Raw genomic sequence first — 56,260 nt, 5'->3', positions numbered from 1 at the left:
CCCTTCTGAACGGAACTCCCGCTTCGCCGCCGGTGTAGGGGAGTTGAAGCACCGTGGACCCGAAGATGGCGTCGCACACCGCGATGAGCGCGAACGCGACCAGGACACCGCGAACGTCATGCGCCCGGGCAAAGCGTGCGATTGTCCTCCACGCATCCGACTCACGCACAGTGGATGTCTCCGATGGCCTGCATGCGCTGCTTCACCCACTCGATCTGATGCGCTTCCGGGGTGGTGACAAGCCTGGCGATTTCGGCCTGATCCACACCGGGCGGGCCGCCGTGCCGGTCCGCGGGCTGTCCACCTCCGGCGATGCGAGCCGTGATCCATGAGTCGATCTCGAACATCGCTTGGAAGCGCTGTTCCGAGGCCGCCGGATTGGCGCCCTCGCACGCGCGGGGCTCCGACGCGTTCCCGATCACCATCCCAATGCCGACCGCGGCTTCCCACATGGAACCCTCGCTGATGGAGAAGTCCCCGTCACGTTCCCCACCTCCACGAAGGCCCTGCTCATGGAAAGAGGCGGGGGACTTGATGAGCTCTGCGGGTAGCGCCGCCGCCCTGTTGGCCATGGCTTCGAACTGTGGCAGGTACTTGCGCTGCTCCGGCCAGACGCAGATCTTGGGAGTCGTCCCGGTACACAGCTGGCTGGACGGCGCCGCGCGCAGCTCACGAACGGGGCCGGCCGCTCGGACACCGACGACAGCGAGGAGGACCACCGCAACCGAACAGAGCGCGAGAATGCGGCTGGCTCCGCGGAAGACCGGTCCGGTCGGACGAGGGACGAAGACGGCCAAGGCGGCGACTGCTGCCGCCAGAACCAGACGCGCGACGAGTGCGCCAGGTACGACGGTGATGTACGGGGCGCCCGACAACACGAAGAATCCGAGCGCGCCGGGCCCTCCGACTGCGGCCAGGGCGACGAAGCACGAGAGCCCGGCGATGACGGGTACCGCGATCCCGGACGGGAACCATCGCCCGACAAGATGGCCGACCGACGCGCACAGCACCACGACGCCTGCTCCGAGGAGCAGGTACCCCGGCCACAGGAAGCCCGGCCCTGCCTGCCGGACCGTGACCGCTGCGGCCACGAGGGTGCCGGCCGCGTACGCCACCAAGCCGTACAGGGTCGTCGCGGCAAGCAGTGGCACCTCGACCTGCCATCGCGGCTTCGATCCGACCGCGACCTGGTCGGTCATGCCATGCCGATGCGTACGGGCTGCGGACCAGGCCGCTGCTGTGGCCAGGAGCGGTCCGACGTAGAAAGAAGGGATCTGCGCTGCGACGCTGGCCTCGGGCCATACTCCGATCCACCACCGCGATCGGCCGAACAGGACCGCCAGGTCGAGAGCGACCAGACAAGGCAGCCACCATCGCAGCGGTGAGCGTCGCAGCTCCACCCACAGGGTGCGAATCACACCGACACCCCCAGTGCCGCCATGTATCCGCGCTCCAACGGGCTGTCGCCGGCCGCCTGGGTCTGCAAGCTCTGGGCGGCGAGGTCGTGCGGCGTTCCCCGGAACACGAACTCTCCGTCGCGCATGACGACGACCTCGTCGCAGACCGCTGCAACGTCCTCCACGAGGTGAGTGCTCAGCACTACGGCGGTGTCCTTCAATGACCTGATCAGCTCGCGGAACTGGAGCCTCTGTGCCGGATCGAGCCCGACGGTCGGCTCGTCCAGCAGGAGCAGGCTGGGAGAGCCGACGATGGCGGAGGCGACACCGGCGCGACGGAGCATCCCTCCGGAGAGCGCCTTCATCCTGGTGTGCATGTGGTCGCCGAGGCCGACCGATTCGATCGATCGCACGGCTTCGAGATGCGCCGCGCGGGCCGGCACGTCCCGCAGCCAGGCGCAGTACCGAACGAAGTCGTACACCGAGTAGGCCGGGTAGTAGCCGAAGTCCTGCGGGAGGTAACCGATACTGCGGCGGGCGCTCCGTGCAGAGCGTTCGGAACGCACCTCACGGCCGCAGATCGTGAGAGTTCCGCCCTGCGCCGGCACAGCCGTGGCGAGGGTCCGCAACAGGGTCGTCTTCCCCGCGCCGTTCGGCCCCAGCAGGCCGTGTACTCCGATGGGGACGTCCCAGTCCAGGCCGGCTATGACCTGGTGGCTGCCATAGCCCTGTACCAGCCCCGACAGGGCCGCGATCGCATGCACGCGCTCCTCCTTGCAGTCGGACGGGCGCCCTCGTGACGAGGGCGCCCGATGGTTCACAACCCGTCGATGGGCCTCAGCCGAGCGAGACACCGATCCACGACTCGTTGACCTTGAACGTGCAGTCGACCTGGCCCCAGTCGGCGTCCGATTCGCCGTAGGAGAACTCGCGGAACGCCGACTGCTGGTCGGGGGACCAACTGCACGATGCCTCGTTGCGGTAGGCGGCGTGCTCCGCCATCTCTCTCTCCTTTGTCCGGGTCGGTGGCGGGAACGGGCCCCGGCGCGGCAACGCTGGGGCCCGATCAGCAGAACGGCATGGACATTCAAGTCCACACCTGCGCGCCATCCTGCCACTACCGCCCGTACGCCTTCAGTCAGCATTTGCTCTCCAGCGCAAGCATCATGACGGAGCGTCAGATGCCTGCGGTTCACAAACCGGTTGAAGCGGACGGGAGCACCTCCCCCGGGTAGGGCGTACATGAACCATCAGTGACCAGTCCTGGAGGCGTGAACTGCCGACAGCGTGCGGCCGTTGCGGCTGGCATGATCGGGGCCGCGCGGCGTGATCGGGCGCCGCGCGGGGAGCATCCGGGAGGCGGGACCATGGCGGTCGACGACGATCCACTGGCCGGCGAGCTGGTCCGGCTGCGGGAGCTGCGCGAGAGCGACCTCCCCGCGCTGGTCGCGTGGTGGCGGGAGCCCGCGCTGGCCGTTCAGCAGACCACCGGGCCGGTCCACCCGCAGCCGGACGGCGCCGTCGCGGAGATGTTCCGCGCCTGGAGTCGCAACACCCACACCGACCTCGGGCTGAGCGTCGAGACCCGGGACACCGGCGAACTCGCCGGGCACGTCACCCTCTACGGCGCCAATCCCAAGGACCGCTGCGCCACCCTGGCCGTCGTCATCGGCCCCGGTTTCCAGGACCGCGGGCTGGGAACCGACACCCTGCGCACCATCGTCCGCTACGGCTTTTGCGAACTCGGCCTGCACCGCGTCGAACTGACCGTCAACGGCTACAACTCCCGTGCTCTGGCCGCGTACGCGAAGGCCGGGTTCGTGGAGGAGGGCCGCCGCCGGGAGGCGGTGTTCCGCTCCGGCGGGTGGCACGACCAGGTCCTGATGTCGGTCCTGCGCGACGAGTGGGCTCGGTGAGCGGTCGCGGCGGCGGTCAGATCCGGGCGTAGAGGGCGGAGGCGTCGTCGTGCGCCTTGCCGCGCGGCCAGCGGGCGCAGTCGGCGTCGGAACGCTCGGCGGCACGCACCCGGGCGATCAGCTCGGCCGGGCCGTCCTGCGCCATCAGCCGCACGGCGTCGTCCCACCCGCCCAGGTCGAAGCGGTCCGTGTAGCGCGCGGCGCCGTCGCTGAGCGCCGCCACGCCGTGCAGGTCGGCGAGGTGGACGAAGCCCGTCTCGGCGTGCGCGGCCGCCTTCGGCGAGGCGGCGGCGATCCACGGACCCGGTCCGCGGTTGCGGGCGGCCCGGACCGCCAGCGCGTACCGCAGGTGCAGCTCGGCGCGCTCCGGCGAACCGGGAACGGTCTCCCGCACCTGCCGGCGCAGTTCCTCGCCGCCGGGGAAGGGCTGGTTGTCGCCGATCACCCTGGGCGCCCCCTGCTTGAGGTGCAGCACCAGCAGCGAGTCCCCCAGCACCAGGTACTCCAGTGACCCGCCGAGCACACGGGCGGCGACCACCGTCGCGGCCGGCGTGTTCGGGTGGGCCAGGTCGCAGCGCCCGCCGTGCAGGGCCGCCGTCTCGACGATGGCGTCCGACAGGCACTCGGCGATCGTCCGGTCGGCGCGGTCGGTGAGTCTGGCCAGCAGGTGGACGCCGAGCCGTCGGACGTACCAGGCGATCCCGTGGGTGCAGCCGGACGCCATGCCCGCGGGCGCGCTGGACCCGTCCAGCAGGACCAGGGCCTCGGGGGAGGCGGCGGCGAAATCCTCGTTGGTGCGGTCCGGGCGGCGTGCTTCCCCTGCCAGCTCTACCTGCATGCCCACCAGTCTGCGGCGCGGTGCCCGGGCCCGAACAGGGGTCGGAGCGTGATCCCTCGATGGGACGGGCCGAGTGGCGGCGGTGATCATACGGACATACCGTCCGAAAGGCGACCTGTGTGGCGCGCCCGACGAGCCGAGGAGTGGTCCCGATGGTCTGGCAGTTCTTCGTCCTGGTGATCGCCTCGCTGGGCTTCCCGACGCTGGCACTGCTCTACATGATGGGCGGGTTGGAGTACCGGGACCGGCGCCCCACGAATTGAAGTGCCGTCAGACGGCGTGGACGTGGCAGGGTGTGCAGTGCACATCCGCTCCCGTCCAGGAGGTCCCCCCATGAGCAGCGAGACAGGCGAACCCGCGGAGGCCCACGAGCCCGCCGCCGAGGCGGTCGCCGAGGACGACGTGAAGGCGAAGTTCCTCGCCGCCCTGCAGCGCAAGGGGGGCGGCCCGGGCACCGGCGGCGCCACCGCGGGCGGCAACTCCAAGATCCACAGCACCCACGCGGCGGCCGGCGGCAAGCGCACCTTCCGCCGCAAGAGCGGCGGCTGAGACAGTAACCACCAGGGGCGCGGGGAACTGCGCGACCGGCCACCGCTCTACGTGAGTGCATGGCTGGTCGCGCAGTTCCCCGCGCCCCTCGTGGTTGGCCCTAAAAGTCGGCCCGGGCCTGGACGAGGGCGGCGAGGGCGAGGAGGCGTTCGTCGGCGTTCGCGGGGGCGACGAGCTGGAGGCCGAGGGGGAGCCCGGCGGCCGTTCCTGCGGGGAGGGTGATCGCGGGGAGCCCCGCGTAGCTCCAGGGGGCGGACATCACCGCGTCGCCGGTGCTGTCGAGGCCGCGGGGGGCGGGCCCGGTCGCGGCGGGGACGGCCCACAGGTCGATGCCGTGGTCGGCGGCGAGGTCGGCGAGGCGGCGCTGGAAGCCGCTGCGGGCGGCGAGCGCCGCGAGGTAGTCGGCGCGGTCGACCTCCTGGCCGCGACGGATCGCGGCGGCGGTCTCGGGCCGGTAGAGCGCGGCGAACCGGGCGAACAGTTCGGCGTGGACCTGGGCGAGCTCGTAGCGGTTGATGGTGAACAGGTGCCGCATCACGTCCTCGAAGTCCGGCATCGCGTCGACGTGGCGGACCGGCAGGCCTAGCCCGTCCAGGTGCCGGGTGTACGCGTCGCGGGCGGCGGGGTGGGCTCGGTCGAGGTACGCGCCGGTGGGGACGCCGAGCACCGGCTCGCGCGCGGGTTCCGGCGCAGGCGTCCAGCTGTCGCACAGGACGGCGGCGGCGAGCCGGGCGCCGGCGAGGTCCGAGGTGAAGAGGCCGACGGCGTCCAGGGTGGGGGCGTTGGCGATCACGCCGTCGGTGGGGATCCGCCCGTGGGTGGGGCGGAAGCCGACCACGCCGCAGTAGGCGGCGGGGCGGATGACGGAGCCGAGGGTCTGGGTACCGAGGGCGAGCGGGACCATGCCGGCGGCGACGGCGGCCGCGGAGCCGCTGCTGGAGCCGCCGGGGGTGTGGCCGAGATCGTGCGGGTTGCGGGTCGGTCCGGGGGCGCGGACGGCGAATTCCGCGGTCACGGTCTTGCCGGCGATCAGGGCGCCCGCCGCGCGCAGGCGCCGGACCGCTCCCCCCTCGGGTCCGCCGAGGACGCCGGGCGGCAGGGCGGAGCCGGCGTGGGTGGGCAGGCCGTCGACGTGGATGATGTCCTTGATCCCGACCGCGACACCGTAGAGCGGGGGCCCCTGCGCGTCGTGCGCCGTACGGTCGGCGAGGGCGAGGGCCTCCGCGGTGAGCCGCGCGTGGCGTCCGGGTTCGGGGACGAACGCCCGGACGACGGGGTCCGTCCGGTCGATCCTGGTGAACACCCGGTCGACGTGCTCCTCAGGCCCGGGGCGGCCGGCCCGCAGCGCGGCGGCCTCCTCGACGAGCGACACGGGCTGGATCAGCGGCTCCATGGGGAAAGGCTAGGGCCTGTCTGACAGTTCCCGTCGGATCAGCGGGCGGCGTTGGAGTGCGTGGCTCGGCGGTGCGGAGGAGGGAGTCCATGCGGAGCATCGGCGACCGACGACAAGCCGGCGAGGTGCACACTCCGGCGTCGGCCGCCCGGCGGGAATTGTCAGACAGGCCTCAGGGCCTGTCCCCCGGATCGGGGCGGAGCTTCGCCGTGGGTCAGGACCAGGCGTCCTCGGGGTGTTCGCCCGGGAAGTAGGGGGTTTCGCGGAGGTAGAGGGCTCCGCAGGTGTGGCAGTTGAGGGACGGGTCGACCGTCCACTGGCCGGCGTCCTGGAGGGCGCCGCTCTCGTCGAGTTCCCGGCCGCACATGGCGACCACGCCGTCGTCCCGCACGATGTGCCAGACCAGCACGCCGCCGGATGATCCGCTTTCGCCGTACTCGGCACGCATCCGATGCTTCATGACCCCTCATGCTCCGCCCGCCCGGCGGGCCCGGCAATTCGGGCGGGCCCGCGCGGGGCGGGGTCAGAGCAGTGAGCCGTGCAGGCGCAGGCGGGCGATGCCGCCGTCGGGCAGGACGTCCAGCCGGACGTGGGTGGCCGGGCGGGGCCGGTCGAGCGGCAGCCGGTGGAGGGTGTCGGGCTGCAGGCGGGTGAGCGGGAGGAGGTCGAACCAGGCGCCGTCCTCGCCGTCGCGGCCCTGCAGGCCGGCCCAGCCGGCGGCGTTGCCGAGGTAGTTGGCGGTGTCGATCTCGACGGCGCGGATCAGGCCGCGGCCGGCGAGCCGGAGCCGGACCCAGTCGGCTCCCCGGTCGCGGCGCCGGCGGGTCTCCCAGCCCTCGCCCATGACGCGGGAGGTGCCGGGCATGATCAGGTTGACCGGGGAGGAGAAGAAGCGGTCGGAGGCGTCCTCAACGGTGCCGCCGTGGGCGAGAGCGGCAAGGTCGAAGGTGCCGAGGGCGGTGAGCCAGGCGCGGTCGGGGCGGGGTTCGCCGTGGACCCGCAGGCGGGCGATGCCGCCGTCGGGGTACTGGCGGATCCGCAGGTGGGTGACGCGGCGGGGGTCGGTGACCGGGTAGCCGTTGGCGGCGTGGCCGCGGACGGGGGAGCGGGGCACCAGCGGGTGCCAGTCGGCGGCATCGAGGTCCTCGGGGCCGGGGGTGCCGGGGAGTTCGGTGGCCTCGACGGAGACGGCGAGCGGGTGGTTGCCGCGGAAGTGGGCGGTGTCGACCAGCACGCCGCGGACGGTGCCGGGGACGCCGAGGCGGATCAGTGCCCAGTCGTGGTCGTCGGGGCCGGGGTGCGGGGCGCCGGTGGTGCGGCCGCGCCGGCGGCGGGTCTCCCAGCCGTCCATCAGCTGGCCCTTGGCGGTGAAGGTGTGCGGACGGAACTCGGCGGGGTCGGGCTTCAGCAGGTTCTCGCGGTCGGCGAAGAACTCGTCGCCGGCGGCGAGGACGGCGCCGCCGAGGCGGCGGTCGGCGAGGTCGGGCAGGGCGGTGAAGGCGAAGTCGGCGGGCCGGTAGTCGGCATACGGATCGCCGCCGGGGTAGGGGGCGGCCGCGAGGTCGTCGACGGCGGGTTCGGCGGGGGCGGTGCGGGCAGGGTTCGGCACGGGAGGGGCCTCCTCGGCGGGCTCGGTGGGATGTCTCCACGGTGCCGCGAGGGGACCTTCCAGGTCCATCGAATGATTCTGAGCGGTTTGTTCAGCCCGGCTGAACGGTTGCCGCGCGGAGAGCGGCCAGCACCCGGCGCAGCGGCGGGGCGGTCCCGGTGCCGGCCCGGACGGCGGCGACCACCTGACGGGTGGGCAGGTCGGCGGGGAGCGGGCGGACGACCGCGCCGCCGCGGCGGGCGGCGGAGGCGAGGCGGGGGACCAGGGCGACGCCGAGTCCGGCCCCGACCATGGCGAGGATCGCGTCCCAGTCGGCGGCGGTGTGGGCCCGGCGCGGGACGAAGCCGGCGTCGGCGCAGGCGGCCAGGGTGATGTCCCGCCAGGGGCCGGTGGCGCCGTAGATCCAGGGCTGGTCGGCGAGGTCGGCGAGGCGCAGTCCGGTGGCGGTGGCGAGCGGGTGGCCGGCGGGCAGGGCGACGTCGAGGGGGTCGGTCAGCAGCGGGGTGCGGACCAGCCGGGGGTCGGGTTCGGCGGGGAGTTGGACGGCGAGCGAGACGGCGAGGTCGACCTCGCCGGCGGCCAGCAGCCGGTACGCCTCGGCGGCCTCGGCCTCGGTGACGGTGATCCGCAACTGTGGTGCTTCGAGCATGAGTTGTCGCACCGCAGGGACGACGATGCCGGATATCGCGGTGGCGAAGGCGCCGATCCGGACCTCGCCGGCGGCGCCGTGCAGGTAGCCGGCGAGTTCGGCGTCGGCCTGCTCCAGCTGGCCGAAGACCCGCTCGGCGTGGCCGAGGACCAGTCGGGCGGCGCTGGTCAGCCGTACCCGGCGGCCGTGCGGCTCGACCATCGGCGCGCCCAACTGTTTCGCCAGGGCGGCGAGTTGCTGGGAGACGGCGGAGGGCGTGAGGCAGAGCCGCTGCGCCGCGGCGGTCACCGTGCCGCACTCGTCGAGCGCCTGGAGCACCCGCAGCCTGCGCAGATCCCATTCCGTCACCGGGCCAGCCTATGGGGCACCGACGGGAATCCGGCGGGTGGTCAGCGTCCGATCTGCCCGGATCGGGAACGATTTTCGGACAAGATTCGACAACAGTCGTACATTTTGTCTTCTGTTGCGGTAATGGGCTCTTCTAGTCTTCGGCGGCCCGCAGCACCCGAGTACCGAGCAAGGAACCACCACATGAGCACTCCTCCGGCCGCCGAGGACCAGGCGACCTCCCCCTACCCGGAGATCCCGGTCGAGGCCGAGCCCGCGAAGAAGAAGCGGAACGTCGCCCGCCTCGTCGGCAAGTACGTCGGCATCGTGGTCGCCGGCGTGATCGCCCTGATGGTGTGGTCGTGGTTCCACAAGGACGCGCCGGACATGGCCCAGGCCGGCAACTGCGTGACCAACGCCGGCACCGAGGCCAAGCCGAAGGTGAGCATCGTCGACTGCGGCGCCGCCAACGCGGACTTCAAGGTCCTCAAGGTCGTCCAGAGCAGCAACGACCAGGAGTGCGAGTCGGTCGAGGGCCTGGTCGCCTCCTACGTGGAGAAGTCCAGCACCAGCTTCACGCTCTGCCTCGGCAAGAACCACTGACGTCCCACGAGGCCGCCGCCGCCCGCAGCCGGGTGGCGGCGGCCTCGTGCCGTCCGGGGGGTGCGGTCCTCTCTTTCGGATCATGTCGGATCAGCGCGCGTCGTTGATGGGCCCCTCCTGCCCGATGGCGGGCAAGGAGGGAGCGTGGCTCGGCGGTGCGGAGGTGGGGGTACCTCCCGGCCGGAGGCTGGGGGCGGAGTCCATGCGGTGGGGGCACCTCCCGGCCGGAGGCTGGGGGCCATCGGCGACCGACGACAAGCCGGCGGTGGGCCCCTCCTGCCCGATGGCGGGCAAGGAGGGAGCGTGCTCCGGCGGCGCGCGCCCGGCATGATCCGAAAGAGAGGACCTAGGACGCCGCGCGCAGCAGGGCGTCGTCCTGCCACTTGAGGACCTTGTCGAAGCTGACGATCGCTCCGCGCAGCGGGTGGTTGCGCAGTTGGACGTGGTCGGTGAGGGCGTGGATCAGGAACAGGCCGCGGCCCGACTCGGCGGCGAGGTCCGGCACCGCGTCCAGGTCCGGGGTGCGGGTGGCGAGCGGGCGGCCGACCGGCAGGACGTGGGTGTCGTACGGGGCGGGCCGGTCGGTGACGCGCGGGCGGTGCGCGGTGAGCACCCTGGCCGGCAGGCTGGCGCGGCCGCGGCGGGTGGCGACCACGCGGCGCCCGGGTCGGGCGGGCGGGGACGGCGGGGAGGGGGCCGGGCGACGCAGCGGCGGCACGCTGGGCGGGGCGGGGGCCGCGACCGGCGGCAGGCCCGGCCCGGAGTCGACCACCTCGATCCGCAACCGGTCGCCGGCGAGCGCGGCGGTCACCTGGAAGCCCTCGTCGGGTCGGCCGCAGGCGGCGTGCTCGACCGCGTTGGCGCACGCCTCGGTGAGAGCGACGCCGAGGTCGAAGGCGATCTGCCGGTCGACGCCGGCCGTCTCCATGGCGCCGAGCAGGATGCGGCGGGCGAGCGGCACGCTGGCCGGGTCGCGCTTGAGGTGCAGAGTCCACCAGATGTCCACGGGAGATCCCTCCTGGCTGCGGCTCCACATACAACTAGGTATCTCCGAGCGATGCGGCGGTGAATCGTCCGCAGCGGCGAACGCCGCCCGTTCGGCGGATGGACCGGTGTGCAGGTCCTGTGCCGCGCGGCGCACGGACCGGCGCGCACGCCGGAAGGGATCAAGCCAACTTCCACGGATCCCGCACCCTGCCCCGGGCGCCCCGGTAGGCGGTGAGATGATGGCCCGGCCATGACTGACCACCACGCCGCCACCCACCGGGGCGCCTCCGTTCCCGCCGGGCGGGCGACGGCGGCGGCCTGGGACCTGCGGCTGCTGCGGGCGGTGCCGTTCGCGCTGGTGTGCACGCTGGTCGCCACGGCCGGGCACGGCCTGGTCGGCGGCGGCGATGTCGCACCGTACGCGCTGCTGCTCGGCTTCGCCGCGGTGCTGGGGATCGCGGCGCTGCTCGGCGGGCGGGAGCGCTCGCTGGTGGGGATCGCCGGGGCGCTCGGGGCGGGTCAGCTCGGTCTGCACCTGCTGTTCCACGGCCTGTCGAGCGGCGCCGGCGCCGCGATGGCCGGAATGCAGCACCCCGGCATGGCCGAGGCCGCCGGGCGGCTGCTGTGCGACGACCGGGTGGGCGACGGGCTGACCGTCGTCCCGCTGGACACCACCCCCGAACAGGTCGTCACCGCGGCCGGCCTCGACCCGCAGGCGTTCGCCGCGGCCGCCGCGCCGCACGCCGCCGGGCTGTTCGGGCTGACCCCCGGGATGCTGCTCGGCCACCTGGCCGCCGCCGTGGTGGCGGGCTGGTGGCTGCGGCGCGGCGAGGCGGCGCTGTGGCGGCTGGTCCGGGTGGCGGCGACCGCGGCCCAGGAGTGGGCGGCCCCGCTGCGTACCGCGCTGGCGCTGGCCGCCGCGCTGCTGCTCGGGCCGCTCGCCGGTGACCGGGAGCCGGGGCGCGGCCGCGCCCGGGCGGGGAGTTGGCGGCTGCCGGTGGCGGCCGCCCTGCGGCACAGCGTGGTCCGGCGGGGTCCGCCGGCGGCGGCGTTCGCGCGCTGATCCGACCCCGGTGACGGGGTGACGGGGCGCGCCCGCGCAGCCGTACCCGCGTGTGGCGGGACGGCTCGTCCTCCGTACGCCTGTGCCGTGGGCCCGTGGTGGCCCCGCCGTCCTCCGGGAGAACCCTGATGCGTTCCCTTCCTGCCGTCCGTCTCGCCGCCGCCGGTGTCGTCGCCGCCTCCACCGTGCTGGCGATGGCCGTGCCCGCCTTCGCGCACGTCACCGTCCAGCCCGGCAACGCCCAGCAGGGCGCCTACACCGCCGTCGCCTTCCGGGTGCCGAACGAGAGCGACGCCGCGAGCACGGTGAAGCTGGAGGTCAGCCTGCCGATGGACCACCCGATGGCCTCGGTCCGCACCCAGCCGCTGCCGGGCTGGACGGCCACCCTGGAGAAGTCCAAGCTCGACAAGCCGCTGAAGTCGCACGGCCAGGACATCAACGAGGCCGTCTCCAAGATCACCTGGACCGCCGACCCCGGCACCAAGATCGCCCCCGGCCAGTTCCAGGAGTTCCGCGTGTCGCTCGGCGCCCTGCCGAGCGACACCGACAAGGTCGTCTTCAAGGCCCTGCAGACCTACGACAACGGCGACGTGGTCCGCTGGATCGAGGAGGCCAAGGACGGCCAGCCGGAGCCGGCCAAGCCCGCGCCGGTGCTGACCCTCGCCAAGGCCGAGGCCGCCGGCGACCACCACTCCGGCGACTCCGCCGCCAAGTCCGACCAGACCCAGCAGGCCGCCGCCAAGGCGAGCGACGACACCGCCCGCACCCTCGGCGTGGTCGGCATCGTGGTCGGCGTGATCGGCGCCGCCCTCGGCGTCCTGGGCCTGCGCCGCAAGAACGCCTGACCCCGCCCGGCGGGGGCCGCGTCCCGACCCGACGCGGCCCCCGCCGGCACCAGCCCGCCCCGTACGAACGGACCCCCCGCATGCCTCGCACCACCCCGCGACTGCTCGGCGCCGCCGCCCTCGCCCTCACCGCCGCCCTCACCCTGACCGCCTGCTCCTCGGGCGGGTCGACCGACGGCTCCCCCGCCAAGGTCAGCAAGGAGAGCAGCAACTCCCCGTACCAGGGCTCGGTGCTGAAGAAGCAGTTCGACAAGCCCGACCTGGTGCTGAACGACACCTCCGGGCAGCCGTACGACCTGCGGCAGCGCACCACCGGCAAGGCCACCGTGCTGTTCTTCGGCTACACCAGCTGCCCCGACGTCTGCCCCACCACCATGGGCGACATCGGCGTCGCGATGTCCAAGCTCTCCGCCGAGGACCGGCAGAAGATCGACGTGGTCTTCGTCTCCACCGACCCGGCCCGCGACAACCCCACCGTGCTGCGCACCTGGCTCGACTCGATGGGCAAGGACTTCGTCGGCCTCACCGGCGACCTGGACAAGGTCAAGGCCGCCGCCAAGCCGCTCGGCATCCTGGTCGAGGACCCGGTCGTCCACGCCGACGGCTCGGTGACCTCCACCCACGGCGCCCAGGTGCTGGTCTTCCTCCCGTCCGACGACAAGGCCCACCTGCTCTACATGAGCGGCACCACCGTCGACACCTTCAGCCACGACCTGGCGCTGCTCGCCAAGGGGGTGGCGGCATGAGGCGCGCCGCCCTGGTCGGCGCCGGCGTCGCCACCGCGCTCACCGCCGGCGCCATACTCGTCGGCTGCGGCTTCTCGGGCACCGGCGGCACCGCCGACGCCGCGGCCCGGCTGACCGTCGACGGGTCCTACATCCCGCTGCCCGCCACCCCCGGCGGCATGGGCGCCGGCTACCTGACCGTCCGCAACGACGGCGCCGGCGAGGACCGCCTGGTCAAGGTCACCAGCCCGGCCGCCGGCTCGGTCACCCTGCACCGGTCCTCCGAGACCTCCATGGAGGAGGTGCAGAGCCTTTCGGTGCCCGCACACGGCACACTCGAACTGGCCCGCGGCGGGAACCACCTGATGATCATGGGGTGGCAGAAGCAGCCCGCGGTGGGCGACGAGCTCGAACTGGACCTGACCTTCGCCAAGAGCGGCACCATCGCGATCAAGGTGCCGGTCAAGCCGCTGACCTACCGACCCGGGAGCTGAAGCCGCGATGCCGACCGAGCCGAGGGAGCCACAGGTGACCGCCACGCGTACGGCCCGCAGACTGGGCGCGCTGCTCGCCGTCCTGGGCGCCGCCCTGGCGCTGGTGCTCGGCGGGGCGTCCACCGCCTCCGCCCACGCCACGCTGGTCCGCACCGACCCGGCGCAGAACTCGGTCGTGCCGAACGCGCCCGACGCCGTCACCCTCACCTTCAGCGAGGACGTCTCGCTGCCCGGCGACTCCGTCCGGGTCCTCGACCCCGCCGGCAAGCCGGTCGACAACGGCAACTCCACCCACGTCGACGGCAAGGCCGACACCGCCCGGGTCACGCTCCGGTCCGGCCTCGCCAACGGCACCTACACCGTCGCCTGGCGGGTCGTCTCCGAGGACTCCCATCCCATCGGCGGCGCCTTCACCTTCTCGATCGGCGCCCCCTCCGACACCTCCGTCTCCGCCTCGGCCGTCCAGACCGCCAAGGCCGACGGCGTCGTCTCCTTCGTCTACGGCACCGGCCGGGCCGTCGCCTACGGCGCGTTCGCCCTGCTGGCCGGCGCCGCCGCGTTCGTCCTGATCGTCTGGCCGCGCGGCATCGCCGTCCACGCCGTGCAGCGCCTGCTGATGACCGGCTGGATCGCCCTGCTCACCTCCACCGTCGCCGTGCTGCTGCTGCGCGGCCCGTACGAGCGCGGCACCGGCATCGCCCAGGCGCTCGACCTCTCGCTGGTCCGCGGCACCCTGGACGAACGGATCGGCACCGCGCTCGCCGCCCGCCTGCTGCTGCTCGCCGCCTCCGGCGTCTTCCTGTCCCTGCTGGTCGGCCAGCTCGGCCAGAGCGCCGCCGTACAGCCGGCCGCGAGCGCCGGCGGTGGCGGCTCGGCCACGGGGGACGAGGACGCGGAGGAGGCCGAGCTGCGGCAGCTCGAACAGCGCGCCGCGCAGCGCCCCGGCTGGGACGCCCGGCTCGGCCTCGGCGTGGTCGGCCTCGCGTTGGCCGTCGCCCTCACCGCCACCTGGGTCGGCGCCGACCACTCCGCGGTCGGCATCCAGGTCTGGCTCGCCCTGCCGCTGGCCTCCGTCCACCTGCTCGCCATGGCCCTGTGGCTCGGCGGGCTCGCCACCCTGCTGGTCGGCCTGCGCCACGGCCTCCCGGTCGCCGGGGTGGAACGCTTCTCCAAGCTGGCCCTCGCCGCCGTCACCGCGCTCACCGTCACCGGCGTCTACCAGTCCTGGCGCGGGCTGGGCAGCTGGAGCGCCCTGGTCGACACCGAGTACGGGCGGCTGCTGCTGATCAAGGTCGGCTGCGTCGCGGCGATGGTCGGGGTGGCCTGGATCTCCCGGTCCTGGATCGCCCGGGTATGGGTCGCCGACGCGACCGGCGCCGTGGCGGCCGAGGCCGGGGCTGCGGAGGCGGTCGCGGACGACGAGTCGAAGGCGGTCGCGGTCGGCGCGCCGGCCGGGGCGTCCGCCTCGGCGGCGTCCGGGGGCGGCGACGCGGTGCGGGAGGCCCAGCTCGCCCGGCAGCGCGCCGTCCGGGAGGCCGCCGGCGCCCGCCTGGCGCAGGACGGCACCCCCGCACGGGCCGGACTGCGGCGCTCGGTGCTGGTCGAGTCCGCGGTGGCGGTGGCCGTGCTGGTGGTCACCACGATGCTGACCAACTCCCCGCCCGGACGCGTCGCCGAAGCCGTCGCCGCCGCCCCCGCCGCCCAGGCCCAGACCCCCGCGCCCGGCGTGTCCACGGTCCCGGGACGCACCGTCGAACTGAAGATCCCGTACAACACCGGGGGCTCCACCGCCAACGCCAAGGGCACCGCGACGGTCACCGTCAACCCCGCCGGGGTCGGCCCGAACGCGGTCGGGCTCACGCTGGACGACGCCTCCGGCCGGCCCATCGACGTCCCGGAGCTGCAGCTCGCCTTCACCCTCCCCGACCGCGACCTCGGCCCCCTCCCGGTCGCCCTCAAGGCGGAGGGCACGGGCCGCTGGTCCGGGGTCGCCCAGCTGCCCCTGGCCGGCAACTGGGTGGTCTCGGTGACGGTCCGCTCGTCGGACATCGACCAGGTCACGGCCGTCCAGCAGCTGAAGCTGGACAAATGAGGCAGAGGCAGGGGCGGGCCGCGCGCAGCGTGTCGCGGCGGGCCCTGCTCGGCGGAGCCGGCGCCGGGCTGGCGATCGGCGCGGTCGGTGCGGTGGCGGGCGAGCGGGCCCTCGCCGTCCGGCAGCCCGACGGCACCCCGGATCTCGGCACTGCCGCGGTCCCGTTCCACGGTCCGCACCAGGCGGGGATCCTCCAGCCGCCGCAGGCCCGCGCCCACCTGGCGGCCTTCGACCTGGCGCCCGCCGTCGGCCGGGACGGGCTGCGGACGCTGCTCCGCACCTGGTCCGCCACCGCCGCCCGGCTGATGGCGGGCGGGGCGGCGGACGGGCAGGAGAACCAGATCGCGCTGGACGCCGGCCCGTGCTCGCTCACGGTCACCTTCGGCTTCGGCCACTCGCTGTTCGACAAGGCGGGCCTGGCCGACCGCCGTCCGGAGGCGCTGGTGCCGCTGCCCGCGTTCCCGGGCGACGCGCTCGACCCGGCGCGCAGCGACGGCGACCTGTGGGTGCAGATCGGCGCGGACGACGCGCTGGTGGCGTTCCACGCGCTGCGGGTGCTGCAGAAGCAGGCGGCGGGGCTGGCGGTGCCGCGGTGGCAGATGTCGGGGTTCGCCCGTACGCCGGGGGCGACGCCGCACCCGATGACGGGGCGGAACCTGATGGGTCAGGTGGACGGCACCAACAACCCGAAGCCCACCGAGGCGGACTTCGCGGCGAAGGTGTTCGCCGACGGTCCGGCGTGGCTGGCCGGCGGCAGCTACGCGGTGGTGCGCCGGATCCGGATGCTGCTGGACGACTGGGAGGGCCTGCCCACCGACCGGCAGGAGCGGGTGATCGGCCGCCGCAAGGCGGACGGCGCGCCGCTGTCGGGCGGGGCGGACGCCACCGAGCGCACGCCGGTCGACCTGGCGGTCACCCACCCGGACGGCACCCTGGCGGTGGCACCGGACGCGCACATCCGGGTCGCCGCCCCCGCGTCCAACGGCGGCGCGGCGATGCTCCGGCGCGGCTTCTCGTACCAGGACGGGCTGCTCGCGGACGGTTCGCCGGACGCGGGACTGCTGTTCGTCGCCTTCCAGGCGGACCCGGCACGGGGCTTCGTACCGGTGCAGCGCCGGCTGGCCCGCGGCGACGGGCTGGCGCGGTTCCTGCGGCACGAGGCGAGCGGCCTGTACGCCGTCCCGCCGGGGGCGCCCGAGGGCGGGTACGTGGGTCAGCCACTGCTGGAGGGCTGAGAGCCGGCTGGAGGACTGAAGGCCGGGGCTGCGGGAGACCGGACCACTGGGTGGAACGGGGGAACCCGGCCGGGCGCGCGAGACTAGAGTGGCGGTTTCGTTACCACGCAGCCACGGAGGCGGTCATGTCGGCGACCCGCTACACCTATCTCGGGCCCGCGGGCACCTTCACCGAGATGGCGCTGCGCACCCTGCCGGAGGCGGGGACGCGGGAGCTGGTGCCGCTCTCCTCGGTGCCGGCGGCGCTGGACGCGGTGCGCAACGGGGAGGCGGCCGGGGCGTTCGTCGCGGTGGAGAACTCGGTCGAGGGCGCGGTCACCGCCACCAGCGACGAGCTGGTCAACGGCACGCCGCTGATGATCTACCGCGAGGTGCTGCTGCCGATCTCGTTCGCGCTGCTGGTGCGTCCGGGCACCGCGCTCGGCGACGTCAAGACGGTCGCCAGCCACCCGGTGGCGCAGGCCCAGGTCCGCCGCTGGCTGGCCACCAACCTGCCGGACGCGCAGTGGGAGTCGGCGTCGTCCAACGCGGAGGGCGCCCGGCTGGTGCAGGAGGGCCGCTACGACGCGGCGGTGGCGGGGTCGTTCGCCGCGCCGCTGTACGGGCTGGACGTGCTGGTCGACGAGATCCACGACGCGGCCGACCCGACCACCCGGTTCATCCTGGTCGGCCGCCCCGGGCGGGTGTCCTCGGCGACCGGTTCGGACAAGACGTCGATGGTGGTCTGGCTGCCGGACGACCACCCGGGCGCGCTGCTGGAGCTGCTGCAGGAGTTCGCGGTGCGCGGCATCAACCTGATGCGGATCGAGTCCCGGCCGACCGGCGAGGGCATGGGCAGCTACTGCTTCCTGATCGACTGCGAGGGGCACCTCAGCGAGCGCCGGGTGAGCGAGGCGCTGATGGGACTCAAGCGGATCTGCCCGCAGGTGCGCTTCCTCGGTTCGTACCCGAGGGCCGACAAGGGCGCTTCCTCGCCGGTGCGGCCGGGCACCTCGGACGACGACTTCGCGGGGGCGGCGGACTGGCTGTCGCGCTGTCTCGACGGCCGCGGCGAGATCTGACCGATTCCTTTCGGAATGGCCCGGACCTGATTCCGGGCCGTTCATTTCCAACACGCCGGAACGTCACCTGGCCGGTCGAAGACCGTTCACCGGGACGCCGCACGGCGGCGTTCGGGCAGGCCGGGGCCCCGGTGGGGCGTTCGGGGCCGTCATCCACAAGCAGCGGCCGCCATCCACAGGCGGCCCGATCCGCGAGTTATCCACAGGCTTGGGGACGAGTCGACAAACCGGTATAGCTACTGGCGAGTCCGGTCAGATCATCGACTAGGGGCGCAGATCGGATCTATCGCACCAGAGTCACCCTTGAGCCATCAAATCACCCGTCCGAGCGAGCGAATTCCCTCACTCGGGAAGGCCTATCGAGGTTTGAAACCTCAATTCATCGGTCGATCGCAGAACCGTCCGCAGGCAATCGACGATCCACAGGTGCGGCGCCCATCCTGTGGAAAACAGGGCCGGGAGCGGGTTGTCCACCAGAGTTATCCACAGGATTCGGGCGGTTATCCCCAGGCGCCCGGCGGGCTTCCCACCGTCCCGGTCCGCACCCCGTGATCGGACGGTGCACAGGATGGCAGATTCCGCCACCCCTCCCCCGGTAGGCTGGCCCCGTGATTGACCTTCGCCTGCTCCGTGAGGACCCGGATCGAGTGCGCGCCTCGCAGCGCGCCCGTGGTGAGGACGTCGACCTGGTCGACGCCCTCCTGTCTGCCGACGAGCGCCGCCGGTCCTCGGGCAGTCGCTTCGACGAACTGCGCAACGAGCAGAAGGTGCTCGGCAAGCAGGTCGCCCAGGCCAAGGGCGAGGAGAAGTCCGCGCTGCTCGAGCGCACCAAGGAGCTGGCCGCCGCGGTCAAGGCCGCCGACGCCGAGCAGAACGAGGCCCGGGACGAGGCCGACCGCCTGCTGCGCTCGCTGGCCAACCTGATCGACCCGGCCGCGCCGGTGGGCGGCGAGGAGGACTTCGTCACCCTCGAGGAGATCGGCACCCCGCGCGACTTCGCCGCCGAGGGCTTCGAGCCCCGCGACCACGTCGAGCTGGGCCAGATCCTCGGCGCGATCGACACCGAGCGCGGCGCCAAGGTCGCCGGCGCCCGCTCCTACTACCTGACCGGCCCGGGCGCCCTGCTGGAGCTCGCCCTGGTCAACATGGCCATGGCGCAGGCCACCGCGGCCGGCTTCACCCCGATGATCACCCCGGCGCTGGTCCGCCCGGCCGCCATGGACGGCACCGGCTTCCTCGGCCAGGCCGCCGAGAACGTGTACTTCCTCGAGGACGACGAGCGGTACCTGGTCGGCACCAGCGAGGTCCCGCTGGCGGCGTACCACATGGACGAGATCATCGACGCCGAGAAGCTGCCGCTGCGGTACGCCGGCTACTCGTCCTGCTTCCGCCGCGAGGCCGGCACGTACGGCAAGGACACCCGCGGCATCATCCGGGTGCACCAGTTCGAGAAGGTGGAGATGTTCGTCTTCACCACGCCCGAGGACGCCGAGGCCGAGCACCGCCGCCTGCTCCAGTGGGAGAAGGACTTCCTCAACGCGCTGGAGCTGCCGTACCGGGTGATCGACGTCGCCTCCGGCGACCTCGGCGCCTCGGCCGCCCGCAAGTTCGACATCGAGGCCTGGATCCCGACCCAGGGCAAGTACCGCGAGGTCACCTCGACGTCCAACACCACCGAGTACCAGTCGCGCCGGCTGTCGATCCGGATGCGCGAGGACGGCAAGGCCCGCCCGCTGGCCACCCTGAACGGCACCCTGGTCGCCGTCCCGCGGGTGATCGTCGCACTGCTGGAGAACCACCAGCAGGCCGACGGCTCGGTGGTCGTGCCGGAGGCGCTGCGCCCGTTCCTCGGCGGACGATCGGTGATCGAGCCGGTCGCCAAGTAAGCACGCGAGCACCCGTCCGGGAGACGTACCGACGATGAGCACCACGAGCCACCCGGCGGACGTCTCCCCCGGTGGCGACCTGCCCTTCCGGCTGGTCGCCACCGACCTGGACGGCACTCTGCTGACCTCCGCGGAGACCGTCTCCGAGCGCACCGGCGCCGCCCTGGCGGCCGTGACCGCCCTCGGCGCCCGGCACATCGTGGTCACCGGCCGCTCGGCCGGCTGGACCCGCCCGCTGCTGGAACGGATGGGCTACACCGGGCTGGCGGTCTGCGGCCAGGGTGCCCAGGTCTACGACGCGGGCGCGCACCGGCTGCTCACCTCGGTGACGCTGGACCGGCAGCTGGCGGCCGCCGCCCTGGCCAAGATCGAGGCCGAGGTCGGCCCGCTCGCGGTCGCCGCGGCCCGGGACGGGCTGGACGGCGAGGTGGTGACCGGCCCCGGGTACGCGCTGCGGATCGGCACCGAACTGCCCGTACGCGCGGTGGACCCGGGCGAGCTGCTGGCCGCCCCGATCGCCAAGCTGTTCATCCAGCACCCCGCGTTGGACGACGACGCCCTCGCCGGGGCCGCACGGGCGGTGGCCGGCCAGCTGGCGGGCGTCACGGTCGCCGGTCCCGGGGTGGTGGAGCTGCTGCCGCTGGGCCTGAGCAAGGCGACCGGGCTGTCGATCGCCGCGCGGCGCCTGGGCGTCCGCAGGGCGGAGACGATCGCGTTCGGCGACATGCCCAATGACGTGCCGATGTTCGGCTGGGCCGGGTACGGCGTGGCGATGGCCGACGCGCACGAGGAACTGAAGGCGGTCGCCGACGAGGTGACGCTCTCCCAGGACGAGGACGGCGTGGCCGTCGTCCTGGAGCGGCTCTACGGCGTGGGCTAGCCCCTCTCGCCGGGGGCGCGGTGGGCGCGCCCCCGGGGGCGGGTCAGCCGAAGCTGACGTTGGAGCAGGGGTCGTCGTCCGCGGAGCGGGTCTCCTTGGCGACCGAGGAGGGCAGCGGCCCGGGGGCGGCGGGGGCGGAGCCGCCGGCGGCGCTGCCACCGGCCGCGGCCGCGTAGTCCTTGCCGAGCACCAGGGAGATGCCGGCCTTGGTGCTGCTCTCCACGGTCGCGCCGGGGAACAGGGCGGCGACGGTCTGGGCGTTGGCCTTCTCGCCGGGGCCGTACTGGACGACCGTGGTGGCGTGGGTCTGCGAGCTGGCGTTGCCGGTCGAGGTGACGGTGAAGTTGGCGGCCTTCAGCGCGGTGGCGGCCTTGGTGGACAGGCCCGCGGTGGTGGTGCCGTTGTAGACGCCGACCCGGATGCCGGCGCCGCTGGCCGGCGTGGCGGGAGCGGGGGCGGCGGCCGCGGTGGTCGGGGCGGCCGGGGAGGGGCTGGCGCCACCGCTGGCGTCCTCGCCGTCGAGGGTGCGGTCGGCCTTGAGGGCGGCCCACAGCTGGTCGACGTCGGGGTGGACCAAGGCGATCCGCTCCTTGTCGAAGCGCCAGGGCGGGGTGAGGAACTTGACGTCGTGCAGGTCGAGGTCCTTCAGGCTCAGGCCGAAGGAGAGCAGCTTGTTGGCGGAGTCCAGACCCTTGTCGACGGTGAGCGACTTGGTGGCGGCGTTGGCGAGCGGCAGCAGGGTGGTGGGGTCCATGCCCTTGGTCTTGACCTCCTTGATGAGGGAGGAGAGGAAGGCCTGCTGGCGGCGCATGCGGCCGACGTCGGAGCCGTCGCCTATGCCGTGGCGCAGGCGGACGTAGTCGAGGGCGGCCTGGCCCTCGACCTTCTGGATGCCCTTGGGGTAGAGCAGCTTGCCCTTGTGGCCGAGGTTGGGGTTGAGGTCGCCCTCGTGGATGTCGTTGGGCAGGCAGACGGTGACGCCGCCGACGGCGCTGGTCATCGAGGCGAAGCCTTCGAAGTTGACCACCATGGTGTGGTCGACGCGTATGCCGGTGAGCTTCTCGACCAGGTTCTGGGTGCAGGCCGGGTTGCCCGCGTCGGTGTTGCCGGTCGAGAAGGCGCTGTTGAACATCACGCCGGTCTGCTGCTTGGTCCACTTGCCGTTGGGGAGCAGGCAGGGCGGGATGTCGACCAGGGCGTCGCGGGGGAAGGACACGCCGACGGCGTGTTTGTGGTCGGCGTAGACGTGCAGCAGGATCGTGGTGTCGGAGCGGGCGCCGCCGTCCTCGCCGCCGCCGAGGTCCTTGTTGGCGCCGGCGCGGCTGTCCGAGCCGATCAGCAGGACGTTGACGGGGACGCGGCCCTGGGCGTCGGCCTGGGCGCCGGCGGGGCGGTCCTTGGAGACGCCCTCGTCGCCGAACGAGCTGATGTTGCCGTTGAGCTGCCAGTAGACGGCGCCGGCGGCGGCGACCACCAGGCCGAGCGAGCCGACGGCGATCCAGGCGACGAGCTTCTTGCGGCCGCGCTTCTTCTTGCGGCCGCGGCCGGCGGCCCGCCCGGCGCCGCGGCCGTCCGCGGGGCCCTGGCCCCGTCCGCCGTGGCCGCCGGAACCGGCCTGGCCGGCGCCGCGGCCCTGCTGGGCGCGGCGGGCCTCGGCGCGGCCGCCGGTGCGGGGCAGGTCGTCGTGATGGTCGGAGCGGCGGCGGGGCACGGCGGGTCGGTCGTCCCGGCGCGGGGCGTCGTCACGGTAGTCGCCGCCGTGGCCGGGCTCGTCGTCCCGCCACCAGCCGGCGTCCTGGTCGGACGACCCCGCCCTCTGGCCCGCCATATGTACACCCCTTCACCGGCGGCCGTCACCACAGCCTCGACAGACGCACCGCGATCGGTACGGACGCGTAGAACTTCAGCGGAGCATATAAAGGCATCACTTCGGAGTCACTGCCTGGGCTGCCGCTCGGGCTTTCCGCCAGTGGTTCCGGGGTTCGAGACGCCGTGCGGAGGGGGGCCGGTTCCTCGCCGGGCCGGTTGTAGGATGACCGGGCAATCAGTTGTAGGATGACTGCTCATAGGATGGCTTCGACGGACGTCGAGACGGGAAAGGGGTGTCCGCGGTGGGCGAGGGTCTGCAGGCCGCCGGGCGGCGTTCCCTGGTCGACGTGGCGATCGAGCAGCTGCGCGAGCAGCTGGCCGCCGGCGTCTGGCCGGTGGGGTCGCAGATCCCGACCGAGCACGAGCTCGCCGAGCGGCTGCAGGTGGGGCGCAACACGGTGCGGGAGGCGATCCGGGTGCTGGTGCACTCCGGGATGCTGGTCTCGCGCCAGGGCGAGGGCACCTTCGTCCGGTCCACCAGCGACCCGGCCTCGGTGCTGCACGGCGTGCAGCGCTCGGACGTCCGGGACGTGCTGGAGGTACGGGCGGCGCTGGAGGCCGAGGCGGCCCGGCTGGCCGCGGTGCGCCACACCCCCGAGGACATCGCCCGGATGCGGACCGCGCTGGCCCGCGAGGCCGAGGTGATGGCCGCGCACCCCGAGCGGGCGGGCCGCGAGGCGACCGTCGAGCACGACCTGGAGTTCCACACCGCGGTGGTCGAGGCCGCACACAACCCGGCGCTGACCGAGGTGTACCGGTACTTCGGCGCCTCGGTGCGGGAGTCGATGCGGGCCGCGTTCGGCGACCACGAGATGCCCGAGATCGCGATCGACACCCATGCGGCGCTGGTCGACGCGATCGAGAGCGGCGACCCGGAGCGGGCCGAGGCCGCCTGTCGCACGCTGCTCGCGGAGCCGACGGCCGCCGTGGAGCAGCTGCTCGCCGCCATCGCCGCGCGGAAGTGACGCGGGCCGTCCGGCCCCTCCTTCCCCCGTACGTTCCCAGCCCAGAGAGAGTCCCTGCGTCATGTCGGTCACCCGTACCGCGCTGCCGGTCCACGAACCCTCGGTCAGTACCCGAACCAGGCTGGCCCGCCCCGCCCTGCTGCTGGCCGGCATCGTGCTGGTCGCGCTGAACATGCGGGCCTGCCTCGCGGCGGTGTCCCCGATGGTCGGCGAGATCCAGCGGACCTTCGGCCTGTCGGCGACGGCGAGCGGACTGATCACCACGGTGCCGGTGCTGTTCCAGGGCGCCGGCGCGCCGCTGACCCCGCGGCTGACCCGGCGGTTCGGGACCGAGCGGGTGGTGCTGGGCGCGGTCCTCACCCTCGGCGCGGGCGTGCTGCTGCGGGTGCTGCCGTCGGTGGTGGCGCTGTACGCGGGGTGCGTGGTGATCGGTGTCGCGATCGCGGTGCTGAACGTGTCGATGCCGGGCCTGGTGAAGCGGGAGTTCCCGCACCGGGCGGCGGCGATGACCGGCCTGTACTCGACCACCATGCTGGTCGGCGCGACGCTGGCGGCCGGTCTGTCGGTGCCGCTGGAGCACGCGCTCGGCGGGGGCTGGGAGGCCGCGCTGGGGGCCTGGTCGCTGCCGGCGGCGGTGGCGGCCGCGGTGTGGCTGCCGCAGGTGCTGAAGGCGCGTCAGGCGGGCTCCGGGGCCACTGCGGCGGCGACCGGCCGGGTGCCGGCCGAACGGCCGGTGGCCGGGATCTGGCGGTCGGCGCTGGCGTGGCGGATCAGCCTGTTCATGGGGATCTCGTCGCTGCTGGTGTACACGCTGGTGGCGTGGATGCCGACGATCCTGGCCGACCACGGCATGGACCGGGGCGAGGCCGGACTGGTCTTCGCGTTCAGCAACCTGGTGCAGGTGGCGAGTGCGTTCCTGGTGCCGCTGGCGGCGGGTCGGATGACCCGTCAGCGCGGCCTGGCGGTGGCCATGGCCGGGCTGAACGTGGCCGGGATCGCGGTGCTGCTGGCCGCCCCGGTGTCCGGGGCGTGGGTCGCCGCGACGGTGCTGGGCCTGGCCCAGGGCGGTTCGCTCGGGCTGGCGCTGGCGTTCATCGTGCTGCGGACGGGGAGTGCGGCCGGGGCGGCGCAGCTGGGCGGGATGAGTCAGGCCGTCGGGTACCTGGTGGCGGCGCTGGGCCCGGTGGGGGCCGGTGCGCTGCACCAGGTGACGGGGGGTTGGAGCGTCGTGCTGATCATGATGTTGGTGCTGGCCGGGGCCGCCGCGGTGGCGGGGTGGGGCGCCGGGCGGAACGTCGTCCTGGATGGGCGCTGAGGGAGCGCCCCGCGGGGGGACGCGCTCGACAGCATGCCCGGCCCCCGGCCCCTGGTGACTACTCGTCCGAGGTCAGGGTGAGGCCGGCCAGCTTGGCGGAGGCCAGGATGGTGGCGATCGAGGCGACACCGACCAGCAGGGCGAGGGCGAGGCCGAGGGCGACCGTGGCGGTCAGGACGCCGTCGGCCGCGACGGCCTCGGCGACCGACAGGCCCCACTGCTGGATGGAGAGGGTCTTGGCGCCCTTCACGTAGTTGCCGACCAGGCTCTCCCAGACCAGCGCGTAGCCGAGGCCGGCCACCACGGCGTGCCGGGTGACCACGCCGAGCAGCAGGAACAGGGCGCTGTAGGCGGCGCCGGCGGCCATGGCGCCGACGGTGTAGCCGAGGGCGAGGTTGTCCTTGGTGCCGTAGATGATCAGACCGGCGACCAGCATGGGGAGGGCGGCGAAGACCCAGCTCGCACCGACCGCGACGGCCAGCTTGGTGGTGGTGATCTTCCAGCGGGGCAGCGGCTTGGCGAGCAGGTAGACGATCGAGCCGTCGTCGATCTCGTGGGCGATCACGCCGGTGCCGACGATCAGGCCGAGGATCGGGACCAGGGTGCCGAGTCCGAGCTGGCCGAGGACGGAGACGGCGAGGTCGTGCTTGTCGTTGCCGGAGCTACGGGCGGCCAGCGAGACCGCCAGCAGCAGGACGGGCACGGCCAGCAGGATCAGGGCGCGGCGGCGACCGAGCAGGCCGCGGACGGTCAGCCGGGCGACGGTGGTGTTCATCGGAGGCTCCAAGACCCTTCAGGACGAGACCAGGTAGGAGAAGACGCTTTCCAGCGACTCGTCCGCCGGGGAGACGGTGTAGAGCCGGATGCCGGCCTCGCGGGCGACCTTCGGCAGCAGGGTGGTGAAGCCCTGGAAGTTGATCGCCTGGATGCGCAGCGCCCGCTCCTGCCAGTCGAGTTCGATGCCGGCGGTGGAGCCGTCGGCGATCAGGGCGGCGGCCAGGCGGCGGTCGTCGCTGGAGCGGACCAGGTAGCGGTGCGGCCGGTCGGTCATCAGGCGGCGGATCTCGCGGAAGTCGCCGGAGGCGGCGTGCCGGCCGGCGACCACCACCTCGATGTGCCGGGCCAGCTGCTCGACCTCCTCCAGGATGTGCGAGGAGAACAGCACGGTCCGGCCGTCGGCGCCGAAGCGGCGGAGCAGTTCCATGAGCTGGAGGCGCTGGCGCGGGTCCATGCCGTTGAACGGCTCGTCGAGCAGCAGTACCGCCGGGTCGTGGACCAGCGCGGAGGCCATCTTGACCCGCTGCTTCATGCCCTTGGAGTAGGTGCCGGTGTGCCGGTCCTGGGCGTACTCCATCTCGACCAGGCCGAGGGCGCGCTTGGCGGCGGCGCCGGGGTCGGCAAGGCCGTGGAGCTGGGCGTTGGCAAGGACGAACTCCCACCCGGTCAGGTAGTCGTACATCGACTCCCGCTCGGGGACGAGCCCGATCTGCCGGTAGACCTCCTGGTTGCGCCAGATCGGGGCGTCGTCGAGGGTGACGGCGCCGGCCGAGGGGGCGAGGAAGCCGCTCATCATGTGGATGAGGGTCGACTTGCCGGCGCCGTTCGGGCCGAGCAGGCCGGTGATGCCGGGGCCGATCCGCATGGAGACGTCGTTGACGGCGACCACGTTGCCGAACCAGCGGGAGACCTTGTCGATGGTGATGACGGCCATGGCTGCCTCTCAGACGTTCCGGTAGCGGCGGAGCAGCAGGCCGTACGAGCCGGCCACCAGGACGGCGATCTCCGCGGCGAAGACAAAGGCGGCGAGCGGGCCGGGCGCGTGCAGCACCTGCGGGGCGGTGACCAGACCGAAGACCTGGTTGACCAGGCCGTCCACCAGGGTGGCCGGGGAGAGCGTGGCGGCCCAGTTCGCGGACTCCACCGGGTCGTGCCGCAGGCCGCCGTTCAGGCCGAGGACGAAGGTGGCGATCACACTGCTGATCACCAGCATGCCCATGATGGCCGCGACGCCGAAGCCGCGGCGCGGGGTCGCGGCGGCGATCAGCAGCCCGAGCGCGGCGTACAGCAGCGCGTACAGGGCGGCGGCCGCCAGGCCGTACAGCAGGTGCACGGTGCTGGTGCCGAACGGCAGGCCGGCCAGCAGCGAACCGAGGTAGAGCACCGCCATCGGCAGGGTCATCAGCAGCATCAGCGCACTGGCCATCGCGGCGAACTTGGCGCGGACGTAGTCGCCGCGGGTGATCGGCCGGGAGAAGTACAGCGGCACGATGTGGTGGCGCAGGTCGCGCGAGAGCAGCACCGGCGCCTGGGCGGCCAGGAAGATCTCCGGGAAGAGCCCGAAGCTGGTCAGGTACTGGGTGAAGTCCATCGGCAGCGACTTCAGATCGGTGATGACCACGACGGCGACCACCACGACGGCGGGCAGGCCCATCGCGGCCAGCACCAGCATCGGCAGCACCTTGGACTTGCCGGAGCGGCCGAGGCCGTACGCGGCGCGCAGGCTCTGGGTGTAGAGCGAGCGGGTCGCGTACGAGCGGCCGAGGCGGGGGCCGGTGTAGTTGCGGTAGCCGATGTCGTGGATGACACCGGACTGGACCTCAGACGGCAGTGCCATCCGGAACACCTCCCGTGTGGATGTCGTCGGGACCGTCGGCCTGGGCGGCGTGGGTGGCCTCGGTGGCCGGGGTGGCCTGAGTGGCCTGGCTGCCGATGTGGCCCGCGCTGTCGTCGGCGAAGATCTCGGCCACCCGGTGCCGGCGCTGCTCCAGGCGGACCAGGCCGAGGCCGAGTTCGGCCACGGTGTCGCGGACGGTGTCGTAGGTGTCCTCGCCGGCGATCTCCACCAGCAGCAGCCGCGGACCGTCGGCGCGCACGGACAGACCGGCAGTGGAAAGCCGCTCCCGGACGGTCTCCTCGGCGTCGGTGACCTCGACGGCGAGCAACTGGGTCGCCTCGGTGAAGGAGGCGGTGGAGGAGGAGCGCAGCAGCCGGCCGCCGTCGATCACCACCAGGTGGTCGCAGGTGCGCTCCAGCTCGCCGAGCAGGTGGGTGGTGACCAGCACCGAGATGCCGAAGTCGCTGTGCACCCGGCGGATCAGCGCCAGCATGTCGTCGCGGCCGACCGGGTCCAGACCGTTGGTCGGCTCGTCCAGCAGCACCAGCTGCGGGTCGTGGACCAGCGCCTGGGCCAGCTTCACCCGCTGCTTCATGCCGGTGGAGTAGCCGCCCATCGGGCGGTAGCGTTCCTCGTACAGCCCGACGTGGCGCAGGATGTCGGCGGTCCGCTCGCGGGCGGCAGCCGCCGGGAGCCCGGACATCCGCGCCATGTGGACGACGAACTCGGTGGCCGAGACGTCCGGCGGGAGACAGTCGTGCTCCGGCATGTAGCCGACACGCTCGCGGATCGCGGGGCCCTCGGTGGCGATGTCGAGGCCGAGCACCTGGCCGGTGCCCTCAGTCGCCGGGGAGAGGCCGAGCAGGATCTTGATCAGGGTGGACTTGCCGGCGCCGTTCGCTCCGACCAGGCCGACCACCCCGGGCTGCACCTCAACGGTGAGCCGGTCGAGGGCGGTGACCCGGGGGAACCTCTTGGTGAGGCCGTCCGTCTTGATGACAGTGGACACGTCCCACAACGTATCCCCACGCGCCCGTGGGCGGTATGAGCTGGGAAGCGGATCTCCGATCAGCCTTCAGGATGACCCGCCGGGCCCGACCCCTAGGGGAGACGGACCCGGCGGAGCCCGAACTCACTCCAGCAGACTGCTCTGCAGCGCCAGGACCTGCCGGAACGCGTTCAGCGGAACGCCCTTGGCGTTGGACAGCTCCACGATCGCCACCACGTCGCCCACCTGGAAGTACGCGATCCGCCCGGTGGGATCGCCGCCGCCGGCCTTGGCGTCGGCGACGCGCACGTCGAGCGTGCCGGAGCCGATCGGGTAGTTGGTCATCGAGTCGTACTTCGAGGACTCGAGGTGCCGGCTGCTGTTCTGCAGGGCGATGCTGCGGCGGAACTCGATCGCCTCCGCCGAGGAGCCGAAGCGCAGCAGCCTGATCTCGGTCAGCGTGCCGTCCTTGGCCGTCCAGGTCTGGGCGGCAGCGGCACGGCAGGCGTTGGTGGTCAGCATCGCGCCGACCGCGGCGGTGTCCTTGGCGAGCGCGCCCTCGCCGTCGCACGGCACCCAGCGGCCCGGCACCGGCGGCAGGGTCGCCGCGGACGCCGAGCCGCTCGGTGACGCCGAGGCGGAACCGGACGCGGAGGCGGAGGCGGAGGCGGACGGGCTTGCGGTGCTGCCGGCGCTCCCGCTGGGAGACGCCGTCGCGGACGCGGCGGACGTGGCACCCGCGTTCTCCGCGGAGTTGATGCCCTTGGCGCCCTTGGGTACGGGCAGCACCAGGGCGCGCAGGTCCGCCGCGTGCCGGCCCTTGGTGTCCTTCGGCGCGGCCGCACCCGAGGGCAGCGGCGGCAGCGTCAGCGCGGGGAAGGCGTAGCGGCCGTCGTTCGGGGTCGCCAGGCCGGGCACGTCGGTGCGGTCGGGCAGGGTGACCGCGACGGCGGTCGCCGTACCCGTCACCACCAGCAGGGCGGCCAGTGCGACCACGCGCAGCAGCTTCTTCCGGTCCCGGCGTGGGGCCGTCGGCTCGGCCGGCTCCGGCGCATCGGCCTCGGGCTGCTCGGGGGTTCCGGTGGTGCCCTCGGTGCCCTCGGTGTGCTCGGTGCCCTCGGTGTGGTCGGTGCGCTCCGGGGTGTCCGCAGGCTGGTCCGGCGTGGTGGCCCCGGCCTGCTCGGGGGTCTCCTCCGGCTGGGAGGGGGTGATGTCGGTGCTCATACGGAGGCTCCCGGGCGTGCCAGACGGTCCAACTGCTGACGGAAGAGGTCGACGACCTTGTCCTGGTTGACGGGTGCGGCGCCCGAGACCTCCATGGTGACCAGGAGGTCACCTTCGGCCGAGAAGCAGTGCACGAAGTCGAGCTTGTCGCCCGGCCGCAGCGGCGGAAGCACGCACCGCGCCCCGGGGTGGCCCGGTACCTCCGGCCCGCGCCGGAAGACCCCGGTGTCGTCGACCATCGCGCCGTACAGCTCGGTGGTCTGCGAGACGGCCTGCTGGTTGAACTGGTCGAGGTAGACCTCGACCAGCAGGTCGCCGTGGTCGGACTGGTAGGTCCGGACGCCGGAGGCCTTGAAGTGGAGCGCCTCCCACGCCGAGCGGACCCGGTCCTGGTACTGCTTGGGAATGTCGTCCAGGTTCTTCTGCAGGCGCTTGGCGAGCAGGTCCGAGCCGAGTTCGGCGTCGTTGCCGAGAGAGCCGGCGTCCGGACCGAGCGAGAAGCCGGACGGCATCGGCAGCAACAGGTCGCGCATGGCACCGAAGTGGTTGCCGTTCGACTTGGCACCCCACGCCGGGCTCGCGCTCGCCGACGGCTGGGCCGGGGCGGCCGCGACGGCGGGCCGGTCGTCGTAGCGGACCTTGATGATCGCCTCGCCGATGCCGACGCCGACCAGGGCGGCGGCGAGCACGGCGGCGGCCGCGCGCAGCAGCGGCCGCGACGGGCGGGCGGGCGGCGCGGTGGACGTGGTGTCAGCAGTGGTGTCAGCAGTGGCGTCAGCGGCGAGGTCGGGTGCACCGGACGACTCGCCGTCGACGGGCTGCGGCGCCGCGCCGTGGTCGGCCTCGGCGGGTTCGGCCTGCTCGATCACGGCCTGCTCGATCACGGTCGGCGTGGTGGCCGTCGGCTCGGCGGCCTGCGGCTCGGCGGGCGTGGGCTCGGACGTCTCCGGCTCACCGGGGGTGTGGATGTCGGTCACGCGAGTCGCTCCCACTGGCGCTTGGCGAGGTCTTCGAGCTGGGCCTTGTCGACCTGGGACGGCGCGAACACCTCGATGTCCATCACCACGTCACCCCTGCGGGCGATCGCCTCGCCGAACCAGAACTCCTCGGTGCTCTCGGCGTAGTGATCGGCCTTGGAGAACACGGTCACCGTGCCGTCCGGATTGCCGGGGATCTTCGACAGGCTCGCGTTGGCCCCCGGTCCGTCCTTCGCCTGGCTGATGGCGTTGTCCGCGTGGTCGGGGAAGTACTGGATCAGCTGGACCCGGTACTTCGTCCCGCCGGAGTCCCACCCGACCACCGCCGTCCGGCGGAAGCCCTTCTCGAGGAGCAGCCGGAACACCTGGTCGCCGTCACCGACGGTCTCGGCCATGTCGGCGGCGCTCATCCAGTGGTCGTGGCCGTCCTCCTCGGAGATGTCCTTGGCACCGTCCGGCACCTTGACCAGCAGGTCACGCAGGTCGCCGTCGATGTTCAGCGGCTGCGGGCCGGCCGCGGCGAGGGCGGCGGGGTCGATCCGCTCGGCCGGGTAGCCGAGCTTCACGGCGGCGATCGCGGGCAGCGGGGTGGCGGGACGGGCGGCCTGGATCGCGTAGCCCACGCCGGCGCCGACCAGCGGGCCGAGCAGGACGGCGGCGAGCAGCAGCCTCGGGGTGGACAGACGGCGGCGCGGGCGGACAGTGTCCTCGGCGCCGACCGCCAGCAGGTCCTGCGCCTCCGGCAGGTCGTGGGGAAGGCTCTCGGCGTCGGGTGCCGGCGCCTGGCCGGGTACCGCAGGATCGGTCGCGGTGGTCTCGGCCGGCTGCTCGGTCGGGGCCGGCTGCTCGGTCTCGGCCGGCTGCTCGGTCGGGGCCGGCTGCTCGGTCTCGGCCGGCTGCGCGGTCAGGGCCGGCTGCGCGGTCGCGGCGGGGTCGGGCTTGGGCGGGAGGGCCGGTTCGGGCGCCTCGGGTCCCGCGGTGTCGGTGCTCAAGGAAGGCTCCTGGAAAGGTGGTCGAGGGTGCGGCGTCAGCCGTTGGCGAGGCGGTCGCGCTGACGCTTCATCGCATCGGCGAGCAGCGCCCTGTCGGGATCGCCCTTCACGCTGACCCGGATCTCGAAGACGACGTCGCCCTGGTAGCCGACGCCGACCATCTCGCCGGTGTAGGCCTGCTGTTCGGGCTTGAAGGCCCATCCCTTGGCGCCGTCGACGCCGTCGACGTCGAAGGAGTCGCCCTTGAAGGAGGAGTTCTGGGCGAAGCCCTTCGCCCGGTCCGCGCGGCCGAACTTCTTCAGCTCGGTGGTCACCTCGACCTTGCCGTCCCGGGTGCGGTAGGTGCGGGTGGACGCGCCCTCGAAGCCCCAGGAGTCGAGGACTCCCTTGATGTCGGTGTCCTTGGAGTACTGGGCCGCGATGTCGTCCATCGTCATGTCCGTACCGTCCGGGGAGCCGTACGGGTCCGCCTGGTCGGGCACCGGGAGGAGGAAGTACCGCAGGTCACCGCTGTGCTTGCCGCCGGAGACCGAGCCGCTCAGGGTGCTCGTCGGCTTCGGCGCCGCGGTCGGGGTGGGCGTGGGGGTCGGCGTCGGCGTGGCCGACTCGGACGGGCTCGCCGACGCAGTGGGGGACGCCGAGGCGGGCGCGGCGGCGACCGCACGCGGGGCGGACTCCGGCTTGCCGACGGCCACGGTGACCGTGGCGCTGGCCGCCGTCACCGCGAGCAGGCCGGCGACCACCAGCGCCCGGCGGGTGCCCCGCGAGGCCTTGCGGGGCCCGGTCGGGGTCAGGAGCAGGGGATCGACCGCCGGGGCGACCAGGTCGGCCGGGTCGGCGACAGTCGGCTCTGCGGTGGTCGGCTCTGCGACGGTCGCTTCCACGATCGTGGGCTCGGCAGGTGCGGGCTCCGCAGGCGTGGGCTCGGCCGCGGACTGCTGGGCCTCCGGCGTCGTGGCCGGTTCCGGTTCGGCCGGAGTGGGCGCGGGGTCGGGCACGGACAAGGGTCTCCCCCAAAGTGGCGTCTCGAAGAAGTCCCGCACAGGAGCCCGACCGGCCTCCCCCCGTCGGCGCGGTGGGCCTGGATCACCGTGCGGTCTGGGAATTATGAGAGTCCGCCACGCCCACGAACAACACAATTCCCCAGGGCAATAGGCCCATACGCGACCCAATCAGACACGCCGTGATCGAACCGCAACGGGACCGACCGAGGAATGAGAACCGGCACCCCCGACGAGGGCCCAGGACGAGCCCCGACAGGCCCGATTCCGACAGGGAATGACGGTGCGCCAAGGGGCCGCGCGGGCCCGGTGCGTACCGCCCCGCCGGCTCCGAACGCCGGGAACGGCAGAGCCCGGAGGCTCTGCCGTTCCCTAGTGCGCCGGTGTTTTCTGTGTCGAGGTCAGTCGTCCGAGGCCGGGGCCTGCGGTTCGACCGGAGGCTCGGGGGACTTCGGAGCCTCGCGCTTGGTGAGGTCCGGGGTGCTCGGGGCTGCCGGGGCGTCCTGCGGCTCGGCGGTAGCCTTCTCCGCCTCCTCGGGCTTCTCCGCGTCCTGGGGCTTCTCCGCGTCCTGGGGCTTGTCCGCGTCCTGGGGCTCCGGAGCGCTCGGGGCGGCCGGGGGCTCGGGAGCGGCCGGGGGCTCCGGCGCAGTCGGCGGAGCCTGCGGTGCGGTGGTCCACAGGCCGGCCGCCTCGCCGAGGGCGATGTCCAGCCGCTCGCGGCGGATCCGGCGGTCGACGTAGAGCAGTCCGTGCGTGACGGGCGCCAGCGGCATGGTGAGCGCCATGGCCAGCAGGAAGCCGATCAGCATGACGGCGATCAGGAGCAGCAGGCTGCCGAACGCCATCGACGGCCCGTCACCCGGGTCGCCGTCCGCGGTCGGCAGCACGGCCACCATGCCCACGAACATGAAGGGGAGCCACACGAACTGCGCGGCGAACGACCCGATCATGTTCACCACGTACGGGATGAGGAGGCTGCGCCACCAGGCGCCCTCGTTCAGCTTCCACGCACGGCGGACCGCGGCGACAACGCCGCTCTCCTCCAGCACCAGCACCGGCACCAGCAGGGCCAGCCGGACGGCGGCGTAGATCGCCACGCCGTAGATCACCATCATCAGCGGGAAGGCGACCACTCCCACCCCCGCACTCCGGGTGAGCAGGCCGACCAGGGCCGACAGCACCCCCACCACGAGCACCGCGCCGAGCAGGCCGGCACCCAGCAGCAGGTACGAGCCGAGCACCCGCCACAGCCAGCGCCGCGACTCCGCCCACACCTGGCCTGCGGTCACCCGCCGGCCGATCACGGCATGGCGCATCACCACGGTGGCGGTCGTGCTGCTGACCACCGACATCGCGGTGAAGCAGGCGATCAGCAGCAGCGAGCCGATCGAGACGACCGAGATCAGCGAGGCGACCTCACCGCTGGTCGGCTCGTAGAAGCTGTCGTCCTGGACCGACCGGTAGAGGTCGCCCAGCACGGCGTTCGCGGTAACGGCGATGCCGATCACCACCGCCACCGACACACCGACCACCACGAGCAGCGGCAGGTAGAGCGGGGCGGCGTAGCGGCGGAGGGTGGCGAACACTCCGCTGATGACGTCACCGAAGGTGAGCGGGCGCAGCGGCACGACGCCGGGCTGCGGCGCGGGCGGCCAGCCGTACCCGTATCCCGGACCCGGGCCCGGACCCTGGCCGTAGCCGGGACCGGGTCCATAGCCGTAGCCCGCGTACCCGGGGCCCTGGCCGTAGCCGGGGCCCTGTCCGTAGCCCGCGTACCCCGGACCCTGGGCATAGCCGGGACCCTGGCTGTGACCCGGACCCGGGCCGTGGCCCGGCCCCTGTGCCGGACCCTGGGCCGGTCCCTGTCCGTACGGTGTTTCGGGGCGTTGCCCCTGGCTGTCCGTCATCCCCGTGAGTCCCCCTCCGATGGCCCTGAGGCCCGATGAAGTTGTCCGTCCGCCGGGTCAGGCGGCGGCGTTGAGCTGGCGCAGTCGGTCGACCGTGGCCAGGAAAAGGAAGAAGTTCGGGATCTTCGCGACCGGGGTGTTCGACCAAGCGAGCAGCTTGCCAGCCTTGGCCAGGAAGACGACACCGTTTTTGATCTCGAACCGCTGGATCTCGCTCCACGCCACCGATCCGCGCTTCGGCGTCGCGACACCGCCGGTCGTCACCGCGATGTCGCCGAAGCGCACGGTCTCCCCGTTGCCGAGGGCCGCGAGCACGCCGGGCAGCTGCGAGTTGGTGATGGCGTGCTGGATGATCAGGCCCCAGCGCTCCGGGTTGGCGAAGAAGTTGGTGAGCTTGAGGGTGGAGCCGTCCTGCTTGTAGAGCGTGTAGAGGTAGGTCGTACCGACGTAGACGCCGTTGGCGTAGCGCCGGGTGATCTGCTGGAGGACGGCCATCGAGTCCCAGCGGAACGCCTCGACCGGGCCGGTGTGGTCGGCGACCACGAGGCCGTACTCGAAGAAGTGGAGGCGATGGGCCGCCTTCTTGCGCGACACGTTGGGCGACTGCAGCAGCAGGTAGCCGAAGAACAGGCCGGGCAGCACGAACAGGAGCAGGCCGAGCAGCACGAAGAAGACCATCCCCGCCATCCACAGGACGCCCTGCCGCTTGGGCAGGAACGTCTCGCGGTGCGGTCCGAGCCCGTGGGCTGCGGCCAACGCCTCGACGGCTTCGGGGAGTCGCTCCTGGGTGACCGGAACGGTGGGTGCGGCCATGGTGCCTCTTTCAGAACGTGCAAGGTGCCCGCGTCGACGACCGAACGGGCGAGCGGATCATACGGCAGTCGTATCTCTCCGCCGCGACCCCCTCACCCCCCTCACGACCTGCGAAGTCGCCAACGCCTCGCACCTGCGCACCTGTCGCCCGGCCCGGTCACCCACCCCGTCACGCGACCGTCTCCGTGCCACCCGTCCGGCCCGGCCGGGCCCCGACCCGCACCGAACCCGCGGCCAGCAGTACGAACGCCACCGCCGCCGCACCCACCAGCACAACGCCGACGTCCACGCCCCCGAAGTCCGTGTCGGCCGGCCACGGCGCCACCCAGCCGGCCGGGTCGACCAGTACCCGCTCGGTCCGCCCGACCTGGCCGCTGCCGTAGCAGCCGTCGGTGAGAACCGCGTGCGGCAGCGGGACGCCGTCCACCCGGCGCAGGTCGCAGTGCCAGGTGACACCCCGTCCCTTGACCGCATGAGCGGCCGTCACCACCACATCGGTCGGCACGCCCCGGTGCATCATCACCTCGGCCTTGAACACCGAGCCCGGCACCGCCAGCAGCCCCACCCCGAGCACGGCCCCGACCAGGACCACCCACGTCCGCCCGGACACCACCCCCAGCACCAGCAGCGCACCGACCAGCAGCAATGCGCCCGACACCATCCCCGGCGCCAGGTAGTCCGGATCGGTCGCGAGCACCGCCGCCCCCACCAACCCCACCGGCCCCACCACCGCCGTCACCCGAGCCACCCACCCGGCCGCCCGCCCCGACACCCGCACCGCACGCCCCCGCCCGCCCCGTCACTCTTCTCGGAACACGGTCTCACCGCAGGTGCGGACAGGCCATGGGCGTTCACACGTCGCCCCTCGGCCGTTCCGGCCGGGGACGCTCCACGCGAGCGTCTCGCGAAGCGTCCCGGCGGGATCGGCGCGGGGCGGCGCGGGCGGTGATCAGCCGAGCTGGGCCAGGCCCTCGGTGGCGATCCGCTCGAAGACGGCGAGATCGTTCTCGAAGATCGAGTCCGGGACGGGCCAGTGGATCACCAGCTCGGTGACGCCCAGTTCCTGGTACGTGCCGGCCCAGTCGACGAAGGCGTCCAGGGACTCCAGCGGCTTCTCCGCCGTCGAGCCCTGGAGCAGCACCTTCTCCAGCGTCGCCACGTCCCGGCCGGTCGCCTCGCAGGCCACGGCCAGCTTCTCGATCTGCTTGGCGATCACCGCGGGCGCCTGCTCGACCGGCACATCCGCCGGGCCCTTCGGGTCGCCGTACGTCACCCAGCCCTGCCCGTACTCGGCCGCCAGCCGCAGGCCCCGCGGGCCGGTCGCGGCGACGTAGAACGGCAGCCGCGGCGTCTGCACGCAGCCGGGGATGTTCCGCGCCTCGACCGCCGAGTAGTACGTGCCCTCATGCGTGGTGGCGTCGTTGCGCAGCAGGTCGTCCAGCAGCGGCAGGAACTCGCCGAAGCGGTCCGCCCGCTCCTTCGGCGACCACGCCTCCTGCCCCATCGCCGTCGCGTCGAAGCCCGTCCCGCCGGCCCCGATGCCCAGCGTCAGCCGCCCGCCGGACACGTCGTCCAGCGTGATCAGCTCCTTGGCCAGCGTCACGGGGTGGCGGAAATTCGGCGAGGTGACGAGCGTGCCCAGGCGAAGCCGCTCGGTCGCCGTCGCGGCCGCCGTCAGGGTCGGCAGCGACCCGAACCACGGCTCCTCCCGGAAGCTCCGCCACGACAGGTGGTCGTAGGTGTACGCGGCGTGGAAGCCGAGGTCCTCGGCTCGACGCCAGATCTTCTGCCCCTCGCTCCACCGGTGGATGGGGAGGATCACGGTGCTCAGACGCATGGCACCGACCCTACGCGCACGCTCGGGTGGGCGGGTGCCTACCAGGAGCGCCGCACAAGCCCGACCGCCGGGTCACCGGCGGTCCGGTGGCTCGGGTCCGCCAGGCCTGGCTCGCCCGGCGTCGCGTGCGGTTTCGACGGCGTCGACCCGCGCAGCCATCGGCCTTCGATCACCTGGACCAGCGGGTCGCCGAGTTCCGCAGCCGTCCCCTCAACCAGGGCCCCTACACGTTCCTCTGGGTCGACGCCCTGGAAGGCCGTCATTCAACCGGACCCGAGAGGTCGAAGACGGGCCGCTGCTCCGGGTCGGTCGGCGTCCAGATCGAGAAGATCCACTCTCCGTACGGGAAGTCGCTGATGACCTCGAGCGAGCCGCCGTCGCCGAGGACGAGGGCGATGTCCCCATAGGGGCCGTGCCGGTCGAGACGGACATCCACCACCTCCCGGCCGGTGAGGGCCGCAGCCAGTTCCTCGGCCGGGGACTGCTCCCGGGACGACAGCTCAGCGCCGTCCGGCCCGTCGGCGGGGTGGAGGATCCACTCGGTGTTGATCCGCAGGCCCCAGCCGTCGCCGCCGAGGCGGATGCCGTCGGAGTCTGCCTCGACCGTCGACACCGGCAGAGGAAGGTGCGGCCGGACATCGGCCAGGATCGGGTCCATCACGGCTCCAGTTCGAGGTGTGTGCGCTCGCGTACGTGCTGCTTCGGGGTCATACCGGGCGGAAGCTTCTTCGGCGGCTGGACCGGCTTCCCCGTGAACGGACTGACCGGAGCATCCGTCGCGTTGGTGAAGGACGCCCGCAGCCCAGCCGCTCCGTTGGCCTGCGGTTGCATGATCCGGATCCGGTTGCCGCCCGGCAACTCGTAGCCCGTGCCGGCCGACTTCGTGGGGAAGGTGCCGAAGCCGGGCGCACCGGAGGTGACCGCCCCGTTCAGGCCGGCCTCGAGGCGGGCGGCGCTGGTCGGGAGGGCCACTCCGTTCGAACCGACAACGAAGTCGGCGTCGCCGTACCAGTGCGGTGAGAGACCGAGCGGGTCGATCCACGCGTGCGGGTTGTCGACGTAGGCGAGCGGATTCGGCGACGGGATCAGCCCGAGCGGGTCCGGCGAGATGTAGCGGGCGGTCTCGGGGTCGTAGTACCGGTGCAGGTTGTAGTGGAGGCGGGTCTCGGGGTCGTAGTACTGGCCCGGGAACCGCAAGGGTGTGTAGGTCGCACTGTCAGCCGGCCAAGCGGTGCGGCCCCACAGTGTGGAGGACGCCTGCCAGGCGATCTGTCCGGTGGCGGGGTCGAGGATCTCGCTGGGGGTGCCGACCAGGTCGGTGACGATCGCGAAGAAGCGGCGGTCTGTCTCGTCCTGGGTATTACCCGTTGTGCGGGCCGTGATCGCCTCGTTCTGGGCCAGCGGCCGGACTCCTTGGTGGTCCCAGGTGATGACATGTCGGCCCGGGAGTGCGGGGGCCTCGGTCCACTGTTCCACGAGGACGGTGCCGTCCCAGGTGAAGTGGGTCTGCTCGACGGCTGCTCCGGCCTCGTCGAGGCGGCACTTGGCGATCCGTCGCCCGAACGGGTCGTAGGTGTAGCGCCAGCGCGATCCGTCCGGGGTCCTGACCTCGGCGAGCCGGTTCTCGTCGTCCCAGGTGTAGTGCCAGGTGGCGGGAGCCTTCGACAGGCGGGTCTGCCGGCGGAGGGTCATGCGGCCGGCGGAGTCGTACTCGTAACGGACACGGCCCGCCGCGGTGAGCCGAGTGCCCGTGTACTCCCGGGCGCCGAGCGCGGTCTCGCCGCCGACCTGCCGTGGCCAGTCGGCGGTCAGTTGGTTCCCGTTCGGGTCGTAGGTGTACTGCTCCGTCCAGGTCTCGGCCCGAACCGCGACGACCCGGCCGGTCGGCGAGACGTCGAAGGTGCGGCCTCCGCGCAGCGAATCGCGCAGCCCGACGAGGTGGCCGTCGGCGCGGTACTCGTACTCCTGCTGCTGGAGGACCGGTCGGTCCGCCGAGGCGGTGGTGCGGAGGCTCTGCCCGACGAGGGCGTGCCGGTCGTCCCAGTCGCTGGTGAGTGTGAGGTGGTCTCCGATGGTGCGTTCGCGCTCCCGGCCGATCGCGTCGTAGGCGAAGCCGAACCTGCCGCCGCCAGTGGTGAGCGCTGCCGGGCGGCCCGCGGCGTCGTACTCCCAGACGCTGGTGTGCCCGGAGGGCGTGGTCCGCCCGAGGCGCCGGCCGAGGCGGTCCCGGGTGACGGACAGGGTACGGCCGTTCACCGACTCGGTGAGAAGTCTGCCGAGTGCGTCGACGGTTCGCAGGATCTCCGCGTCCGGACCGGAGGCCCGGGTCAGGTGGCCCGACGGGTCATAGCCGTACACGGTCCGGCGGTCGCCGACGGTCCGGCTGACGGTGCGCCCCATCAGGTCGTACCCGAAGACGGTCTGCCGGCCCAGCGGGTCCGTGACCGCCGTGAGCTGCCCGGCGCCGTCGAGTGTGTAGCCGAGGGTCCGGCCGTCGAAGTCGGTCTCGCCGACGAGGCGGCCGGCGTCGTCGTAGGTGTACTTCCAGGCCTGGCCGATGGCGTTGGTGACTGCCACGAGCTGCATGTTCGCGTCGTGGGTGAAGGTCATCCTGCTGCCGTCGGGAGTGGTGCGCGCCGCGAGGGTCTCGAAGTGGGTGTATTCGAGGGTGGTCACCTGGCCGAGTTCGTCGGTGTGGGTGAGGTTGTTGCCCTCGCCGTCGTAGGTCCACGACTGAGTGGAGCCGTCGGCAGCCGTACGCGTCGCCAGGTTCCCCTCGACAGTCCAGGTCAGCCGGGTGATGCCGCCGAGTGGATCGGTGATGGTGCGAATGCGACCGAAGGCGTCGCGGGTGAGCCGGGTGAGAGCTCCGGTCGGACCGGTGAGCTCGACCGGCAGGCCAGCCGCGTTGCCGGTGACGAGGCTGGTGTTGCCGAGCGCGTCCGTGATCGAGGTGAGGTGGCCGAGTTCGTCGTGGGTGTAACGCGTGGTGGCACCGAGTGGGTCGGTCAGCGCGGTGCGCAGGCCGCTGTCGTCGTACTCCTGCTGCCAGGTGGCGCCGCCGGGCTCGGCGATGGTGACGGGCAGGCTGAGGCGGTCGGAGTAGGTAACCGTGGTCTGCTCGCCGTCGGGGCGCGTCACGCGGACCAGGTCGCCGGCGCCGTCGTACTCGTAGCGGGTGGTGCGGCCGAGGGGGTCCGTCTCGGCCAGGAGGCGGTCGTAGTCGTCGCGTTCGTAGGTGGTGGTGTGGCCCAGGGGGTCGGTGACGGCGGTGATCTGGGCGTTTTCGTTGATCAGGTAGGTGGTGGTGTGACCGAGGACGTTGGTCTCGGTGTGGGTGCGCAGGCCGGTTTCGGGGTCGGGGTCGCCGTAGGCGAAGTGGAAGCGCAGGGTGCCGTCGGCGCCACCCTCGTCGGTGATCCGGTCGTGCTGGTCGTAGGTGTAGCGGTACTGGGAGTTGTTGCGGTCGGTCCAGGACAGGACGCGGCCGACTGCGTCGTTGGCGAAGCGCATGGGCTTGCCGCTGGAGTTGTAGACGGCGGTGAGGTCGCCGTCGGTGTAGCTGTAGCGCATCAGCAACGCGTCGCCGCCGGATTCGGTGGCGTTGGCGAGGCGCAGGGCGGTGATGCGGTCGGCGTCGACGGTGACGAGGAGCTTGTAGCCGCCGGAGTGGGTGATGGCGAGGGGGATGCCGTCCTCGTCGTAGCTGAAGGTGTAGTGGCGGCCGTGGCGGTCGCGTACTCGGGTGAGGAGGGCTTCGTCGCGCTCGGGGGTGGGGGTGAACTCCTTGAGCAAGCCGGTGGCCGGGTCGGTGACCGTGTAGAGGCCGTCGGTCAGGTCGAGTTCGTGGCGGGAGCCGGCGGACGCGAACACCGGGTCGCCGGGTTCGGGGTGGGGGTAGGCCTGGGTGATCCGGTCGGCACGGATGTGGACGACGCCCTGTTCGTCGATCTCCAGGCGTTCGTCGAAGGTGCAGATCCACTTCGGGCCCATCCAGCGGCCGGTCAGCAACCCGGACTCGAAGTTGCGGGTGAACTCCAGTGGGAGGGAGCCTGGGAGGGAGGCGTCGACCTGGTCGATGAACATCCGGCCGGTGGCGATGTCGACGGGCTCGCCGGGGCACTTGCGGGAGTCGTGGCGGCGGCCCTCGGTGCGCGGCTTCTGCACCTGATCGCGGCCGCGCCGCTTGGGGTGGGAGGTGCCGCGCGGGCCGTGGCCGCCGGAGCCGGCGCGGGGGTGGGGGACGCCCTTGCCGCCGTGGCCGCTGAGGATCTTCTCGAGGTCCTTGGCGTGCTTGGCCTCGACCTCGCGGGTGTTGTGGGCGACCTTCTTCAGGTTGTCGCCGGCCTTCTTGTAGAAGCCCTTCAGCGCCTTGCCGGCGTCCTCGGCCAGGGTCTTGCCGAGCTTCTCGGCGCCGTGTTCGAGTGCCTTGACGATCTGGTTGCTCATTCGAAGCTCACCCCCGCGATCTTGGACTGGAACGCCTGCGCGTGACCGGCGACGGTCTCGGCGTGGTCGTGCATCATCCGGGCGTGGTCGTCGAGGGCGTCCGGGTCGATCCGGAAACCGGTGCCGCCACCGCCGCCGCTCACCCCGAGCGCGGACTCCGCCGCCTGGAACACCAGCCCGGACACGGCGTTCGCCACAGTGTCGATCAACGGTTCGATCGCGGCCTCGACCACCTGGGCGATGATGTACTGCTCCAGTTGCTGTTCCAGGTAGTTGATCAGGCGCTTCGCGGTCTCCTCGATCAGGATGACGGCGGCCTCGGCCGCGCCGAAGGTGGCCACCGCGGCGGCCTGATCGGCGACGAACGCCGCAGCCAGACCGATGAGTTCACCTATCGTCTCGACCTTCATCGCCACGATCACGTCGGCCGCGACGTCCAGCGCGTCCGCCACCACGTGGCAGGCCTGCACCAGTTGGGTGAGGTGCTGCTCGGAGACCGACGCCCACTTGGCGAGCAGCGCCTCGTAGGAGGCTCCCTCGTACGCCTGGCCCAGCTGGTGGACCGTCGCGGTGGACTCCTGGTGCGCGGACTCCACGTTCTGTGCGAACTCCCGTACGTGCGAGGCGAACTCCCGCACGCTGTCCTCGTTCACCGTCGGCCAGTTGATACCGATGAACGACAGGAACTCCACAACCTCGCCCGGCAGTTCGATTGCCATGCACAGTCCTCCCCCGTGACCGCAAACGCGTACGACCGTAGTCCACGACGCCGGGGGAAGGAACAGGGTTCCGATGTGGCGATCACACGCGGGCACGATCAGCTCAGGCCGCGTGTGATGGATGAACGAGGATTGACCGAGGTGACGAGCATGCCGAGGCCGCAGTCGCCGGGCGGCCCGACCGGGCCCAGGGCGGGCGGCTGCCGGGAATCGACCTGCCGGTCGGACTGCCGCAAGCCCTGGCGGACTCGGACACGGTCGGCGTCATCTACGACGAGGTCGACGGACTCAACTTCTACGCGGACTACGGGCTCCTGCGTGACCTCTTCGCCGAGCCAGCCCTCGCGGGCCGCAGGCAGTACCAGGACGTGCTGCGCGCATACCTGCGCGAGGCGTCGATCGCGCCACTGCCGATCCGCCGCCTGGCCGCCGCCCACCCGGAGACGGTCGACGCGGTGTTCCGGAAGCTGCTGCGGAAGCCCGGATTCACTTGGTGCGAGCACGGTGAGGAGTTGCTTCGTCGGCGCAAGCCCTGGTACCCGCACAGGAACCCTGGCCCGGCGTTTCCGTGGTCGGCAAACGCCTCAGCGAGCTCGCCACCGGCACCGGGCGGCAGAAGCTCACCATGACACGGCGTGTACCGCGTCAGCCCGACCGTCCCTCTCTGCGAACGCCTGCCCTTGGTGATCATTAGCGACCTACCTGCGGCATGGCCTCTCCACCGGCTGTACTCCCGCCTGATCTCCGCTGGCCTCCTCGGACTGCCCGGTGGAACTTCGGCCTCTGGCGAGTCCCCGTTCGGGTGAAATCCTGGCGGGCACGTCGGCTGTAAGCGACCATGAAGTACGGTTCCGTACGCCGTCGTGTGAGCTGTGGGAGGCGCCGCCGTGTCTTACGAGCCGAAGCTCGCTGCCGCGCTGTCCGGCGCCACCCTGCGCCAGCTGTCTCACTGGCGCAGAGCCGCAGGTTCGCGCGGCGCCGTCCTCGTGCCGGAGATCTCCGCCTCCCGGCCGATTCTCTACTCATTCCGGGATGTCGTCGCGCTTCGCATCTGCGTGAGGCTTCGGGAGGAAGCGTCGCTCCAGAGGATTCGCCGTGCTCTGGGCACCTTGCGCGACGATCTCGACGAACGCGAGCATCTGTCCAGCTACCGGCTCGTGGCCGGCGACGACACAATCTATCTGGCAGACCCGAACCACGCCGTCGACCTCGTGCGTAAGCGAGGCAATATGGTCATCCACGAGATGGTCGATGTCCTTCGGCCGTTCTATCGAAACGGCCGACAGATCCCGAACCTGCTGCGTCCCAGGAATCATCTGTCCGTTGATCCCCTGGTTCGGGGTGGTGAACCGGTGATCGACGGAACGCGGATTCCCGCTTCGGAGGTCGCGGCTCTTCTGAGGGACGGCGTCCGCCCGGAGTCGATCAGGGACTTCTACCCCGGCGTCACCCCCGAAGCTGCTCGTGATGCGGCCGACTTCACCGACTATGTCGACAGCTACTCGGACGACGGCCCCGGCAGGCCGCCTCTTGAGGATCCTGCTCGACGAGAATGTCCCCTTGCCGTTGGCCCACATGGCTCGACTGCTACTGAAGCAACACGAGCTTCAGCACGTGGCAGAGACCGCTGGCTGGGCAGGTACCAAGGACATCGACCTCTACGCGCGGGCTGCCGCAGCCGGGTTCCAGGCCGTGATCACCAACGACACCAAGCAGATGGCTCGCCCACTGGAGGTCACGGCGATCGCCGAATCGGGGCTGCACCGGATTGAGTACCGCCACAATCACAAGCATGGCGGCCTCGTCGGTCTGGGCGCCGCCGTCGCCACCGTCTGCGCCGGCCTGCCGCATGCGTTGACCGAACTCGAACGCGCAACGGGTCAACTTCTGATATCCCTCACCTCGATCGACCCGTCACATCAGAGCCGATTGCGGATCGTGGATCCCTCCACGCTTCCTCCGAAGCACTGGCCCACAGCCGGGAGTGCCTAAGAAACAGGGCTGCCCCGTGGACAAGCTCTTCGTCACACGCATCACCGTCACTCTCCCGACGGAACAGGTGGAGGAGCTGAGGAGACTCACCAACGACGTCTCCGGATTCGTCGCGGAGGCAGTCGCGCGCCAGATCCAACACCAGCTGCTCGCGGACAACCTTCGCCGCTGCCGGGATGAGCAGGGCGCGTTCACCGCCGAGGAGATGTCGGAGGCGAGCGCACGGACTTCCGGCTCCGCCGGGTCGGCGGGTTGAGCGAGTCCCACGTGACCGAACGCTTCGGGACAGGCGTGCTGGACTCGCAAGGATTGTCCTCGTGACTCACGGCCGAGGCGTCGACGACATGGCAAAGCTCTGCGGCGACCGAGTCCGGCTCATCGCACTCTGAGCCGGACCGAGGCGGGAACGCCGCCCGCGAGCACGCACGCGACCAGGCAACGATCCGCTAGGTCGCTCCGACCGCGCAGGCGGCCAGGGTGCGGGGTGGACGCGGTCTGAGTGGCGGTGCGGCGCGCCGGCCTGCGGCCAGGGCGGAGTGCAGGGCGGCTCTGACGCGTGCGGCGCCTGCGGCCGCCACGTCCGCGCCGTGGCCGATCGAGACGGTCCGGGCCGGGCTGCCCGCGCAGGGGCGACAGAGGCCGGGTCGGGGTACCGGGTCGTGGCATCCGACGCATTCGGCGTATCTGGGCACGGCGGGTGGCGCGGGCTCCTGGGCGGGTGGCATGCCGCGTTCCAGGCGGTACCGGAGCACCGCCGCTGCCGAGTGCATCGGGGCGGGCAGGCCGGGCAGCAGGGCGCGGGCGAGGTCGGCGGGGGTGCTGCCGCGAGCCAGCCACTGGGCGACCAGTGGCGCGAGTTCGCGCGCTTCGGCTTCGCCGAGGCGTAGCCGCGGCTCGGGACGGATCACCCGGAAGAGGGTGGCCACTGCTTCCCGGGTCTGCTCGTCCGCCGGTTCCACGGGTGGTCGGACGGCGGCTTCCCGCCGCCTCCTCCTCGTCGGCCGCTCAGTCGCGGCGGCCGGTTCCGGAGCCTGCTCGGCAGGGGAGGTGGGTTCTTTGTCTAGGTTTTTTAAAAGCATGTCTGCGCGGCCGGTGGGTGGTTCACCGGCGTCTGGACGGGTGACACCCGGTGGGACGAGCTGCGGGGTGTCGTAGACGTGGGTGATGGTGCGGATGGTGCCGTCGGGCAGTCGGATCTTCTCGACCCGGTAGAAGCCGGCGGCGGTCAGCTCCTTCAGCGCCCTGCGGATCGCGCCGCGCCCCTGCGGGCTGGTGTCGGCCATCTGCCGACCGTCCTCGCGCCAGCCGTCGGGGCGGGAGAGGAGGTCCACGAGCAGACCGCGCGCAGTGTAGGACAACCGGCGATTCTGCACGACACGGTTGGGGAGTTGCGTGAAGTGGCTGGCAACTTCGGTACGATGGATGCGCATTGGGAGGTTAGGCCTAGTGCCGGACCCCGGGGTGTTACCGCACCGCCGGGGTCGTTTTGTTGCTTCGGACGTCACGGAACGTAGCACAGCCGTCACTCAGCGGTCGACGCGATCGGAATGCGGCAAGCGGACATCGGTGACTGATCGCCAACCTGTCCTACTGGGCGACTGCTTGGGCAGAAAGCGGCGCGGCAGGATCAAAGTGAGTGACCATCAAATCTCGGGCGCGCCAAGGCTGGTGAGGAGTTGGGCGGTCTCCAGGCCGGTGGTGAGGTAGTCCACGAAGAGGTCGTTGTGGAGGGCCCACGGTGAGCGGCGGCTGCGGATCAGGGCGATCGCCTGGTCCGCAGGGCGGCCGAGCGAGATCAGGGTCTGGGCGACAACCAGTCCCGATCGGTTGTAGCCCGAGTGGCAGCGGACCAGGGTGGTGCGGCCGGCACGGTGGGCGGCCACCGCGGTGTCGCAGAGGGCGAGCACGGCCGCCAGCTGAGCGGCGTTGAGGGGGCCGTCGGGAACCGGAGCGCAGTGGTGCTCGACGCCGGGGGCGGGGCCGTGTCCGGGAATATCGACCAGGCTGATCACGGTGTCGAACTGGTACTCCACGACGGCGAGTTCCAGTCCGTCCGGGCCGCTCCAGTAGTGGCCGCCCATCCAGAGCCGGGGGGCGATCTCGTTCCAGGGCGCGCCGGGGCCGGGGACGTCACGGTCGGGCTGGCGGGTCTTCATCCGGTTGCGTCCTCCCGTCGGGGAACGTCGGGGGCGGCGAGCAGGTTCCGGAGGGGTGGTGATACCGGGAGGGGGTATGGTCGGAGGCGTCGGGTGTCGGCGGCCGGGGGCGGTGGGTGCGTGGTGGGGCGTGGTGGGGCGTTGGCCCGGCTCGTCGTGCTGGGCGGGCTGCTGGTGGGGCTGTTCCTGATGCACGGGAGTCCGGCGTCGGCGGTGGGTGGGTGCCACGCGGTGATGGGCGCGGGAACGTCCGCGGACCGTATCGGACAGAAAGTGCACGAAGGCCACGAGCCGGCCGGTGGACCGGTGGTGAAGAAGGCGGCGGGGCACGGGTCGGCGGAGAGTTGTGTGTCGACGCGGCCGCGGGACGGGGTGCCGCTGGGCGGGCCGGTTCCGGTGCTCGGCGCGGGCGAGCCTGTCCGCGGTGTGGCGTCGGCGGAGTGGTCGTCGGGGGACGGGTGTCGGGCGCCGCCGGGTGGGCGGGCGCTGCTGTTGCGCAAGTGCGTCGCGCGGACGTGACAGGCGCACCCGGACACCCTCGTTGGCGGGCGGTCCGGGCGCAGTGACCTGTCCCTGTCCGGGCGCGTGCATTGAGTGCATGCCCGGCACACCTTGGAGTTCCCGTGAACGTGAAGCAGTTCCTCGATCAGAAGAAGTCCCGTCGCGCCCTGACGGCCGCCGCCGCGGCGGCCGTGCTGTCGTTGTCGCTGGCCGCCTGCGGTTCGGGCGGTGGCGACGGCATGGCGGGCATGCACCACGGCGGCGCGTCCGCGAGTGCAGGCGCGTCCGCGAGCGCAGGTGACGGCATGGCGGGCATGGATCACGGCGGCGGCGCGGACGCGACGGCGGCGTCCGACGGCCTGTCCGCCGAGCAGGGCGGCTACCGGCTGAACAGCGGCCAGGCGTCGCTGCCGGCCGGGTCGCCGACGGAGTACCGGTTCACGGTGACCGGCCCGGACGGCAAGGCGCTGACCGCGTTCGAGCCCGAGCAGACCAAGCAGATGCACTTCTACGCGATCCGCTCGGACCTCTCGGGGTTCCAGCACCTGCACCCGCAGATGGCGGCGGACGGCACCTGGACGGCCCCGCTGGCGGCGCTGAAGCCGGGCGACTGGCGGGTGTACGCCTCGTTCGTGCCGGGGGCGGGCAGCGGCAAGGGCAACGGGCTGGTTCTGAGCCGGACGGTGACCGTCGCGGGCGACGCGGCCGAGGCACCGCTGCCGGCGGCCGCCGCGAGCACCACCGTGGACGGCTACACGGTCACGGTGGAGGGGGTCCTGCGCGCGGGTACGGCGGGCGGCCTCACGGTCACGGTCAGCCGGGACGGCAATCCGGTCGCCGATCTGCAGCCGTACCTGGAGACGTACGCACACCTGACCGCCTTCCACGCCGGGGACCGGGCGTTCGCGCACCTGCACCCGGAGAGCAAGGCCACCCCCGACGGCCGCGGCGGGCCGATGCTGGCGTTCCACGCGGAGCTGTCGAAGCCGGGTGACTGGCGGCTGTTCCTGCAGTTCCAGACCGGTGGGACGCTGCACACGGCGGAGCTGACCCTGACCGTCCGCGGGTAGCGGCGGCGGGCACGGGCGTCGTCGCCGCGGTCGCACCGCGGTCGCACTGCGGTCGCACCGCGGCGGCGGCGTCCACGCCCGGGTACGCGAAGATGGACGGGTGACCACCACCCCGCGCCCCCGCCTGATCGCCACCGACCTCGACGGCACGCTGCTGTGCTCGGGCGGCACCGTCTCCGAGCGGACGGCGGCCGCGCTGGATGCCGCCGAGCGGGCGGGGATCCAGGTGGTGTTCGTGACCGGGCGGCCGCCGCGGTGGATGCAGCAGGTGTCCGGTCACATCGGCGGCCACGGCGTGGCGATCTGTTCGAACGGCGGCGCGGTGGTGGACGTGCGGCGCGGCGAGCTGCTGGAGACCTTCCCGCTGCGGGCCGCCGACGCGCTCGCGGTGGTCGACGCCCTGAAGGCCGAACTCCCGGGCACAGCCTTCGCGTTCGAGTACCCGGGCGGGTTCGCCCGGGAGCCCGAGTACACGGTGGTGATGTGGGAGTCGGACAAGGAGCACCCGGTGGCACCGGCCGCGGAACTGCTCGCCGACGGCCGGGTCGACGGGCTGTTCAAGCTGCTCGCCAAGCACCCGGACCTGGAGCCGGACGTCTTCCTGAGCCGGGCCCGCGAGGCGGCCGGGCAGCTCGCGGAGATCACCCGGTCGAGTCCGATCGCGCTGCTGGAGATCAGTGCGCCGGGGGTCACCAAGGCGAGCACGCTGGCGCGCTGGTGCCGCGAGCAGGGCATCGACCGGTCCGAGGTGGTGGCGTTCGGGGACATGCCGAACGACCTGGAGATGCTGGCCTGGGCCGGCCGCTCGTACGCCGTCGCCAACGCGCATCCGGAGGTGCTGGCGGCGGTCGCGCAGCACACGGTGAGCAATGAGCACGACGGGGTGGCAGCGGTGATCGAGACCCTGCTCTGACGCTCCCGCGCGGCCGTCCGCCAGGGGTCAGAGGCGGGCGGTCCAGCGGACGCGGGTGCCCTTGCCGTACGGGCCGCTCTCGTGCCAGGCGTCGCCGCCGAGGGCCTCGGCGCGGCGGGTGAGGTTGGCGAGGCCGCTGCGGCGGCCGCCGTCCGGGATGCCGACGCCGTCGTCGGTGACGGTGAGCAGGACGCCGGGGCGTCCGGCCCGGTCGGGCGCCTCGGGGTCGCCGGAGAGCGGGCGGCCGCTGTCGGCGAGGTGGACGGTGGCGTCGATCTCGACAGCGACCCGGGAGGCGCGGGCGTGCCGCGCCGTGTTGGACAGCATCTCCCGCAGTGCGGCGAGGAGTTGGCGGGAGGTCTTCTCGCCGACCAGGCTCTCCACCGGGCCGGTGAAGGTGATGGTGGGCTTGAAGCCGAGGGCGGCGGAGGCCTGGCTGCCCTCCCGCAGGACCCGGGTGCGCAGGGTGTCCGGCTCGTCGTCGGTGTCGCCGTGCTGCAGGGCGTAGATGGTGGTGCGGACCTCCTGGATGGTGGCGTCCAGCTCGTCCACCGCCTTGCCGATGCCCTCCTGCACCTCCGGGACGATCGCCCGCCGGGCGGCGCTCTCCAGCATCATGCCGGTCGCGAACAGCCGCTGGATGACCAGGTCGTGGAGGTCGCGGGCGATCCGGTCGCGGTCCTGGAAGACCGCGAGCCGCTGCTTGTCGCGCTGGTACTCGGCGACCCGCAGGGCGAGCGCCGCCTGCGAGGCGAAGGTCAGGGCGAGCTGCCGCTCCGAGTCGGAGAACGGGGCGGAGCCGCGCCGCCGCCAGACGGACAGGCCGCCCAGCACCCGGCCGGACGAGACCATAGGCACCGCCATCGACGGCCCGAAGTCGCGGGCCAGCCGGAGCACCACGGTCGGGTCGGTGGACATGTCGTCCAGGTACACCGACTCGCCCTGCAGCAGGCGGGCGGCGAAGCTGTCCTTCGGCAGCAGCTCACCGGTGAGGTACTCGGCGGCCTCGCCGGAGGCGTGCGCGACCCGCATCTGGCCCTCGCCGGCGGGCAGCAGGATCATCCCGAGTGCGCCGTCGGCCAGTTCGCGGACCTGCTCGGCCGCGACGGTCAGCGCGAGCTGCGCCTCGTCGGTGGACAGCAGCGACGTGGTCACCGCGGCGGCGCCCGCGATCCAGCGCTCGCGGCGGCGGCCCTCCTCGTACAGGCGGGAGTTCTCGATCGCCACGCCGGCCGCGGCGGCGAGGGCGTGCACCACCTGCTCGTCCTCCGGGGTGAAGCCGCCGCCGCCCTTCTTCTCGGTCAGGTACAGGTTGCCGAACACCGCGCCGCGGACCCGGATCGGCTCGCCCAGGAAGGACCGCATCTGCGGGTGGTGCGGCGGGAACCCGGACGAGCGTGGATCCTTGGTGAGGTCGGCCAGCCGCAGCGGCTCGGGGTTCTCGATCAGCGCGCCCAGGATGCCGCGACCGGCGGGGAGTTCACCGATCCGGGCGGCGGTCTCGTCGTCGATGCCGATGTGGATGAAGTCGGACAGGCCGGTGCCGTGCGGCGAGATGACGCCGAGGGCGGCGTAGCGGGCGTCGACCAGTTCCGCGGCGCCGGTGGCGATCCGCTGCAGGGTGGCGTGCAGGTCGAGTCCGGTGCCGACCGAGACCACCGCCTCCAGCAGCCGCTGCATGCGGTCGGTGACCGCGGCGGCGGACTGCAGGCGCTCGGAGACCTCGGTGACCAGGGTGTCCAGGCCGAGGGAGGAGATCTCGGGGACGCGGGGCGCGGCGGAAGCGCGCCACGCGGGCTGGGCGGGCTGGGCACGCCGCGATGGCTGTGAGGGCTGCAAGGGCTGTGCCGCCTGTGCCGGCTGCTCGGGTGGGGTCTCCTCCGGCGGGATCTCCATGGGGCCCAGTCTGCCTGGTCGTGCCCGCCGCCGGACGGTGGCCGGGCGGCGGGCGGGTGTGTCGGGCGGGCGGGTTCAGCGCGTGGGTTCAGCGGGTGGCGGGCTGCAGGGCGTCGGCCCGGGACTCGTGGTCGAGCATGGCCGCCAGGCGGCCGTCCGGCCGGGCGGCCAGGTCGGACCAGCGGCCCCGCTCGGCCACCCGACCGCCGTCCAGGACCAGGACCTCGTCCACGGTGGAGTCGTCCAGTCCGGCCAGGCGGTGGGTGATCAGCAGGGTGGTACGGCCCTCGGTGGCGGCCAGCAGGTCGGCGGTGAGGGCGTCGGCGGTGGGCAGGTCGAGGTGCTCGGCCGGCTCGTCGAGGATCAGCACCGGGAAGTCGGCCAGCAGCGCCCGGGCCAGCGCCAGGCGCTGACGCTGGCCGCCGGAGAGGCGGGCGCCGTGCTCGCCCACCATGGTGTCCAGGCCCTCGGGCAGGGTGTCCACCCAGTCGAGCAGCCGGGCGGCGGCCAGCGCCGCGCGCAGCGCGTCCTCGTCGGCGCCGGGACGGGCGAGCCGCAGGTTCTCGCGCAGCGAACTGTCGAAGACGTGGGCGTCCTGCGCGCACAGGCCGATGGTGCGGCGCACCTCGTCGGCCGCGGCGGCGCGCGTGTCCACAGGCTGTGGACAACCGCCCAGGGTGACGGTTCCGGAGCGCTGGTCCAGGAAGCGCAGCAGCACCTGGGCGAGCGTGGTCTTGCCGGACCCGGACGGTCCCACCACCGCGACTCGCCGACCGGGGACCAGATCGAGGTCGAGGTCGCTCAGCGCGTCCCGGTCGGCGCCCGGCCAGCGGGCGGTCAGCCCACGGACGGCGACCGGCAGCGGGTCGGCGGGCAGCGGCTGCGGGTCGACCGGTTCGGCGACCGGGGCGGGCGTGGCCAGCACCTCGTCCAGCCGCGCCCGGGCCGCCCTCGCCCGCTCACGGAACTGGACGGCCGTCGGCATCCCCGCCACCGCCTCGAACGCGGCCAGCGGGGTGAGCACCAGCACCGCCAGGCAGGTGCCCGGCAGCGCGCCCGACGCCACGCCGTGCACGCCGACCGCCGCGCAGACCGTCACCGTCACGCCGGTGACCAGCGCGGTCAGGCCGGCGCAGAGCGCCGCCGTCGCGGCCGAACGGGCCGCCAGGCCGGTCAGCCGGGCGTCCGCGGCCCGGACGGCCGCCAGACGGGACGGCAGCGCCCCGGCGACGGTCAGCTCGGCCGTACCGGTCAGGGTGTCGACGGTCGCCGCGGCGAGATCGCCGCGGGCCGGCGCCTGCCGGCGCTCCGCCCGGCCCGACAGCCGGACCGCCAGCACCGGGACGACCGCACCCGCCAGCAGCAGGCCGGCGGCCAGCGCGGCACCGGCCAGGGGCAGGAAGACCGCCATGGCGACCGACGCGGCAAGGGACACCAGGGCGGCGACCGCGGCGGGCAGGCGCCAGCGGAGGTAGTGGTCCTGCACGGCGTCGACGTCGGAGACCAGGCGGGCCAGCAGGTCGCCGCGACGGTACGCGGGCAGGCCGGCCGGGGCGAGCTGCTCCAGGCGGGCGTAGACGGCCGTACGGACGCCCGCCAGGGCCTTCAGCACCGCGTCGTGGGAGACCAGGCGCTCGGCGTAGCGGAAGACGCTGCGGCCGATGCCGAAGGCCCGGACGGAGGTGACCGCCACCATCAGGTAGAGGACGGGGGGCATCTGGGACGCGTACGAGATCAGCCAGCCGGAGGTGGCCATCAGGGCTACGGCGCAGCTGAGGGCGAGGGTGCCGAGGAGGGTGGGGAGGGTGAGGCGGGGCTTGTGGCCGGTAACGCTCGCCTCGGCTGTCGGGGGCGGGGTGGTGGTGCGGTCAGCGGCGGGGTGCGCGGGGGTGCCTTCCGCTGCGCGCGGTTCCTCGCGCCCCTGAAGGCTCGCCTCAGCTGTTGGGGGGAGCCCCTGAGGGCCCGCGGCAACTGTCGGAGGCGGGGTGAGGTGGATGTGCTGGTCGGCGAGGGCGAGGAGGGCGGGGCGGTGGGCGATGAGGAGGACGGTGCGGGTGGGGGTGAGGGTGCGGATGGTGGTGACGACGGCGGTTTCGGTGGCCGGGTCGAGGTGGGCGGTGGGCTCGTCGAGGAGGACGAGGGGGCGGTCGGTGAGGAGGGCGCGGGCGAGGGCGAGGCGTTGGCGCTGGCCGGCGGAGAGACCGGCGCCGGCTTCGCCGAGCGGGGTGTCGGGGGTGGCGAAGTCGAGGACGTGGGCGGCGGCGAGGGCGTCGTGGACCTGCCGGTCGGTGGCGTCGGGCCGGGCGAGTCGGACGTTGTCGGCGACGGTGCCGGCGAACAGGTGGGGGTGCTGGGGGACCCAGGCGATCTGCCGGCGCCAGCTGTCGAGGTCGTGGTCGGCGAGGTCGCGGCCGTCGATCCGGACGGTGCCCAAGGCGGGTCGGACGAAGCCGAGCAGGACGGCGAGCAGGGTGGTCTTCCCGGCGCCGCTGGGGCCGGTGAGCACGGTGGTTTCGCCCGGTCGCAGGGTCAGTGAGACGCCGGAGAGCGCCGGGGCGGTACGGCCGGGGTGGGTGACGGTGACGTCGTCGAGGGTGATGACGGCGCGGTCGAGAGCAGGTGCGGGTCGGGTTCCGCCGGTGGGCAGCGGGGTTTCGAGGACGTCGAAGATCTGTCCGGCGGCGGTGAGTCCTTCGACGCTGGAGTGGTACAGGGCGCCGACCTGGCGGATCGGCAGGTAGACCTCGGGGGCGAGGACGAGGACGAGGAGTCCGGTCTCCAGGTCGAGGGTGCCGTCGACGAGGCGGAAGCCGATCGAGACGGCGACCAGGGCGACCGAGAGGGTGGAGAGGAGTTCCAGGGCGAAGGAGGAGACGAAGGCGATCCGCAGGGTCCGCAGGGTGGAGCGGCGGTACTCGTCGGTGATCCGGGCGATGGTCCGGGCCTGGGCCTTGGCGCGCCCGAAGACCTTGAGGGTGGGGAGTCCCTCGACCACGTCGAGGAAGTGGTGGGAGAGGCGGGCGAGGCCGGTCCACTGGCGGTCCATCCGGGCCTGGGTGGCGAGGCCGATGAGGACCATGAAGAGCGGGATGAGCGGCAGGGTGACCGCGATGATCGCGGCGGACTCCCAGTCGGCGCCGAGGATCCGGGCCAGCACCACGACGGGGACGACCACGGCGAGGGCGAGTTGGGGCAGGTAGCGGGCGAAGTAGTCGTCGAGGGCGTCGATGCCGCGGGTGGCGAGGGCGGTGAGTTCGCCGGTGCGCCGGCCGGCGAGGTAGCCGGGGCCGAGGGCGGTGGCGTGGTCGAGCAGGCGCCGGCGCAGGGTGGACTTGACCGTGGCGACCGAGCGGTGGGCGGCGAGTTCGGTGAGCCAGGCGACCAGGGCGCGGCCGGCGGCGACCAGGGCGAGCAGCAGCAGCGGCCCGGTGAGGTCGTACGAGCCGTGCTGGAAGGCCCGGACCACGATCTCGGCGATCAGTCCGGCCTGGGCGACCACCAGGACCGCGCCCACCCCGCCGAGGAGGACGGATCCGGCGAGGAAGGCGCGGGTGGTGCGGGCGTAGGCCAGCAGCCGGGGGTCGACGGGGCGCATCCGCTGCTGACGTTCCGACATGGTGACCTGCCTCAGTGGGCCGTGGGGATGTGCTGGACGCCGATCCGCTTGCGGAACACCCAGTACGTCCAGGCCTGGTAGAGCAGGACGATCGGGGTGAAGACCGCGGCGACGACGGTCATCACCTTGAGGGTGTAGGCGGAGGAGGCGGCGTTGGAGACGGTCAGCGACCAGTCCGGGTTGAGGGTGGAGGGCATCACGTCCGGGAAGAGCGCCAGGAAGAGCATCGCGACGGCGGCCACCACGGTCAGCCCGGACAGGATGAACGCCCATCCCTCGCGGGCGAGTTCGTTGGCGCCGAGGGCGCCGAGCAGGGCCAGGACGGCGATCACCAGGGCGGCCAGGCTCCAGGCGTCGCCGGTGTGTGCCTGGGTCCAGATCAGGAAGACGAGGGCGAGGACGGCGGTGGCGGCGCCCAGCAGCCGGGCCTGGGCGCGGGCCCGGTCGCGGATCTCGCCGACGGTCTTGAGCGCGGCGAACAGCGCGCCGTGGAAGGTGAACAGCGCCAGCGTGACCAGGCCGCCGAGCAGGGCGTACGGGTTGAGCAGGTCCCAGAAGGTGCCGACGTAGTTCTTGCTCCGGTCGATGTCGACGCCGTGCACGATGTTGGCGAAGGCGACGCCCCACAGGAAGGCGGGGATCAGGGAGGTCCAGAAGATGGCCAGCTCCCAGTTGCGCTGCCAGCGCTGCTCGGTGCGCTTGGCCCGGTACTCGAAGGCGACGCCGCGGACGATCAGGCAGACCAGGATGATCAGCAGCGGGATGTAGAACCCGCTGAACAGGGTGGCGTACCAGTCGGGGAAGGCGGCGAAGGTGGCGCCGCCGGCGGTGAGCAGCCAGACCTCGTTGCCGTCCCAGACCGGGCCGATGGTGTTGATCAGGACGCGGCGCTCGGTGGTGTTCCGGGCCAGCGTCCGGGTCAGGATGCCGATGCCGAAGTCGAAGCCTTCCAGGAAGAAGTAGCCGGTCCACAGGACGGCGATCAGGATGAACCAGAGGTCGTGGAGGTGCATCGGTCCGTCCTCAGTAGGCGAAGGCGAGGGGCTTGTCGGCGTCCTCGTCCGAGGACGGGCCGCGCAGGGTCGGGTCCTTCGCGGGCGGCCGCTCGGAGGTGACCGGTCCGGGCTTGGCGTACTTGACCAGCAGCTTGACCTCGATCACCGCGAGGACCGCGTAGAGCGTGGTGAGGGTGATCAGGGAGCCGAGCTGGACGCCCTCGCTGACGTTGGGGGAGACGGCGTTGGCGGTGCGCATCAGGCCGAAGACCACCCAGGGCTGGCGGCCCATCTCGGTGAAGATCCAGCCGAAGCTGTTGGCGATCAGCGGGAAGCCCATGGTGAGGATGCCGATCCGCCAGCTCCACCGGGTGAAGAAGGTGCTCATCTCGCGGTGCTTGGTGAGCATCAGCTTCGGCGGCTCGTCCTCGGCGGTGCGGTGCTCGGGGGCGAGCCAGAACTTCCGCCGGGTGGTCCACAGTCCGATGACGGCGGCGACGAACGAGGTCATCCCGAAGCCGATCATGAGGCGGAAGCCCCAGTAGGTGACGAAGATGCTCGGGATGTAGTCGCTGGGCTGCCCGCCGTACTTCGCGGCCTCGGCGGCGGCGGTGTCGTTGATGCCGGGGACGGCGGAGCTGAAGTCGCTCTTGGCCAGGAAGGAGAGTATTCCGGGGAACTCCAGCTCGACCGAGTTGTGGCCGCGGGAGACGTCACCGACGGCGAAGATCGAGAACGGGGCGGGGGACTGGGTGTCCCACAGCGCCTCGGCGGCGGCCATCTTCATCGGCTGCTGCTCGAACATCACCTTGGCCAGGCTGTCACCGCTGACCGCGGTGCCGAGGCCGGCGACGGCGGCGATGGCCAGGCCCACCCGCAGCGAAGTGACCATCGAGGCGGTC

53 protein-coding genes and 1 pseudogene (2 of these 54 running past the window's edge) are annotated in these 56,260 nt (G+C 72.7%); 20 read left to right on the top strand and 34 right to left on the bottom strand.

The genetic code is table 11. The features are described 5' to 3' along the window. The 4 genes from FHR36_RS32420 to FHR36_RS32405 all read right to left on the bottom strand — a co-directional run. Positions 1-169 carry the 5' end (the start) of a hypothetical protein gene (locus FHR36_RS32420; RefSeq protein ID WP_253803050.1) on the bottom strand. 500 nt of this gene lie to the left of the window's left edge, so only the first 169 of its 669 coding nucleotides appear in the window; the start codon lies at positions 167-169; the stop codon falls past the left edge of the window. Then, positions 162-1,199 carry a DUF7224 domain-containing protein gene (locus tag FHR36_RS32415; RefSeq protein ID WP_253803047.1) on the bottom strand — a complete coding sequence of 346 codons (1,038 nt, stop codon included), beginning with the start codon at positions 1,197-1,199 and terminating at the stop codon, positions 162-164. The genes FHR36_RS32420 and FHR36_RS32415 overlap by 8 nt, the downstream gene beginning before the upstream one ends. 215 nt (positions 1,200-1,414) lie before the next feature. After that, positions 1,415-2,161: an ATP-binding cassette domain-containing protein gene (locus FHR36_RS32410; RefSeq protein ID WP_253803043.1), complete on the bottom strand. Its 747-nt coding sequence runs from the start codon at positions 2,159-2,161 to the stop codon at positions 1,415-1,417. 73 nt (positions 2,162-2,234) lie between these two features. Beyond that, positions 2,235-2,399: a hypothetical protein gene (locus FHR36_RS32405; protein WP_253803041.1), complete on the bottom strand. Its 165-nt coding sequence runs from the start codon at positions 2,397-2,399 to the stop codon at positions 2,235-2,237. A gap of 365 nt (positions 2,400-2,764) precedes the next feature. Between FHR36_RS32405 and FHR36_RS32400 the strand changes: the two genes are divergently transcribed. Beyond that, positions 2,765-3,313 (top strand): GNAT family N-acetyltransferase, encoded by a 549-nt coding sequence (locus FHR36_RS32400; protein ID WP_253803038.1) that lies wholly within the window; start codon positions 2,765-2,767, stop codon positions 3,311-3,313. 16 nt (positions 3,314-3,329) lie between these two features. On the opposite strand, the gene FHR36_RS32395 is transcribed toward FHR36_RS32400, so the two are convergent. Next, complete coding sequence (locus tag FHR36_RS32395; protein WP_253803037.1) at positions 3,330-4,151, bottom strand: protein phosphatase 2C domain-containing protein; 822 nt, start codon at positions 4,149-4,151, stop codon at positions 3,330-3,332. A gap of 333 nt (positions 4,152-4,484) precedes the next feature. On the opposite strand from FHR36_RS32395, the gene FHR36_RS32390 reads away from it, so the two are divergent. Continuing rightward, a complete protein-coding gene (locus FHR36_RS32390; protein ID WP_253803034.1) occupies positions 4,485-4,700 on the top strand; it encodes a DUF5302 domain-containing protein in 216 nt (71 codons plus the stop codon). 100 nt (positions 4,701-4,800) lie between these two features. Here FHR36_RS32390 and FHR36_RS32385 read toward each other — a convergent pair whose 3' ends face one another. The 4 genes from FHR36_RS32385 to FHR36_RS32370 all read right to left on the bottom strand — a co-directional run bounded on the left by FHR36_RS32385 (position 4,801) and on the right by FHR36_RS32370 (position 8,699). Continuing rightward, complete coding sequence (locus FHR36_RS32385; RefSeq protein ID WP_253803030.1) at positions 4,801-6,093, bottom strand: amidase; 1,293 nt, start codon at positions 6,091-6,093, stop codon at positions 4,801-4,803. A 214-nt stretch (positions 6,094-6,307) separates the two neighbouring features. After that, entirely contained in the window at positions 6,308-6,553 is a 246-nt protein-coding gene (locus FHR36_RS32380; protein WP_253803027.1) for a hypothetical protein, read from the bottom strand. A 63-nt stretch (positions 6,554-6,616) separates the two neighbouring features. Further along, the gene (gene alc / locus FHR36_RS32375; protein ID WP_253803025.1) at positions 6,617-7,702 is read right to left on the bottom strand and encodes an allantoicase; all 1,086 of its coding nucleotides are present in this window, start codon (positions 7,700-7,702) and stop codon (positions 6,617-6,619) included. A 91-nt stretch (positions 7,703-7,793) separates the two neighbouring features. Next, positions 7,794-8,699 carry a LysR family transcriptional regulator gene (locus tag FHR36_RS32370; protein ID WP_253803022.1) on the bottom strand — a complete coding sequence of 302 codons (906 nt, stop codon included), beginning with the start codon at positions 8,697-8,699 and terminating at the stop codon, positions 7,794-7,796. Between the two features lie 183 nt (positions 8,700-8,882). Here FHR36_RS32370 and FHR36_RS32365 point away from each other — a divergent pair, with 183 nt between their 5' ends. Then, entirely contained in the window at positions 8,883-9,281 is a 399-nt protein-coding gene (locus FHR36_RS32365) for an LppU/SCO3897 family protein (RefSeq protein WP_253803019.1), read from the top strand. Between the two features lie 346 nt (positions 9,282-9,627). Here the strand turns inward: FHR36_RS32365 and FHR36_RS32360 are convergent, their stop codons facing one another. Further along, complete coding sequence (locus tag FHR36_RS32360) at positions 9,628-10,287, bottom strand: ATP-binding protein (protein ID WP_253803016.1); 660 nt, start codon at positions 10,285-10,287, stop codon at positions 9,628-9,630. Between the two features lie 231 nt (positions 10,288-10,518). Here FHR36_RS32360 and FHR36_RS32355 point away from each other — a divergent pair, with 231 nt between their 5' ends. The 9 genes from FHR36_RS32355 to FHR36_RS32315 all read left to right on the top strand — a co-directional run bounded on the left by FHR36_RS32355 (position 10,519) and on the right by FHR36_RS32315 (position 20,549). Then, complete coding sequence (locus FHR36_RS32355) at positions 10,519-11,331, top strand: hypothetical protein (RefSeq protein WP_253803013.1); 813 nt, start codon at positions 10,519-10,521, stop codon at positions 11,329-11,331. Between the two features lie 128 nt (positions 11,332-11,459). Then, complete coding sequence (locus tag FHR36_RS32350) at positions 11,460-12,176, top strand: YcnI family copper-binding membrane protein (RefSeq protein ID WP_253803011.1); 717 nt, start codon at positions 11,460-11,462, stop codon at positions 12,174-12,176. 80 nt (positions 12,177-12,256) lie between these two features. Continuing rightward, positions 12,257-12,922 (top strand): SCO family protein, encoded by a 666-nt coding sequence (locus FHR36_RS32345; RefSeq protein WP_253803008.1) that lies wholly within the window; start codon positions 12,257-12,259, stop codon positions 12,920-12,922. Further along, entirely contained in the window at positions 12,919-13,395 is a 477-nt protein-coding gene (locus FHR36_RS32340) for a copper chaperone PCu(A)C (RefSeq protein WP_253803004.1), read from the top strand. Before FHR36_RS32345 ends, FHR36_RS32340 begins: the two co-directional genes overlap by 4 nt. A gap of 34 nt (positions 13,396-13,429) precedes the next feature. Continuing rightward, positions 13,430-15,487 (top strand): copper resistance CopC/CopD family protein, encoded by a 2,058-nt coding sequence (locus FHR36_RS32335; protein ID WP_253803002.1) that lies wholly within the window; start codon positions 13,430-13,432, stop codon positions 15,485-15,487. Then, a complete protein-coding gene (efeB, locus tag FHR36_RS32330) occupies positions 15,484-16,722 on the top strand; it encodes an iron uptake transporter deferrochelatase/peroxidase subunit (protein WP_253803000.1) in 1,239 nt (412 codons plus the stop codon). The genes FHR36_RS32335 and efeB overlap by 4 nt, the downstream gene beginning before the upstream one ends. Before the next feature lie 125 nt (positions 16,723-16,847). After that, positions 16,848-17,783 (top strand): prephenate dehydratase, encoded by a 936-nt coding sequence (gene pheA, locus FHR36_RS32325; RefSeq protein ID WP_253802997.1) that lies wholly within the window; start codon positions 16,848-16,850, stop codon positions 17,781-17,783. A 608-nt stretch (positions 17,784-18,391) separates the two neighbouring features. After that, complete coding sequence (gene serS / locus FHR36_RS32320) at positions 18,392-19,669, top strand: serine--tRNA ligase (RefSeq protein ID WP_253802994.1); 1,278 nt, start codon at positions 18,392-18,394, stop codon at positions 19,667-19,669. Between the two features lie 34 nt (positions 19,670-19,703). Then, a complete protein-coding gene (locus FHR36_RS32315) occupies positions 19,704-20,549 on the top strand; it encodes an HAD family hydrolase (RefSeq protein WP_253802991.1) in 846 nt (281 codons plus the stop codon). A gap of 43 nt (positions 20,550-20,592) precedes the next feature. Here the strand turns inward: FHR36_RS32315 and FHR36_RS32310 are convergent, their stop codons facing one another. Further along, positions 20,593-22,377 (bottom strand): LCP family protein, encoded by a 1,785-nt coding sequence (locus FHR36_RS32310; RefSeq protein ID WP_253802988.1) that lies wholly within the window; start codon positions 22,375-22,377, stop codon positions 20,593-20,595. Between the two features lie 283 nt (positions 22,378-22,660). Here FHR36_RS32310 and FHR36_RS32305 point away from each other — a divergent pair, with 283 nt between their 5' ends. Both FHR36_RS32305 and FHR36_RS32300 read left to right on the top strand, forming a co-directional pair. After that, positions 22,661-23,383, top strand: coding sequence for a FadR/GntR family transcriptional regulator (locus tag FHR36_RS32305; RefSeq protein WP_253802985.1), 723 nt, complete (start codon positions 22,661-22,663; stop codon positions 23,381-23,383). 61 nt (positions 23,384-23,444) lie between these two features. After that, positions 23,445-24,698, top strand: coding sequence for a CynX/NimT family MFS transporter (locus tag FHR36_RS32300; RefSeq protein ID WP_253802982.1), 1,254 nt, complete (start codon positions 23,445-23,447; stop codon positions 24,696-24,698). Between the two features lie 58 nt (positions 24,699-24,756). Here the strand turns inward: FHR36_RS32300 and FHR36_RS32295 are convergent, their stop codons facing one another. The 17 genes from FHR36_RS32295 to FHR36_RS32210 all read right to left on the bottom strand — a co-directional run bounded on the left by FHR36_RS32295 (position 24,757) and on the right by FHR36_RS32210 (position 43,535). Further along, the gene (locus FHR36_RS32295) at positions 24,757-25,473 is read right to left on the bottom strand and encodes an ABC transporter permease subunit (protein ID WP_253802979.1); all 717 of its coding nucleotides are present in this window, start codon (positions 25,471-25,473) and stop codon (positions 24,757-24,759) included. 18 nt (positions 25,474-25,491) lie between these two features. Then, a complete protein-coding gene (locus FHR36_RS32290) occupies positions 25,492-26,409 on the bottom strand; it encodes an ABC transporter ATP-binding protein (RefSeq protein WP_253802976.1) in 918 nt (305 codons plus the stop codon). Positions 26,410-26,418: 9 nt separating this feature from the next. Continuing rightward, positions 26,419-27,312: an ABC transporter permease gene (locus FHR36_RS32285; RefSeq protein ID WP_253802972.1), complete on the bottom strand. Its 894-nt coding sequence runs from the start codon at positions 27,310-27,312 to the stop codon at positions 26,419-26,421. Further along, positions 27,296-28,321 (bottom strand): ABC transporter ATP-binding protein, encoded by a 1,026-nt coding sequence (locus FHR36_RS32280; RefSeq protein WP_253802969.1) that lies wholly within the window; start codon positions 28,319-28,321, stop codon positions 27,296-27,298. Before FHR36_RS32280 ends, FHR36_RS32285 begins: the two co-directional genes overlap by 17 nt. A 123-nt stretch (positions 28,322-28,444) precedes the next feature. Then, complete coding sequence (locus FHR36_RS32275) at positions 28,445-29,524, bottom strand: hypothetical protein (RefSeq protein ID WP_253802966.1); 1,080 nt, start codon at positions 29,522-29,524, stop codon at positions 28,445-28,447. Next, positions 29,521-30,501, bottom strand: a complete 981-nt coding sequence (locus FHR36_RS32270) for a hypothetical protein (RefSeq protein ID WP_253802964.1) — start codon at positions 30,499-30,501, stop codon at positions 29,521-29,523. The genes FHR36_RS32275 and FHR36_RS32270 overlap by 4 nt, the downstream gene beginning before the upstream one ends. Then, on the bottom strand, positions 30,498-31,493 hold the full coding sequence (locus tag FHR36_RS32265; protein WP_253802962.1) for a hypothetical protein: 996 nt from the start codon (positions 31,491-31,493) through the stop codon (positions 30,498-30,500). The genes FHR36_RS32270 and FHR36_RS32265 overlap by 4 nt, the downstream gene beginning before the upstream one ends. Before the next feature lie 35 nt (positions 31,494-31,528). Then, positions 31,529-32,491, bottom strand: coding sequence for a hypothetical protein (locus FHR36_RS32260; protein WP_253802960.1), 963 nt, complete (start codon positions 32,489-32,491; stop codon positions 31,529-31,531). A gap of 404 nt (positions 32,492-32,895) precedes the next feature. Beyond that, positions 32,896-34,122 carry a hypothetical protein gene (locus tag FHR36_RS32255; protein ID WP_253802958.1) on the bottom strand — a complete coding sequence of 409 codons (1,227 nt, stop codon included), beginning with the start codon at positions 34,120-34,122 and terminating at the stop codon, positions 32,896-32,898. A 336-nt stretch (positions 34,123-34,458) separates the two neighbouring features. After that, complete coding sequence (locus FHR36_RS32250; protein ID WP_253802956.1) at positions 34,459-35,214, bottom strand: DUF6585 family protein; 756 nt, start codon at positions 35,212-35,214, stop codon at positions 34,459-34,461. A 169-nt stretch (positions 35,215-35,383) separates the two neighbouring features. Beyond that, positions 35,384-35,953, bottom strand: a complete 570-nt coding sequence (locus FHR36_RS32245; RefSeq protein ID WP_253802954.1) for a hypothetical protein — start codon at positions 35,951-35,953, stop codon at positions 35,384-35,386. Positions 35,954-36,163: 210 nt separating this feature from the next. After that, positions 36,164-37,051, bottom strand: coding sequence for an LLM class flavin-dependent oxidoreductase (locus FHR36_RS32240; RefSeq protein ID WP_253802953.1), 888 nt, complete (start codon positions 37,049-37,051; stop codon positions 36,164-36,166). Positions 37,052-37,310: 259 nt separating this feature from the next. Next, positions 37,311-37,709 (bottom strand): hypothetical protein, encoded by a 399-nt coding sequence (locus tag FHR36_RS32235; RefSeq protein ID WP_253802952.1) that lies wholly within the window; start codon positions 37,707-37,709, stop codon positions 37,311-37,313. Further along, positions 37,709-41,500, bottom strand: coding sequence for an RHS repeat-associated core domain-containing protein (locus FHR36_RS32230; protein ID WP_301330896.1), 3,792 nt, complete (start codon positions 41,498-41,500; stop codon positions 37,709-37,711). Before FHR36_RS32230 ends, FHR36_RS32235 begins: the two co-directional genes overlap by 1 nt. Next, entirely contained in the window at positions 41,497-42,219 is a 723-nt protein-coding gene (locus tag FHR36_RS32220) for a WXG100-like domain-containing protein (protein ID WP_253802949.1), read from the bottom strand. Before FHR36_RS32220 ends, FHR36_RS32230 begins: the two co-directional genes overlap by 4 nt. A 98-nt stretch (positions 42,220-42,317) precedes the next feature. Next, complete coding sequence (locus FHR36_RS32215; protein WP_253802947.1) at positions 42,318-42,656, bottom strand: hypothetical protein; 339 nt, start codon at positions 42,654-42,656, stop codon at positions 42,318-42,320. A 585-nt stretch (positions 42,657-43,241) separates the two neighbouring features. Then, complete coding sequence (locus FHR36_RS32210; RefSeq protein ID WP_253802945.1) at positions 43,242-43,535, bottom strand: hypothetical protein; 294 nt, start codon at positions 43,533-43,535, stop codon at positions 43,242-43,244. Between FHR36_RS32210 and FHR36_RS32205 the strand changes: the two are divergent. The 3 genes and pseudogenes from FHR36_RS32205 to FHR36_RS32195 all read left to right on the top strand — a co-directional run. Next, a pseudogene (locus tag FHR36_RS32205) lies at positions 43,449-43,640 on the top strand (DUF433 domain-containing protein); the annotation flags it as partial. The gene FHR36_RS32210 and the pseudogene FHR36_RS32205 sit on opposite strands and share 87 nt — an antisense overlap. Before the next feature lie 67 nt (positions 43,641-43,707). Continuing rightward, a complete protein-coding gene (locus FHR36_RS32200) occupies positions 43,708-44,211 on the top strand; it encodes a PIN-like domain-containing protein (protein WP_253802943.1) in 504 nt (167 codons plus the stop codon). Between the two features lie 16 nt (positions 44,212-44,227). Continuing rightward, positions 44,228-44,467 carry a hypothetical protein gene (locus FHR36_RS32195; RefSeq protein WP_253802941.1) on the top strand — a complete coding sequence of 80 codons (240 nt, stop codon included), beginning with the start codon at positions 44,228-44,230 and terminating at the stop codon, positions 44,465-44,467. Between the two features lie 190 nt (positions 44,468-44,657). On the opposite strand, the gene FHR36_RS32190 is transcribed toward FHR36_RS32195, so the two are convergent. After that, positions 44,658-45,569, bottom strand: a complete 912-nt coding sequence (locus FHR36_RS32190; protein ID WP_253802940.1) for a hypothetical protein — start codon at positions 45,567-45,569, stop codon at positions 44,658-44,660. A 285-nt stretch (positions 45,570-45,854) separates the two neighbouring features. Then, on the bottom strand, positions 45,855-46,367 hold the full coding sequence (locus FHR36_RS32185) for a protein-tyrosine phosphatase family protein (protein WP_253802938.1): 513 nt from the start codon (positions 46,365-46,367) through the stop codon (positions 45,855-45,857). 141 nt (positions 46,368-46,508) lie between these two features. Here FHR36_RS32185 and FHR36_RS32180 point away from each other — a divergent pair, with 141 nt between their 5' ends. The 3 genes from FHR36_RS32180 (at position 46,509) to FHR36_RS32170 (ending at position 48,851) form a co-directional block, all read left to right on the top strand. Further along, positions 46,509-46,886, top strand: coding sequence for a hypothetical protein (locus FHR36_RS32180; protein WP_253802936.1), 378 nt, complete (start codon positions 46,509-46,511; stop codon positions 46,884-46,886). Positions 46,887-46,990: 104 nt separating this feature from the next. Further along, entirely contained in the window at positions 46,991-47,938 is a 948-nt protein-coding gene (locus FHR36_RS32175; protein ID WP_253802934.1) for a DUF8832 domain-containing protein, read from the top strand. Positions 47,939-48,038: 100 nt separating this feature from the next. Then, positions 48,039-48,851: an HAD family hydrolase gene (locus tag FHR36_RS32170; protein WP_253802931.1), complete on the top strand. Its 813-nt coding sequence runs from the start codon at positions 48,039-48,041 to the stop codon at positions 48,849-48,851. Between the two features lie 27 nt (positions 48,852-48,878). On the opposite strand, the gene FHR36_RS32165 is transcribed toward FHR36_RS32170, so the two are convergent. The 4 genes from FHR36_RS32165 to FHR36_RS32150 all read right to left on the bottom strand — a co-directional run. Further along, positions 48,879-50,747, bottom strand: coding sequence for a sensor histidine kinase (locus FHR36_RS32165; RefSeq protein ID WP_253802929.1), 1,869 nt, complete (start codon positions 50,745-50,747; stop codon positions 48,879-48,881). Positions 50,748-50,835: 88 nt separating this feature from the next. Next, complete coding sequence (cydD, locus tag FHR36_RS32160; protein WP_253803251.1) at positions 50,836-54,342, bottom strand: thiol reductant ABC exporter subunit CydD; 3,507 nt, start codon at positions 54,340-54,342, stop codon at positions 50,836-50,838. A 32-nt stretch (positions 54,343-54,374) separates the two neighbouring features. Next, entirely contained in the window at positions 54,375-55,376 is a 1,002-nt protein-coding gene (cydB, locus tag FHR36_RS32155) for a cytochrome d ubiquinol oxidase subunit II (RefSeq protein ID WP_253802926.1), read from the bottom strand. A gap of 10 nt (positions 55,377-55,386) precedes the next feature. Next, on the bottom strand, positions 55,387-56,260 hold the 3' portion of the coding sequence (locus FHR36_RS32150; protein WP_253802924.1) for a cytochrome ubiquinol oxidase subunit I. The gene runs 668 nt beyond the window's last position; only the last 874 of its 1,542 coding nucleotides appear in the window; the start codon falls outside the window, past its right edge; it ends in the stop codon at positions 55,387-55,389.

This window comes from Kitasatospora cinereorecta (assembly GCF_024172095.1).
In the GTDB taxonomy this organism is placed as follows: Bacteria; Actinomycetota; Actinomycetes; order Streptomycetales; family Streptomycetaceae; genus Kitasatospora; species Kitasatospora cinereorecta.
Note: the sequence above shows the minus strand (reverse complement) of the source record. Positions and strands in the feature narration are given on the sequence as shown.

Excerpts from the sequence above, each read along its gene's own strand:
- FHR36_RS32185 (WP_253802938.1), bottom strand. The coding sequence starts at position 46,367 with ATGAAGACCCGCCAGCCCGACCGTGACGTCCCCGGCCCCGGCGCGCCC.
- FHR36_RS32285 (WP_253802972.1), bottom strand. The coding sequence starts at position 27,312 with ATGGCACTGCCGTCTGAGGTCCAGTCCGGTGTCATCCACGACATCGGC.
- FHR36_RS32295 (WP_253802979.1), bottom strand. The coding sequence starts at position 25,473 with ATGAACACCACCGTCGCCCGGCTGACCGTCCGCGGCCTGCTCGGTCGC.
- FHR36_RS32385 (WP_253803030.1), bottom strand. The coding sequence starts at position 6,093 with ATGGAGCCGCTGATCCAGCCCGTGTCGCTCGTCGAGGAGGCCGCCGCG.
- cydB (WP_253802926.1), bottom strand. The coding sequence starts at position 55,376 with ATGCACCTCCACGACCTCTGGTTCATCCTGATCGCCGTCCTGTGGACC.
- FHR36_RS32275 (WP_253802966.1), bottom strand. The coding sequence starts at position 29,524 with ATGAGCACCGACATCACCCCCTCCCAGCCGGAGGAGACCCCCGAGCAG.
- FHR36_RS32300 (WP_253802982.1), top strand. The coding sequence starts at position 23,445 with ATGTCGGTCACCCGTACCGCGCTGCCGGTCCACGAACCCTCGGTCAGT.
- FHR36_RS32240 (WP_253802953.1), bottom strand. The coding sequence starts at position 37,051 with ATGCGTCTGAGCACCGTGATCCTCCCCATCCACCGGTGGAGCGAGGGG.
- FHR36_RS32405 (WP_253803041.1), bottom strand. The coding sequence starts at position 2,399 with ATGGCGGAGCACGCCGCCTACCGCAACGAGGCATCGTGCAGTTGGTCC.
- FHR36_RS32415 (WP_253803047.1), bottom strand. The coding sequence starts at position 1,199 with ATGACCGACCAGGTCGCGGTCGGATCGAAGCCGCGATGGCAGGTCGAG.
- cydD (WP_253803251.1), bottom strand. The coding sequence starts at position 54,342 with ATGCGCCCCGTCGACCCCCGGCTGCTGGCCTACGCCCGCACCACCCGC.
- FHR36_RS32345 (WP_253803008.1), top strand. The coding sequence starts at position 12,257 with ATGCCTCGCACCACCCCGCGACTGCTCGGCGCCGCCGCCCTCGCCCTC.
- FHR36_RS32200 (WP_253802943.1), top strand. The coding sequence starts at position 43,708 with ATGTCGACAGCTACTCGGACGACGGCCCCGGCAGGCCGCCTCTTGAGG.
- FHR36_RS32340 (WP_253803004.1), top strand. The coding sequence starts at position 12,919 with ATGAGGCGCGCCGCCCTGGTCGGCGCCGGCGTCGCCACCGCGCTCACC.
- FHR36_RS32230 (WP_301330896.1), bottom strand. The coding sequence starts at position 41,500 with ATGAGCAACCAGATCGTCAAGGCACTCGAACACGGCGCCGAGAAGCTC.
- FHR36_RS32390 (WP_253803034.1), top strand. The coding sequence starts at position 4,485 with ATGAGCAGCGAGACAGGCGAACCCGCGGAGGCCCACGAGCCCGCCGCC.
- FHR36_RS32365 (WP_253803019.1), top strand. The coding sequence starts at position 8,883 with ATGAGCACTCCTCCGGCCGCCGAGGACCAGGCGACCTCCCCCTACCCG.
- FHR36_RS32355 (WP_253803013.1), top strand. The coding sequence starts at position 10,519 with ATGACTGACCACCACGCCGCCACCCACCGGGGCGCCTCCGTTCCCGCC.
- FHR36_RS32210 (WP_253802945.1), bottom strand. The coding sequence starts at position 43,535 with ATGATTCCTGGGACGCAGCAGGTTCGGGATCTGTCGGCCGTTTCGATA.
- FHR36_RS32235 (WP_253802952.1), bottom strand. The coding sequence starts at position 37,709 with ATGGACCCGATCCTGGCCGATGTCCGGCCGCACCTTCCTCTGCCGGTG.
- FHR36_RS32350 (WP_253803011.1), top strand. The coding sequence starts at position 11,460 with ATGCGTTCCCTTCCTGCCGTCCGTCTCGCCGCCGCCGGTGTCGTCGCC.
- FHR36_RS32395 (WP_253803037.1), bottom strand. The coding sequence starts at position 4,151 with ATGCAGGTAGAGCTGGCAGGGGAAGCACGCCGCCCGGACCGCACCAAC.
- FHR36_RS32380 (WP_253803027.1), bottom strand. The coding sequence starts at position 6,553 with ATGAAGCATCGGATGCGTGCCGAGTACGGCGAAAGCGGATCATCCGGC.
- FHR36_RS32310 (WP_253802988.1), bottom strand. The coding sequence starts at position 22,377 with ATGGCGGGCCAGAGGGCGGGGTCGTCCGACCAGGACGCCGGCTGGTGG.
- FHR36_RS32290 (WP_253802976.1), bottom strand. The coding sequence starts at position 26,409 with ATGGCCGTCATCACCATCGACAAGGTCTCCCGCTGGTTCGGCAACGTG.
- FHR36_RS32315 (WP_253802991.1), top strand. The coding sequence starts at position 19,704 with ATGAGCACCACGAGCCACCCGGCGGACGTCTCCCCCGGTGGCGACCTG.
- FHR36_RS32165 (WP_253802929.1), bottom strand. The coding sequence starts at position 50,747 with ATGGAGATCCCGCCGGAGGAGACCCCACCCGAGCAGCCGGCACAGGCG.
- pheA (WP_253802997.1), top strand. The coding sequence starts at position 16,848 with ATGTCGGCGACCCGCTACACCTATCTCGGGCCCGCGGGCACCTTCACC.
- FHR36_RS32400 (WP_253803038.1), top strand. The coding sequence starts at position 2,765 with ATGGCGGTCGACGACGATCCACTGGCCGGCGAGCTGGTCCGGCTGCGG.
- FHR36_RS32220 (WP_253802949.1), bottom strand. The coding sequence starts at position 42,219 with ATGGCAATCGAACTGCCGGGCGAGGTTGTGGAGTTCCTGTCGTTCATC.
- FHR36_RS32250 (WP_253802956.1), bottom strand. The coding sequence starts at position 35,214 with ATGGCCGCACCCACCGTTCCGGTCACCCAGGAGCGACTCCCCGAAGCC.
- efeB (WP_253803000.1), top strand. The coding sequence starts at position 15,484 with ATGAGGCAGAGGCAGGGGCGGGCCGCGCGCAGCGTGTCGCGGCGGGCC.